The organism is Halobacillus sp. SY10 (assembly GCF_045401165.1).
Lineage (GTDB): Bacteria > Bacillota > Bacilli > Bacillales > Halobacillaceae > Halobacillus > Halobacillus aidingensis.
The window spans coordinates 57,672-115,342 of the sequence record NZ_CP174345.1 but is presented as its reverse complement, the minus strand read 5'-3'; the positions used below and the strand labels follow the sequence as shown (position 1 = coordinate 115,342).

The 57,671-nt window shown below is 46.2% G+C and carries 44 protein-coding genes, 11 tRNA genes and 6 rRNA genes (2 of these 61 cut by a window edge); 2 read left to right on the top strand and 59 right to left on the bottom strand.

From position 1 onward, the window contains the following. From ACJA3J_RS00595 to spoIIE, 36 genes are all read right to left on the bottom strand, one after another. Window positions 1-559, bottom strand: partial view of a PIN/TRAM domain-containing protein gene (locus ACJA3J_RS00595; RefSeq protein WP_115895010.1) — the 5' portion only. 536 nt of this gene lie to the left of the window's left edge; the window shows 559 of its 1,095 coding nt (coding positions 1-559); it begins with the start codon at window positions 557-559; the stop codon falls past the left edge of the window. Between the two features lie 154 nt (window positions 560-713). Next, on the bottom strand, window positions 714-1,787 hold the full coding sequence (gene disA / locus ACJA3J_RS00590; protein WP_089654456.1) for a DNA integrity scanning diadenylate cyclase DisA: 1,074 nt from the start codon (window positions 1,785-1,787) through the stop codon (window positions 714-716). Continuing rightward, window positions 1,788-3,167, bottom strand: coding sequence for a DNA repair protein RadA (gene radA / locus ACJA3J_RS00585; RefSeq protein WP_089654457.1), 1,380 nt, complete (start codon window positions 3,165-3,167; stop codon window positions 1,788-1,790). 259 nt (window positions 3,168-3,426) lie between these two features. Continuing rightward, a complete protein-coding gene (gene clpC, locus ACJA3J_RS00580) occupies window positions 3,427-5,886 on the bottom strand; it encodes an ATP-dependent protease ATP-binding subunit ClpC (protein WP_089654458.1) in 2,460 nt (819 codons plus the stop codon). An 18-nt stretch (window positions 5,887-5,904) separates the two neighbouring features. Beyond that, window positions 5,905-6,975, bottom strand: a complete 1,071-nt coding sequence (locus ACJA3J_RS00575; protein WP_089654459.1) for a protein arginine kinase — start codon at window positions 6,973-6,975, stop codon at window positions 5,905-5,907. Next, window positions 6,975-7,523: a UvrB/UvrC motif-containing protein gene (locus ACJA3J_RS00570; protein ID WP_089654460.1), complete on the bottom strand. Its 549-nt coding sequence runs from the start codon at window positions 7,521-7,523 to the stop codon at window positions 6,975-6,977. The genes ACJA3J_RS00575 and ACJA3J_RS00570 overlap by 1 nt, the downstream gene beginning before the upstream one ends. 20 nt (window positions 7,524-7,543) lie before the next feature. Next, the gene (locus ACJA3J_RS00565) at window positions 7,544-8,008 is read right to left on the bottom strand and encodes a CtsR family transcriptional regulator (protein WP_089654461.1); all 465 of its coding nucleotides are present in this window, start codon (window positions 8,006-8,008) and stop codon (window positions 7,544-7,546) included. Between the two features lie 166 nt (window positions 8,009-8,174). Further along, complete coding sequence (locus ACJA3J_RS00560) at window positions 8,175-8,867, bottom strand: MgtC/SapB family protein (protein WP_089654462.1); 693 nt, start codon at window positions 8,865-8,867, stop codon at window positions 8,175-8,177. 84 nt (window positions 8,868-8,951) lie between these two features. After that, window positions 8,952-9,065: ribosomal RNA gene (gene rrf / locus ACJA3J_RS00555) — 5S ribosomal RNA — on the bottom strand. 91 nt (window positions 9,066-9,156) lie between these two features. Continuing rightward, window positions 9,157-12,072, bottom strand: a 23S ribosomal RNA gene (locus ACJA3J_RS00550). A gap of 171 nt (window positions 12,073-12,243) precedes the next feature. Further along, window positions 12,244-13,808: ribosomal RNA gene (locus ACJA3J_RS00545) — 16S ribosomal RNA — on the bottom strand. A gap of 117 nt (window positions 13,809-13,925) precedes the next feature. After that, a tRNA-Ala gene (locus ACJA3J_RS00540) sits at window positions 13,926-14,001 on the bottom strand. 13 nt (window positions 14,002-14,014) lie between these two features. Further along, window positions 14,015-14,091: transfer RNA gene (locus tag ACJA3J_RS00535), tRNA-Pro, on the bottom strand. A gap of 7 nt (window positions 14,092-14,098) precedes the next feature. After that, a tRNA-Arg gene (locus ACJA3J_RS00530) sits at window positions 14,099-14,175 on the bottom strand. Between the two features lie 11 nt (window positions 14,176-14,186). Further along, window positions 14,187-14,275, bottom strand: a tRNA-Leu gene (locus tag ACJA3J_RS00525). 57 nt (window positions 14,276-14,332) lie between these two features. After that, a tRNA-Gly gene (locus tag ACJA3J_RS00520) sits at window positions 14,333-14,407 on the bottom strand. Window positions 14,408-14,413: 6 nt separating this feature from the next. Continuing rightward, window positions 14,414-14,495 (bottom strand) — tRNA-Leu (locus ACJA3J_RS00515). Window positions 14,496-14,502: 7 nt separating this feature from the next. Beyond that, window positions 14,503-14,578: transfer RNA gene (locus ACJA3J_RS00510), tRNA-Lys, on the bottom strand. 30 nt (window positions 14,579-14,608) lie between these two features. Next, window positions 14,609-14,684 (bottom strand) — tRNA-Thr (locus ACJA3J_RS00505). Window positions 14,685-14,699: 15 nt separating this feature from the next. After that, window positions 14,700-14,775: transfer RNA gene (locus tag ACJA3J_RS00500), tRNA-Val, on the bottom strand. A gap of 25 nt (window positions 14,776-14,800) precedes the next feature. After that, window positions 14,801-14,914, bottom strand: a 5S ribosomal RNA gene (rrf, locus tag ACJA3J_RS00495). A gap of 146 nt (window positions 14,915-15,060) precedes the next feature. Then, a 23S ribosomal RNA gene (locus tag ACJA3J_RS00490) occupies window positions 15,061-17,976 on the bottom strand. 171 nt (window positions 17,977-18,147) lie between these two features. Further along, window positions 18,148-19,712: ribosomal RNA gene (locus tag ACJA3J_RS00485) — 16S ribosomal RNA — on the bottom strand. The 16S, 23S and 5S rRNA genes sit together here with 9 tRNA genes alongside, the layout of an rRNA operon. Before the next feature lie 375 nt (window positions 19,713-20,087). After that, window positions 20,088-21,578 (bottom strand): lysine--tRNA ligase, encoded by a 1,491-nt coding sequence (gene lysS / locus ACJA3J_RS00480; RefSeq protein WP_089654574.1) that lies wholly within the window; start codon window positions 21,576-21,578, stop codon window positions 20,088-20,090. 211 nt (window positions 21,579-21,789) lie between these two features. Next, a complete protein-coding gene (gene folK, locus ACJA3J_RS00475) occupies window positions 21,790-22,287 on the bottom strand; it encodes a 2-amino-4-hydroxy-6-hydroxymethyldihydropteridine diphosphokinase (RefSeq protein WP_089654575.1) in 498 nt (165 codons plus the stop codon). Further along, entirely contained in the window at window positions 22,284-22,649 is a 366-nt protein-coding gene (gene folB / locus ACJA3J_RS00470) for a dihydroneopterin aldolase (RefSeq protein ID WP_406945260.1), read from the bottom strand. The genes folK and folB overlap by 4 nt, the downstream gene beginning before the upstream one ends. Continuing rightward, window positions 22,642-23,475 (bottom strand): dihydropteroate synthase, encoded by an 834-nt coding sequence (folP, locus tag ACJA3J_RS00465; protein WP_089654577.1) that lies wholly within the window; start codon window positions 23,473-23,475, stop codon window positions 22,642-22,644. The genes folB and folP overlap by 8 nt, the downstream gene beginning before the upstream one ends. 122 nt (window positions 23,476-23,597) lie before the next feature. Next, window positions 23,598-24,524, bottom strand: coding sequence for a cysteine synthase A (cysK, locus tag ACJA3J_RS00460; RefSeq protein ID WP_181898744.1), 927 nt, complete (start codon window positions 24,522-24,524; stop codon window positions 23,598-23,600). Window positions 24,525-24,674: 150 nt separating this feature from the next. Continuing rightward, window positions 24,675-25,565 (bottom strand): Hsp33 family molecular chaperone HslO, encoded by an 891-nt coding sequence (gene hslO, locus ACJA3J_RS00455; protein ID WP_406945259.1) that lies wholly within the window; start codon window positions 25,563-25,565, stop codon window positions 24,675-24,677. Window positions 25,566-25,570: 5 nt separating this feature from the next. Then, window positions 25,571-26,362, bottom strand: coding sequence for a type III pantothenate kinase (locus ACJA3J_RS00450; RefSeq protein WP_089654579.1), 792 nt, complete (start codon window positions 26,360-26,362; stop codon window positions 25,571-25,573). Window positions 26,363-26,491: 129 nt separating this feature from the next. Continuing rightward, a complete protein-coding gene (gene ftsH / locus ACJA3J_RS00445; protein WP_115895227.1) occupies window positions 26,492-28,516 on the bottom strand; it encodes an ATP-dependent zinc metalloprotease FtsH in 2,025 nt (674 codons plus the stop codon). A 117-nt stretch (window positions 28,517-28,633) separates the two neighbouring features. Further along, window positions 28,634-29,173 carry a hypoxanthine phosphoribosyltransferase gene (gene hpt, locus ACJA3J_RS00440; RefSeq protein WP_115824762.1) on the bottom strand — a complete coding sequence of 180 codons (540 nt, stop codon included), beginning with the start codon at window positions 29,171-29,173 and terminating at the stop codon, window positions 28,634-28,636. Window positions 29,174-29,184: 11 nt separating this feature from the next. Continuing rightward, window positions 29,185-30,579, bottom strand: coding sequence for a tRNA lysidine(34) synthetase TilS (gene tilS / locus ACJA3J_RS00435; protein ID WP_115895228.1), 1,395 nt, complete (start codon window positions 30,577-30,579; stop codon window positions 29,185-29,187). 158 nt (window positions 30,580-30,737) lie between these two features. Then, the gene (locus ACJA3J_RS00430; RefSeq protein ID WP_406945258.1) at window positions 30,738-31,658 is read right to left on the bottom strand and encodes a protein kinase domain-containing protein; all 921 of its coding nucleotides are present in this window, start codon (window positions 31,656-31,658) and stop codon (window positions 30,738-30,740) included. Then, window positions 31,639-32,376 carry a VWA domain-containing protein gene (locus ACJA3J_RS00425; RefSeq protein ID WP_406945257.1) on the bottom strand — a complete coding sequence of 246 codons (738 nt, stop codon included), beginning with the start codon at window positions 32,374-32,376 and terminating at the stop codon, window positions 31,639-31,641. The genes ACJA3J_RS00430 and ACJA3J_RS00425 overlap by 20 nt, the downstream gene beginning before the upstream one ends. Before the next feature lie 64 nt (window positions 32,377-32,440). Then, complete coding sequence (spoIIE, locus tag ACJA3J_RS00420; protein WP_089654585.1) at window positions 32,441-34,888, bottom strand: stage II sporulation protein E; 2,448 nt, start codon at window positions 34,886-34,888, stop codon at window positions 32,441-32,443. Between the two features lie 277 nt (window positions 34,889-35,165). Between spoIIE and ACJA3J_RS00415 the strand changes: the two genes are divergently transcribed. Together ACJA3J_RS00415 and ACJA3J_RS00410 are read left to right on the top strand one after the other, a co-directional pair. Further along, a tRNA-Met gene (locus tag ACJA3J_RS00415) sits at window positions 35,166-35,242 on the top strand. Between the two features lie 23 nt (window positions 35,243-35,265). Next, a tRNA-Glu gene (locus ACJA3J_RS00410) sits at window positions 35,266-35,337 on the top strand. A 745-nt stretch (window positions 35,338-36,082) separates the two neighbouring features. Here ACJA3J_RS00410 and ACJA3J_RS00405 read toward each other — a convergent pair. From ACJA3J_RS00405 to ACJA3J_RS00295, 23 genes are all read right to left on the bottom strand, one after another. After that, window positions 36,083-36,469 carry a S1 domain-containing RNA-binding protein gene (locus ACJA3J_RS00405; RefSeq protein WP_089654586.1) on the bottom strand — a complete coding sequence of 129 codons (387 nt, stop codon included), beginning with the start codon at window positions 36,467-36,469 and terminating at the stop codon, window positions 36,083-36,085. 78 nt (window positions 36,470-36,547) lie between these two features. Further along, window positions 36,548-36,931, bottom strand: coding sequence for a septum formation initiator family protein (locus tag ACJA3J_RS00400; protein ID WP_089654587.1), 384 nt, complete (start codon window positions 36,929-36,931; stop codon window positions 36,548-36,550). Between the two features lie 15 nt (window positions 36,932-36,946). Next, window positions 36,947-37,534 carry a spore cortex biosynthesis protein YabQ gene (gene yabQ / locus ACJA3J_RS00395; RefSeq protein ID WP_406945256.1) on the bottom strand — a complete coding sequence of 196 codons (588 nt, stop codon included), beginning with the start codon at window positions 37,532-37,534 and terminating at the stop codon, window positions 36,947-36,949. After that, window positions 37,531-37,836, bottom strand: coding sequence for a sporulation protein YabP (gene yabP / locus ACJA3J_RS00390; protein ID WP_089654589.1), 306 nt, complete (start codon window positions 37,834-37,836; stop codon window positions 37,531-37,533). Before yabP ends, yabQ begins: the two co-directional genes overlap by 4 nt. A gap of 276 nt (window positions 37,837-38,112) precedes the next feature. Further along, the gene (locus ACJA3J_RS00385; protein WP_089654590.1) at window positions 38,113-38,376 is read right to left on the bottom strand and encodes an RNA-binding S4 domain-containing protein; all 264 of its coding nucleotides are present in this window, start codon (window positions 38,374-38,376) and stop codon (window positions 38,113-38,115) included. 3 nt (window positions 38,377-38,379) lie between these two features. Beyond that, entirely contained in the window at window positions 38,380-39,846 is a 1,467-nt protein-coding gene (mazG, locus tag ACJA3J_RS00380) for a nucleoside triphosphate pyrophosphohydrolase (protein WP_406945255.1), read from the bottom strand. Further along, the gene (locus ACJA3J_RS00375; RefSeq protein ID WP_406945254.1) at window positions 39,843-41,429 is read right to left on the bottom strand and encodes an oligosaccharide flippase family protein; all 1,587 of its coding nucleotides are present in this window, start codon (window positions 41,427-41,429) and stop codon (window positions 39,843-39,845) included. Before ACJA3J_RS00375 ends, mazG begins: the two co-directional genes overlap by 4 nt. 93 nt (window positions 41,430-41,522) lie before the next feature. Beyond that, window positions 41,523-42,059: a stage V sporulation protein T gene (gene spoVT, locus ACJA3J_RS00370; protein WP_089654593.1), complete on the bottom strand. Its 537-nt coding sequence runs from the start codon at window positions 42,057-42,059 to the stop codon at window positions 41,523-41,525. Window positions 42,060-42,493: 434 nt separating this feature from the next. Continuing rightward, entirely contained in the window at window positions 42,494-46,030 is a 3,537-nt protein-coding gene (mfd, locus tag ACJA3J_RS00365) for a transcription-repair coupling factor (RefSeq protein WP_115895149.1), read from the bottom strand. Between the two features lie 49 nt (window positions 46,031-46,079). Then, on the bottom strand, window positions 46,080-46,310 hold the full coding sequence (locus ACJA3J_RS00360; protein ID WP_089654595.1) for an anti-sigma-F factor Fin family protein: 231 nt from the start codon (window positions 46,308-46,310) through the stop codon (window positions 46,080-46,082). A 76-nt stretch (window positions 46,311-46,386) separates the two neighbouring features. After that, window positions 46,387-46,950 carry an aminoacyl-tRNA hydrolase gene (gene pth / locus ACJA3J_RS00355; RefSeq protein WP_406945253.1) on the bottom strand — a complete coding sequence of 188 codons (564 nt, stop codon included), beginning with the start codon at window positions 46,948-46,950 and terminating at the stop codon, window positions 46,387-46,389. Between the two features lie 305 nt (window positions 46,951-47,255). Beyond that, window positions 47,256-47,909, bottom strand: a complete 654-nt coding sequence (locus ACJA3J_RS00350; RefSeq protein ID WP_406945252.1) for a 50S ribosomal protein L25/general stress protein Ctc — start codon at window positions 47,907-47,909, stop codon at window positions 47,256-47,258. A gap of 79 nt (window positions 47,910-47,988) precedes the next feature. Further along, window positions 47,989-48,942: a ribose-phosphate diphosphokinase gene (locus ACJA3J_RS00345; protein WP_089654598.1), complete on the bottom strand. Its 954-nt coding sequence runs from the start codon at window positions 48,940-48,942 to the stop codon at window positions 47,989-47,991. Between the two features lie 15 nt (window positions 48,943-48,957). Next, window positions 48,958-50,337 (bottom strand): bifunctional UDP-N-acetylglucosamine diphosphorylase/glucosamine-1-phosphate N-acetyltransferase GlmU, encoded by a 1,380-nt coding sequence (gene glmU, locus ACJA3J_RS00340; protein WP_089654599.1) that lies wholly within the window; start codon window positions 50,335-50,337, stop codon window positions 48,958-48,960. A 157-nt stretch (window positions 50,338-50,494) separates the two neighbouring features. After that, complete coding sequence (spoVG, locus tag ACJA3J_RS00335; RefSeq protein WP_075038302.1) at window positions 50,495-50,794, bottom strand: septation regulator SpoVG; 300 nt, start codon at window positions 50,792-50,794, stop codon at window positions 50,495-50,497. 169 nt (window positions 50,795-50,963) lie between these two features. Continuing rightward, a complete protein-coding gene (purR, locus tag ACJA3J_RS00330; RefSeq protein ID WP_115824775.1) occupies window positions 50,964-51,782 on the bottom strand; it encodes a pur operon repressor in 819 nt (272 codons plus the stop codon). A gap of 53 nt (window positions 51,783-51,835) precedes the next feature. Then, window positions 51,836-52,708, bottom strand: coding sequence for a 4-(cytidine 5'-diphospho)-2-C-methyl-D-erythritol kinase (gene ispE, locus ACJA3J_RS00325; RefSeq protein WP_089654601.1), 873 nt, complete (start codon window positions 52,706-52,708; stop codon window positions 51,836-51,838). Window positions 52,709-52,821: 113 nt separating this feature from the next. Then, the gene (locus tag ACJA3J_RS00320) at window positions 52,822-53,001 is read right to left on the bottom strand and encodes a small, acid-soluble spore protein, alpha/beta type (protein ID WP_115895152.1); all 180 of its coding nucleotides are present in this window, start codon (window positions 52,999-53,001) and stop codon (window positions 52,822-52,824) included. Between the two features lie 168 nt (window positions 53,002-53,169). Continuing rightward, window positions 53,170-53,430: a biofilm formation stimulator Veg gene (veg, locus tag ACJA3J_RS00315; protein WP_035511778.1), complete on the bottom strand. Its 261-nt coding sequence runs from the start codon at window positions 53,428-53,430 to the stop codon at window positions 53,170-53,172. Window positions 53,431-54,224: 794 nt separating this feature from the next. Continuing rightward, the gene (gene yabG / locus ACJA3J_RS00310; protein WP_181898745.1) at window positions 54,225-55,109 is read right to left on the bottom strand and encodes a sporulation peptidase YabG; all 885 of its coding nucleotides are present in this window, start codon (window positions 55,107-55,109) and stop codon (window positions 54,225-54,227) included. A 69-nt stretch (window positions 55,110-55,178) separates the two neighbouring features. Further along, window positions 55,179-56,048 (bottom strand): 16S rRNA (adenine(1518)-N(6)/adenine(1519)-N(6))-dimethyltransferase RsmA, encoded by an 870-nt coding sequence (rsmA, locus tag ACJA3J_RS00305; RefSeq protein ID WP_089654604.1) that lies wholly within the window; start codon window positions 56,046-56,048, stop codon window positions 55,179-55,181. Then, entirely contained in the window at window positions 56,038-56,601 is a 564-nt protein-coding gene (gene rnmV, locus ACJA3J_RS00300) for a ribonuclease M5 (RefSeq protein ID WP_089654605.1), read from the bottom strand. The genes rsmA and rnmV overlap by 11 nt, the downstream gene beginning before the upstream one ends. A gap of 99 nt (window positions 56,602-56,700) precedes the next feature. Further along, on the bottom strand, window positions 56,701-57,671 hold the 3' portion of the coding sequence (locus ACJA3J_RS00295; protein ID WP_115895237.1) for a G5 and 3D domain-containing protein. Its footprint extends 289 nt past the window's final position; only the last 971 of its 1,260 coding nucleotides appear in the window; the start codon falls outside the window, past its right edge; the stop codon is at window positions 56,701-56,703.

Genomic DNA, 57,671 nt, shown 5'->3' with positions numbered 1-57,671 from the left:
GGAAATGTGTATCACAAATATCCGCGATGCGGCCATCAATGATAACACTTGTATCCAAAATTTTTCGTTTTGGAATCAGAGCAGGATCCGCAGTAGAATCTTCCTGACGCTCTTCCTCTGGCTTCCTGTCTTTCTTTGAAACCAAGTTCAAGAATTCATCCTTACGCTTAAAACCGACCTGAAAACCGAAGTAGCCTAATAAGAATGTTAAAAAGATCGGGACGACCTGGTTAACCACTTGAATCTGGATATCTTGTACAGGGATGTTGATCAAGTAGGCGATGATCAGCCCGACAATCAAACCGAGACTACCGAACAGCAGATCCGCTACCGGCGCCCGGACGAGGGTATCCTCGACCCACCTTAAAAAATCGACAATATAATCCACAATCCAAAAAGTAAATAAAAATAAAATAAGTGCTCCTAGTACGGCCCCTAAGACAGATTGAATCCAATTCTGCCAAGTCAGACCCATGGTTGTAAACAGCTCTGGGAAATAGAGGTAACCGATAGTTCCGCCGGTTATGACAATAAACAACTGTACGATACGTTTAAGCACTTGTATTCACCTCCTCAAACACAGTATGACCAAACCTAACAACCATTAACCATATAAAAAAGGAATGATGGTTTTTAACTTAGCACAACTTCCAAATTAAGTCAATGAGTAAACAAATTATCATATCACATTCTTCACAAATAAGTCAATGTTCTTATATATGTCGGTCTACGAACAATTGTTCCTGTATGCGGTCAAGACCATCTCTAATTTTCATCGCACGAATCTCACCGACACCATCGACTTTAACAAGCTCTTTCGGAGAAGCCTGGATCAATTCTTCCAACGTACCGAATCTTTCGACCAAGTGTTCAATAATGAGCACGGGAAGTCTAGGGATCCGGCTTAAAATCCGGTACCCTCTTGGTACGATAGGGTCTGCCAACTTCGTATTCGGTGAATACCCCAAGAGTTTCAATACTTGCTCATCTGAGAGAAGTTCCGTATTGGTGATTTCCTGCATTTTTCTCAAAATATAATATGGTTCATAATCAGGACGCTTACTGTAATCGCGCAAAAGCAAGGTTGCTTCATCTTCGATATTCGAAACTAATTCTGTTAATTGCAGCTGAATCAAACGTCCCTCTGTTCCAAGCTCATTCACATAGTTCAAAATCTCTGTTTTCGTCCGTAGCACCATTTCAATCCGGTGGACCACCTGAACGACTTCGGAAAAGGAAACCATGTTTTCAAACTCCATCGCACCAAGATTCGTTACGCTTTGGTCGAGGACATTTTTATACTTTTCCAACGTTTGAATCGCCTGATTGGCCTTCGTCAAAATCACACCAATATCTTTCAGTGAGTAACGGAGAGAGCCTTTATACAACGTGATCACGTTTCGGCGTTGAGATATAGCAATGACGAGCGCGCCCGTTTGTTTAGCCACACGCTCTGCCGTCCGGTGCCTCATCCCCGTTTCCGTGGATAGGATGTCCGGGTCCGGCATCAACTGCGCATTAGCATAAAGAATCCGCGTCCCTTCATCATTCAAAATTAATGCCCCATCCATTTTCGCCAGTTCGTAAAGGTGGGCGGGGGTGAAATCAGACTGGATATGGAAACCACCATCGACAAGTTCCCGCATGTGGTCGCCATATCCGAGCACAATCAACCCGCCTGTCTTTGCACGCAAGACATTATCAATCCCGTCTCTTAAAGGGGTCCCAGGTGCCACCAGCTGAAGAATTTCTCCGATTCCATTTTCTTTGATTTCATGCCATTCCATTTATGAATCCCCCAGTGTAACCTTCATCGCCTCCTGAACGGTACTGACACCGATCACTTCGATTTGAGAAGGAGGCGTCCAGCCATCCATGTTCTTCTTCGGAATGATGACCCTTTTAAAGCCTAACTTCGCCGCTTCCTGGACTCTTTGCTCAATTCTGGCCACTCTTCGTATCTCACCCGTTAAGCCAACTTCCCCAACGACGACATCATCTCCATTCGAAGACTGATCCCTGAAACTTGAGGCAATGCTGATCGCAACCGCTAAGTCAATCGCCGGCTCATCCAATTTCACTCCACCAGCGACTTTTACGTAAGCATCCTGGTTCTGAAGCAGGAGCCCTGCTCTCTTTTCCAAGACCGCCATTAAAAGCGGTACCCGGCTGTTATCAAGGCCTGTAGCCATCCGTCTCGGGTTGCCGTAAGCTGTAGGTGAAATCAGGGCTTGAATTTCTACAAGTACCGGCCTTGTCCCTTCCATGGAAGCCACTACGATCGAACCTGCAGCCCCTTGCGAGCGTTCTTCGAGGAAAATCTCTGAAGGGTTCAGAACCTCTTCCAGACCTTTCTCCTTCATTTCGAAGATTCCCATTTCATGAGTGCTTCCGAAACGGTTCTTCACACTTCTTAGAATTCTAAATGTATGATGCCGCTCCCCTTCAAAATAAAGAACTGCATCGACCATATGTTCAAGCAGACGTGGGCCGGCAATCGAACCTTCTTTAGTAACATGCCCAACGATGAAAATAGGAATACCTTTGCTTTTAGCAATTCTCATCAAATGACTCGTACACTCACGAACTTGAGAAACACTCCCTGGAGCAGAGGTGACGTCTTCTTTGAAAATCGTCTGGATCGAGTCTATGACCACAAACCTTGGTTCAATATTTTCAATTTGGTTGATGACATCCTGTAAGTTCGTTTCCGATAGAACATAGAGTTCATCGGATGTAATATCTAAACGTTCGGCTCGAAGCTTCGTTTGTCTCGATGACTCCTCTCCGGATATGTAGAGGACAGGAAAATCTTTTTTGGCGATCTGCGCAGAGACTTGGAGTAAAAGAGTGGATTTACCGATTCCCGGATCTCCGCCGATCAAAACTAAAGACCCCGCCACGATTCCTCCACCTAAAACCCGGTTGAATTCAGGCATATCCGTCGGCATACGCGGTTCTTTTTGTGATTTGATTTGTGTGATTTTTTCTGGTTTCGTTGTTGCGGAAGTGGAGCTTGTCTGAAACACATGTCTGGAATTCGCCGGAGCAGCCGTCATTTCTTCGACCAGCGTGTTCCATTGATTACACCCCGGACACTTTCCCATCCATTTAGGTGTCTCATACCCACATTCCTGGCAAACAAACTTCGTTTTCCTTTTTGCCAAGATCATCTCGCTCCTTATTTTTATTATTCTATACGTAAAAGATTGTGAAAGAGTTTCACAATCTTATCAATTGTATTAAATCATTCTTAGTAAAATCATAGCGGAAGAAGAAAAAAATCGGAAGGCAAACCCTTCCGATTTTTCTTAGGCCCTGTTCACTTTATGATGGACTTCTATGAAATAGAAGAAAGGGAGCAGCCCTTTCTTCGCGTTCCTTCAATCATCTGTAGTCAAGCCTTTATAACTTCTATACATCTATTTAATTTGTAGACTCTTGCTGCGTGGAGACGACAAAGTTCTTATCGTCATCGAGATCAATTTTCACACTTTGCCCTTTTGCAATGTTCTCTTTCAAGAGTTCTTCTGAAAGCAGATCCTCAACGTTCTTCTGAATGGAGCGGCGCAATGGACGGGCCCCGTATTCAGGATCGAACCCTGATTCTGCAATATGCTGAATAGCGTCATCGGACAAGACAAAGTCGATCTCTTGTTCTTTCAGACGTTTACGCAGTTCTTCGACCATCAATGTTACGATATCTTTCATGTGCTTTCTCTCTAGGGAGTGGAACACGATCGTTTCATCGATACGGTTCAGGAATTCTGGACGGAACGCTTTCTTCAAGGCATCCGTAACTTTAGACTTCATGTCTTTGTAATCCTGATCCGCATCGCCCATGGAGAAACCGACATATTTGTTTTGCTTCAATTCTTGAGCTCCAACGTTTGATGTCATAATCAACACGGTGTTACGGAAATCCACCACACGTCCTTTGGAATCAGTCAGACGACCATCTTCAAGCACTTGGAGTAGAATGTTGAATACTTCCGGGTGCGCCTTTTCAATTTCATCAAGGAGGACAACAGAGTAAGGCTTATTGCGTACTTTCTCTGTTAATTGCCCGCCTTCATCATAGCCGACGTAACCTGGAGGTGACCCAACAAGTCGAGACGTACTGTGTTTTTCCATATACTCGGACATGTCGATTCGAATCATCGCATCTTCTTCTCCGAACATGCTCTCTGCTAAGGCACGGGCCAGTTCTGTTTTACCGACACCTGTTGGTCCCAGGAAGATGAACGAACCGATTGGACGTTTCGGATCTTTAAGTCCGGCACGAGCACGGCGGATTGCTTTGGAAATCGCTTTGACTGCTTCTTCCTGTCCGATGACCCGGTTGTGAAGCGTATCTTCAAGATGAAGGAGACGTTCACTCTCATCTTTGGTCATCTTGGATACAGGCACTCCCGTCCAAGTGGATACGACAGAAGCAATGTCTTCCACTGTAACTTCGGAATCCTCCTGCCCTTGCTTTTCTTTCCACTCATCTTTCGTTTGTTCCAACTCATCTCTCAAGCGCTGTTCACTGTCTCTTAAGGAGGCAGCTTTTTCAAATTCCTGACTCTGTACAGCAGCATCCTTCTCTTTTCGCACTTCCTCAAGCTTTTGCTCTAACTCTTTCAAGTTCGGTGGAGCTGTGTAGGAGCGCAGGCGGACTTTGGATGCAGCTTCATCAATTAAGTCAATCGCTTTATCCGGTAGGAAGCGGTCTGTGATGTAACGATCAGAGAAACGGACCGCAGATTCAATGGAATCATCCGTAATCGTCACACGGTGGTGGGCCTCATAACGGTCACGAAGACCTTGCAAGATTTGGATGGATTCATCAAGGTTCGGTTCATCCACCTGAATAGGCTGGAACCTACGCTCAAGAGCGGCATCCTTTTCAATATATTTACGGTACTCATCGAGTGTCGTGGCACCGATACATTGCAATTCACCTCGGGCAAGGGACGGCTTAAGAATGTTGGATGCATCAATGGCACCTTCTGCGCCACCAGCACCGATCAACGTGTGAAGCTCGTCAATAAACAGGATGATGTTCCCCGCCTGACGAATTTCTTCCATCACTTTTTTCAAACGATCTTCAAATTCACCACGATATTTGGTGCCGGCAACGACGGTACCCATATCAAGTGTCATCACTCGCTTATCGCGAAGAATCTCTGGTACTTCATTGTTCATGATCTGCTGGGCAAGACCTTCTGCAATGGCTGTCTTACCAACACCAGGCTCACCTACAAGAACCGGGTTATTTTTCGTACGGCGGCTCAATACTTGGATAACACGTTCGATTTCTTTACTTCGTCCGATGACAGGATCAATGTTGCCCTCTTTCGCAATCGCCGTAAGGTCACGGGCAAGGGAATCAAGGGTCGGTGTATTCGCATTCGCCGCCTGAGCACCTGATCCGCCACCACGACGGTTTTGACCTCCTGTGGACTCATTGTTCCCAAGCAATTGTAAAACTTGCTGACGGGCCTTATTCAAGCTCACACCCAGGTTATTCAGTACACGGGCAGCCACTCCTTCTCCTTCACGGATCAATCCAAGAAGAATATGTTCTGTTCCCACGTAAGAGTGTCCCAGTTTACGTGCTTCATCCATAGAAAGCTCGATGACTTTTTTCGCACGAGGCGTATAATGAATCGTTTGGGAAACTTTCTCTCCCTTACCGATTAATTTCTCTACTTCTTGTTGGATTTTTGAAGACTCAAGGCCTAATGCGGTCAGAGCTTTGGCAGCTATGCCTTCCCCTTCACTAACTAAGCCTAAAAGGATATGCTCCGTGCCAATGTTATTATGACCTAAACGAACAGCTTCTTCCTGAGCCAGTGCCAATACTTTTTGTGCTCTTTCTGTAAATCGCCCAAACATCATGGACATTCCCTCCTAACATTATTCTTCATTTTCTAATTGAAGTCGTTCGCGAATTAAAGATGCTCTTCTTACATCCCTTTCATCAGGGGATAAAGGAGTCTTAGCGTATTGTTGCAAGAATCCGGGCTGTGTAAGAACCATCAATTCATTTAAAATCGTGCGTGGGATATGATCAATGAATCCTAGATCAATGCCAAGTCTCAGGTCAGAAAGGCATTTCGCCGCCTCCTTAGATTCTATGATTCGACTATTGGTCAAAACACCATAGGAACGAAAGATACGGTCTTCCAACTGAACGCTTGAACGAGTCATCAATGCTTCTCTTGCTTTTCTCTCCTGTTCTATCAGTTGCTTAACGACACTGTGAAGATCCTCAACAATATCCTCTTCCGATTTACCAAGGGTAATCTGGTTGGATATCTGAAAAATGTTTCCCAGAGCTTCACTACCTTCCCCGTAAATGCCTCTCACCACAAGACCCAGCTGGTTAATGGCCGGTGTCATCCGGTTGATCTGGTTCGTCATGGATAGGGCGGGCAGGTGCATCATGACTGAAGCTCTCATCCCCGTACCTACATTGGTCGGACAGGCGGTCAAATAACCACGCTTCTCATCAAAAGCATAATCCACTTTTTCTTCGAGCCAATCATCCAATTGACTGGCTTGTTCTAGTGCCTGATCCAACTGAAAACCAGGGAAATATAACTGTATGCGAATATGATCTTCTTCATTAATCATGATTGATACTTGCTCATTTTGTGAAATGAGAGAGGCCGACTTCTCCGCTTTTTCAGCCAAGTGTGGACTGATCAAATGTTTTTCTACCAACACTCTCTTTTCAATTGGCTGTAAATCTTTCATCTGGACCAGCTCAAAATCTTTATAATCTCTGAAGGACTTCTTTTGGAACTCTTGTTGGAAGAATTCCAATACTTTGTTCAAAGTCTCTTCGGAAGCAATGATAGGAAAAGGATGTTGTGAGAAATTACGAGCAAGTCGTATACGGCTGCTGAGTACAATATCGCTGTCCGGACCTTCTTGCTTCATCCATGGACTAATTGCTTCATTCATGAATTGCTGTAAAGACATTACTCATCACCATCCTCCCTATGATGCAGTTGACTTTCTAAAGATCTTATCTTATCTCTAACTTTCGCTGCCTCTTCGAATTCTTCCTGCTCAATTAATTGTCGAAGATTAGTTTTATATTCTTCCATCTCTTTTTTCAGGTGCAAGTTGCCACCTTCACGTTTCGGAATCTTGCCATCATGTCTGGTATTCCCACTGTGAACACGGCGCAGGATGGGATTCAGGCGCTCATCGAACGTTTTATAGCAGTCCGCACAACCAAACTTCCCTATCCTTGCAAACTCCTCATAGCTGAGCCCACAGTTGGGACATTTCAGTTTCGGCTTTTTAGTATAAGAGTGAGCGCTCTGCCCTTTTAAAGGAGAAGGTCCCTCGGAATGGAACAGACCTGAAAGGAGATCATTCAAGGTGAAGTTCTCTTCCCCGTAATTCATGTACCCATTTTCCTTCGCACATTTTTCACATACATGGACTTCTGATTTTTGACCATTAATCACCTGCGTCAAATGGACGGTTGCAGGACGCTGATGACATTTCTGACACTCCATCTGAATCTCTCCCTTCTCACTCAACATTTGTATTTAAGGGTGAATAGCATGGCTGTCATGATTCGCGCGCGAACTTCATCACGAAGAGGTAAAGAAAAAGCAAGGACGTCGCGATCGATGACACTTGCCATCAGTTTGCTTTCCCGATCAGTGATGATCTCATAGTCTACCAGCCTTTCAAGAACATCAATGGCTTTCGATTGAGAAACATGGGGATTGATGAGCTCCATCACCTCTTCAATCATCTCTGACCCTTTACGGTGTTGGATTCGGCTGATACGAATATACCCGCCGCCTCCTCTTTTACTTTCCACTATATATCCTTTTTCCACTGTAAAACGTGTCTTAATCACATAATTGATCTGAGAAGGTACACAATCAAATTTCTCGGCAAGTTCACTACGCTTGATTTCAATCGCCTGGTGCCGATTTTCATCTAAGATCTCCTTGAGATATTCTTCAATAACATCAGAGATATTCCGCATGCTCCCTCCCCCTCTTTTGACTTTGACTATCTTTGACTTTAATTTTATTATACTCATTTTCTTTTGTCATGCAACTTGTTTGTTTAGAAGAATTACATCTTCTATGTTTCCCCTTTTCATCATGAAATAAAACAAAAAGACTGCACAGATTCAACTGTGCAGCCCTTTAATACCGATGTCCACATTCTTCTACACCATCCATCAAAGACAGACGTTCTAAAAGAAGGGCTCGATCATACTTTTGTCCTTTATTCAGTTCAACAACAACCTTTTTTTGGTCTTGATCCAAGGCAACAATATCTATTTTCCTGACATCCAGCTTCATTTGTTCGAATTCAGTTAACACTTTATTAACCGGGGCATCCTTACCAACGGTTACTTGATAAATGTTTTTTCGATTCCCATTAAACTTTTCTTTCTCTATCTTATTTAGGAAGACTAAACTCATAAGCACGAAGATCGTTGTGACCGTCGCCACATCATACATTCCTGCACCAACGACGAGACCAATGCCAGCCACCGTCCAAATGGATGCTGCTGTAGTTAATCCTCTAATGGTCATTCCGTTGACAATAATTGTCCCCGCCCCTAAAAATCCAATGCCGCTAATTACATAGGAAGGGATACGAGCCGGGTCGAAACGGACTTGTTCATATTGATCAATGAACGTTTCAAATCCATATAAAGAAAGAAGCATCATCATACAAGCCCCGACCCCCACAAGAATATGGGTACGGAAGCCAGCCGAATGATTCTTGACTTCCCTTTCAAATCCAATCACCCCTGAAAGAATGAGTGCAAAAAATAACCGGAATACAAACAAAAGAATGTCATCATGAAAGAAATATGACCAGTTCAAGCTATCCCTCCTTTCTTTATATCTATGTTTAAGAAAGTAGATATAGAAAAAAACCAGAAGAAGGATCTTCTGGTTTTCCAAATGATGTGGCGGCGTCCTACTCTCACGGGGGTAAACCCGACTACCATCGGCGCTGAAGAGCTTAACTGCTGTGTTCGGCATGGGAACAGGTGTGACCTCTTCGCCTTCACCACCACATCAATATAAAGTTTGAGGTGAACCCTCAAAACTGGATAAGGAAACATCTTGTTTGAAAAAGGACGATCTTTTCACGAATGATTTTCATCAGATAGATAAGTCATCGATCCATTAGTATCCGTCAGCTCCACGTGTCACCACGCTTCCACCTCGGACCTATCAACCTCATCGTCTCTGAGGGATCTTATTTGCTTAAAGCAAAGGGAAATCTCATCTCAAGGGGGGCTTCATGCTTAGATGCTTTCAGCACTTATCCCGACCACACGTAGCTACCCAGCGATGCTCCTGGCGGAACAACTGGTACACCAGCGGTGTGTCCATCCCGGTCCTCTCGTACTAAGGACAGCTCCTTTCAAATTTCCAACGCCCACGACGGATAGGGACCGAACTGTCTCACGACGTTCTGAACCCAGCTCGCGTACCGCTTTAATGGGCGAACAGCCCAACCCTTGGGACCGACTACAGCCCCAGGATGCGATGAGCCGACATCGAGGTGCCAAACCTCCCCGTCGATGTGGACTCTTGGGGGAGATAAGCCTGTTATCCCCGGGGTAGCTTTTATCCGTTGAGCGACGGCCCTTCCATGCGGAACCGCCGGATCACTAAGCCCGACTTTCGTCCCTGCTCGACTTGTAGGTCTCGCAGTCAAGCTCCCTTGTGCCTTTACACTCTGCGAATGATTTCCAACCATTCTGAGGGAACCTTTGGGCGCCTCCGTTACCTTTTGGGAGGCGACCGCCCCAGTCAAACTGCCCACCTGACACTGTCTCCGGACCGGATCACGGTCCTGGGTTAGAATGTCCGTACAGCCAGGGTAGTATCCCACCAGCGCCTCCACCGAAGCTAGCGCTCCGGCTTCTAAGGCTCCTACCTATCCTGTACAAGCTGTACCAACATTCAATATCAGGCTACAGTAAAGCTCCACGGGGTCTTTCCGTCCTGTCGCGGGTAATGTGCATCTTCACACATAGTATAATTTCACCGGGTCTCTCGTTGAGACAGTGCCCAAGTCGTTGCACCTTTCGTGCGGGTCGGAACTTACCCGACAAGGAATTTCGCTACCTTAGGACCGTTATAGTTACGGCCGCCGTTTACTGGGGCTTCGGTTCAACGCTTCGCATAAGCTAACGCATCCCCTTAACCTTCCAGCACCGGGCAGGTGTCAGCCCCTATACTTCGCCTTACGGCTTCGCAGAGACCTGTGTTTTTGGTAAACAGTCGCTTGGGCCTTTTCACTGCGGCTCCTCGGCAGAGGAGCACCCCTTCTCCCGAAGTTACGGGGTCATTTTGCCGAGTTCCTTAACGAGAGTTCTCCCGCTCACCTTAGGATCCTCTCCTCGCCTACCTGTGTCGGTTTGCGGTACGGGCACCTCTTTCCTCACTAGAGGATTTTCTTGGCAGTGTGAACTCAGGAGCTTCGGTACTCTATTTCCCTCCCCATCACAGCTTGACGTTGCCGGACGGATTTGCCTATCCGACCGTCTCACTGCTTGGACGCGCACATCCAGTGGCGCGCTCTCCTTATCCTCCTGCGTCCCCCCGTCGTTCAAACGGAAAGGAGGTGGTACAGGAATATCAACCTGTTGTCCATCGCCTACGCCTTTCGGCCTCGGCTTAGGTCCCGACTAACCCTGAGAGGACGAGCCTTCCTCAGGAAACCTTAGGCATTCGGTGAAAGAGATTCTCACTCTTTTTTCGCTACTCATACCGGCATTCTCACTTCTAAGCGCTCCACCAGTCCTTACGGTCTGACTTCACGGCCCTTAGAACGCTCTCCTACCACTGATCATAAGATCAATCCGCAGCTTCGGTGGTGTGTTTAGCCCCGGTACATTTTCGGCGCAGAGTCACTCGACCAGTGAGCTATTACGCACTCTTTGAATGATGGCTGCTTCTAAGCCAACATCCTGGTTGTCTAAGCAACTCCACATCCTTTTCCACTTAACACACACTTTGGGACCTTAGCTGGCGGTCTGGGCTGTTTCCCTCTCGACCATGAACCTTATCACCCACGGTCTGACTCCCAGAACAAAGTCTATGGCATTCGGAGTTTGACTGAATTCGGTAACCCGATAGGGGCCCCTCGTCCAATCAGTGCTCTACCTCCATGACTTTCTATTCTGAGGCTAGCCCTAAAGCTATTTCGGAGAGAACCAGCTATCTCCGTGTTCGATTGGCATTTCACCCCTACCCACACCTCATCCCCGTAATTTTCAACTTACGTGGGTTCGGGCCTCCAGTCAGTGTTACCTGACCTTCACCCTGGACATGGGTAGATCACACGGTTTCGGGTCTACGACCGCATACTCACTCGCCCTATTCAGACTCGCTTTCGCTGCGGCTCCGCTTCTGCTGCTTAACCTCGCATACGGTCGTAACTCGCCGGTTCATTCTACAAAAGGCACGCCGTCACCCATTAACGGGCTCCGACTACTTGTAGGCACACGGTTTCAGGTTCTCTTTCACTCCCCTTCCGGGGTGCTTTTCACCTTTCCCTCACGGTACTGGTTCACTATCGGTCACTAGGGAGTATTTAGCCTTGGGAGATGGTCCTCCCGGATTCCGACGGAATTCCTCGTGTTCCGCCGTACTCAGGATCCACTCCGGAGAGAGAAAGATTTCGACTACAGGGCTGTTACCTGCTCTGGCTGACCTTTCCAGATCGATTCGCCTATCTTCCTCTTTGATAACTCCAATGGAGTGTCCTACAACCCCAGAAAGCAAGCTTTCTGGTTTGGGCTGATTCCGTTTCGCTCGCCGCTACTTGGGAAATCGCATTTGCTTTCTCTTCCTCCGGGTACTTAGATGTTTCAGTTCCCCGGGTGTGCCTGCCTATACCTATGTATTCAGTATAGGATACTGTTCCATTACGAACAGTGGGTTTCCCCATTCGGAAATCTCCGGGTCAAAGCCTACTTACGGCTCGCCGGAGCATATCGGTGTTAGTCCCGTCCTTCATCGGCTCCTAGTACCAAGGCATCCACCGTGCGCCCTTATTCACTTAACTATCTTCGTGAAAAGACGTTTACAATTTCAATTAGATGTCTTGTCATCAATTGTCTCATCGTTAGATGAAGACAATGATTCCTTATCCAGTTTTCAAGGTTCACAAGTTGAAAGATCGTTTGATCTCTCAAAACTGAACAACCAACACAGTACGTTTCCGTTATATCCTTAGAAAGGAGGTGATCCAGCCGCACCTTCCGATACGGCTACCTTGTTACGACTTCACCCCAATCATTGGCCCCACCTTCGGCGGCTGGCTCCAAAAAGGTTACCTCACCGACTTCGGGTGTTGCCAACTCTCGTGGTGTGACGGGCGGTGTGTACAAGGCCCGGGAACGTATTCACCGCGGCATGCTGATCCGCGATTACTAGCGATTCCGGCTTCATGCAGGCGAGTTGCAGCCTGCAATCCGAACTGAGAATGGTTTTATGGGATTTGCTACACCTCGCGGCTTCGCTGCCCTTTGTACCATCCATTGTAGCACGTGTGTAGCCCAGGTCATAAGGGGCATGATGATTTGACGTCATCCCCGCCTTCCTCCGGTTTGTCACCGGCAGTCACCTTAGAGTGCCCAACTGAATGCTGGCAACTAAGATTAGGGGTTGCGCTCGTTGCGGGACTTAACCCAACATCTCACGACACGAGCTGACGACAACCATGCACCACCTGTCACTTGGTCCCCGAAGGGAAAGCCCTATCTCTAGGGATGTCCAAGGATGTCAAGACCTGGTAAGGTTCTTCGCGTTGCTTCGAATTAAACCACATGCTCCACCGCTTGTGCGGGCCCCCGTCAATTCCTTTGAGTTTCAGCCTTGCGGCCGTACTCCCCAGGCGGAGTGCTTAATGCGTTAACTTCAGCACTAAGGGGTGGAAGCCCCCTAACACCTAGCACTCATCGTTTACGGCGTGGACTACCAGGGTATCTAATCCTGTTTGCTACCCACGCTTTCGCACCTCAGCGTCAGAAACAGACCAGAGAGTCGCCTTCGCCACTGGTGTTCCTCCACATATCTACGCATTTCACCGCTACACGTGGAATTCCACTCTCCTCTTCTGTCCTCAAGTTCCCCAGTTTCCAATGACCCTCCACGGTTGAGCCGTGGGCTTTCACATCAGACTTAAGGAACCGCCTGCGCGCGCTTTACGCCCAATAATTCCGGACAACGCTTGCCCCCTACGTATTACCGCGGCTGCTGGCACGTAGTTAGCCGGGGCTTCCTCGTTAGGTACCGTCAAGGTACCGCTCTATTCGCACGGTACTTGTTCTTCCCTAACAACAGAACTTTACGATCCGAAGACCTTCATCGTTCACGCGGCGTTGCTCCGTCAGACTTTCGTCCATTGCGGAAGATTCCCTACTGCTGCCTCCCGTAGGAGTCTGGGCCGTGTCTCAGTCCCAGTGTGGCCGATCACCCTCTCAGGTCGGCTACGCATCGTCGCCTTGGTGAGCCGTTACCTCACCAACTAGCTAATGCGCCGCGGGCCCATCTGTAAGTGATAGCAAGAAGCCATCTTTCAACTTTCCTTCATGCGAAAGAAAGTATTACCCGGCATTAGCCCCGGTTTCCCGGGGTTATTCCGATCTTACAGGCAGGTTGCCCACGTGTTACTCACCCGTCCGCCGCTCGTTCCACGAGCTTCACCCCGAAGGGATCCACTCGCTTCCCGCGCTCGACTTGCATGTATTAGGCACGCCGCCAGCGTTCGTCCTGAGCCAGGATCAAACTCTCCATAAAAGTTAAGTTTGACTTGCTCATTTGCACACCGAATGTGCTTGTTTCAAATCTCTTCTATAAAGAAGAAATGTTTTGACGTACTGGTTGGTTCGTTCAGTTTTCAAAGATCAAATAAATTGGTGGAGCCTAGCGGGATCGAACCGCTGACCTCCTGCGTGCAAAGCAGGCGCTCTCCCAGCTGAGCTAAGGCCCCTCTATATTAGGAATGGTCGGGAAGACAGGATTCGAACCTGCGACCCCTTGGTCCCAAACCAAGTGCTCTACCAAGCTGAGCTACTTCCCGTTAAAAATGGCGCGCCCGAGAGGAGTCGAACCCCTAACCTTCTGATCCGTAGTCAGACGCTCTATCCAATTGAGCTACGGGCGCATATTTGTTTATGGTGCCGAGGGCCGGACTCGAACCGGCACGGTGGAAACCCACCGCAGGATTTTAAGTCCTGTGCGTCTGCCAATTCCGCCACCCCGGCCTGGCAATTTTTATGTTTAACATCGTTGTTGTTTGTTAAGTAGCTCGGTTAAAATTCTGGAGCGGAAGACGGGATTCGAACCCGCGACCCCCACCTTGGCAAGGTGGTGTTCTACCACTGAACTACTTCCGCGTAAAGTGCGGGTGGAGGGACTTGAACCCCCACGCCGTGAAGCACTAGATCCTAAATCTAGCGTGTCTGCCAATTCCACCACACCCGCAAATGAATGGTGAGCCATGAAGGATTCGAACCTTCGACCCTCTGATTAAAAGTCAGATGCTCTACCAGCTGAGCTAATGGCTCTTATCGATAAACGTTAGCGCAAGCAACTAATGGTGCCGGCCAGAGGACTTGAACCCCCAACCTACTGATTACAAATCAGTTGCTCTGCCAGTTGAGCTAGGCCGGCTAACTTGATAAGAAATGGTGGAGGATGCAGGGTTCGAACCTGCGACCCCTTGCTTGTAAGGCAAGTGCTCTCCCAGCTGAGCTAATCCTCCGGATTATTATGAAATTATGATCAAGGCTTGGCGGCGTCCTACTCTCACGGGGGTAAACCCGACTACCATCGGCGCTGAAGAGCTTAACTGCTGTGTTCGGCATGGGAACAGGTGTGACCTCTTCGCCTTCACCACCAAACCTTTTTTCAAGGACAAGATATATTATATTGTCTCTTGAATTAAATTTCAAGGGTTAATTTCAAGTTTTTTTGAAAACCCTCAAAACTGGATAAGGAAACATCTTGTTTGAAAAAGTACGATCTTTTCACGAATGATTTTCATCAGATAGATAAGTCATCGATCCATTAGTATCCGTCAGCTCCACGTGTCACCACGCTTCCACCTCGGACCTATCAACCTCATCGTCTCTGAGGGATCTTATTTGCTTAAAGCAAAGGGAAATCTCATCTCAAGGGGGGCTTCATGCTTAGATGCTTTCAGCACTTATCCCGACCACACGTAGCTACCCAGCGATGCTCCTGGCGGAACAACTGGTACACCAGCGGTGTGTCCATCCCGGTCCTCTCGTACTAAGGACAGCTCCTTTCAAATTTCCAACGCCCACGACGGATAGGGACCGAACTGTCTCACGACGTTCTGAACCCAGCTCGCGTACCGCTTTAATGGGCGAACAGCCCAACCCTTGGGACCGACTACAGCCCCAGGATGCGATGAGCCGACATCGAGGTGCCAAACCTCCCCGTCGATGTGGACTCTTGGGGGAGATAAGCCTGTTATCCCCGGGGTAGCTTTTATCCGTTGAGCGACGGCCCTTCCATGCGGAACCGCCGGATCACTAAGCCCGACTTTCGTCCCTGCTCGACTTGTAGGTCTCGCAGTCAAGCTCCCTTGTGCCTTTACACTCTGCGAATGATTTCCAACCATTCTGAGGGAACCTTTGGGCGCCTCCGTTACCTTTTGGGAGGCGACCGCCCCAGTCAAACTGCCCACCTGACACTGTCTCCGGACCGGATCACGGTCCTGGGTTAGAATGTCCGTACAGCCAGGGTAGTATCCCACCAGCGCCTCCACCGAAGCTAGCGCTCCGGCTTCTAAGGCTCCTACCTATCCTGTACAAGCTGTACCAACATTCAATATCAGGCTACAGTAAAGCTCCACGGGGTCTTTCCGTCCTGTCGCGGGTAATGTGCATCTTCACACATAGTATAATTTCACCGGGTCTCTCGTTGAGACAGTGCCCAAGTCGTTGCACCTTTCGTGCGGGTCGGAACTTACCCGACAAGGAATTTCGCTACCTTAGGACCGTTATAGTTACGGCCGCCGTTTACTGGGGCTTCGGTTCAACGCTTCGCATAAGCTAACGCATCCCCTTAACCTTCCAGCACCGGGCAGGTGTCAGCCCCTATACTTCGCCTTACGGCTTCGCAGAGACCTGTGTTTTTGGTAAACAGTCGCTTGGGCCTTTTCACTGCGGCTCCTCGGCAGAGGAGCACCCCTTCTCCCGAAGTTACGGGGTCATTTTGCCGAGTTCCTTAACGAGAGTTCTCCCGCTCACCTTAGGATCCTCTCCTCGCCTACCTGTGTCGGTTTGCGGTACGGGCACCTCTTTCCTCACTAGAGGATTTTCTTGGCAGTGTGAACTCAGGAGCTTCGGTACTCTATTTCCCTCCCCATCACAGCTTGACGTTGCCGGACGGATTTGCCTATCCGACCGTCTCACTGCTTGGACGCGCACATCCAGTGGCGCGCTCTCCTTATCCTCCTGCGTCCCCCCGTCGTTCAAACGGAAAGGAGGTGGTACAGGAATATCAACCTGTTGTCCATCGCCTACGCCTTTCGGCCTCGGCTTAGGTCCCGACTAACCCTGAGAGGACGAGCCTTCCTCAGGAAACCTTAGGCATTCGGTGAAAGAGATTCTCACTCTTTTTTCGCTACTCATACCGGCATTCTCACTTCTAAGCGCTCCACCAGTCCTTACGGTCTGACTTCACGGCCCTTAGAACGCTCTCCTACCACTGATCATAAGATCAATCCGCAGCTTCGGTGGTGTGTTTAGCCCCGGTACATTTTCGGCGCAGAGTCACTCGACCAGTGAGCTATTACGCACTCTTTGAATGATGGCTGCTTCTAAGCCAACATCCTGGTTGTCTAAGCAACTCCACATCCTTTTCCACTTAACACACACTTTGGGACCTTAGCTGGCGGTCTGGGCTGTTTCCCTCTCGACCATGAACCTTATCACCCACGGTCTGACTCCCAGAACAAAGTCTATGGCATTCGGAGTTTGACTGAATTCGGTAACCCGATAGGGGCCCCTCGTCCAATCAGTGCTCTACCTCCATGACTTTCTATTCTGAGGCTAGCCCTAAAGCTATTTCGGAGAGAACCAGCTATCTCCGTGTTCGATTGGCATTTCACCCCTACCCACACCTCATCCCCGTAATTTTCAACTTACGTGGGTTCGGGCCTCCAGTCAGTGTTACCTGACCTTCACCCTGGACATGGGTAGATCACACGGTTTCGGGTCTACGACCGCATACTCACTCGCCCTATTCAGACTCGCTTTCGCTGCGGCTCCGCTTCTGCTGCTTAACCTCGCATACGGTCGTAACTCGCCGGTTCATTCTACAAAAGGCACGCCGTCACCCATTAACGGGCTCCGACTACTTGTAGGCACACGGTTTCAGGTTCTCTTTCACTCCCCTTCCGGGGTGCTTTTCACCTTTCCCTCACGGTACTGGTTCACTATCGGTCACTAGGGAGTATTTAGCCTTGGGAGATGGTCCTCCCGGATTCCGACGGAATTCCTCGTGTTCCGCCGTACTCAGGATCCACTCCGGAGAGAGAAAGATTTCGACTACAGGGCTGTTACCTGCTCTGGCTGACCTTTCCAGATCGATTCGCCTATCTTCCTCTTTGATAACTCCAATGGAGTGTCCTACAACCCCAGAAAGCAAGCTTTCTGGTTTGGGCTGATTCCGTTTCGCTCGCCGCTACTTGGGAAATCGCATTTGCTTTCTCTTCCTCCGGGTACTTAGATGTTTCAGTTCCCCGGGTGTGCCTGCCTATACCTATGTATTCAGTATAGGATACTGTTCCATTACGAACAGTGGGTTTCCCCATTCGGAAATCTCCGGGTCAAAGCCTACTTACGGCTCGCCGGAGCATATCGGTGTTAGTCCCGTCCTTCATCGGCTCCTAGTACCAAGGCATCCACCGTGCGCCCTTATTCACTTAACTATCTTCGTGAAAAGACGTTTACAATTTCAATTAGATGTCTTGTCATCAATTGTCTCATCGTTAGATGAAGACAATGATTCCTTATCCAGTTTTCAAGGTTCACAAGTTGAAAGATCGTTTGATCTCTCAAAACTGAACAACCAACACAGTACGTTTCCGTTATATCCTTAGAAAGGAGGTGATCCAGCCGCACCTTCCGATACGGCTACCTTGTTACGACTTCACCCCAATCATTGGCCCCACCTTCGGCGGCTGGCTCCAAAAAGGTTACCTCACCGACTTCGGGTGTTGCCAACTCTCGTGGTGTGACGGGCGGTGTGTACAAGGCCCGGGAACGTATTCACCGCGGCATGCTGATCCGCGATTACTAGCGATTCCGGCTTCATGCAGGCGAGTTGCAGCCTGCAATCCGAACTGAGAATGGTTTTATGGGATTTGCTACACCTCGCGGCTTCGCTGCCCTTTGTACCATCCATTGTAGCACGTGTGTAGCCCAGGTCATAAGGGGCATGATGATTTGACGTCATCCCCGCCTTCCTCCGGTTTGTCACCGGCAGTCACCTTAGAGTGCCCAACTGAATGCTGGCAACTAAGATTAGGGGTTGCGCTCGTTGCGGGACTTAACCCAACATCTCACGACACGAGCTGACGACAACCATGCACCACCTGTCACTTGGTCCCCGAAGGGAAAGCCCTATCTCTAGGGATGTCCAAGGATGTCAAGACCTGGTAAGGTTCTTCGCGTTGCTTCGAATTAAACCACATGCTCCACCGCTTGTGCGGGCCCCCGTCAATTCCTTTGAGTTTCAGCCTTGCGGCCGTACTCCCCAGGCGGAGTGCTTAATGCGTTAACTTCAGCACTAAGGGGTGGAAGCCCCCTAACACCTAGCACTCATCGTTTACGGCGTGGACTACCAGGGTATCTAATCCTGTTTGCTACCCACGCTTTCGCACCTCAGCGTCAGAAACAGACCAGAGAGTCGCCTTCGCCACTGGTGTTCCTCCACATATCTACGCATTTCACCGCTACACGTGGAATTCCACTCTCCTCTTCTGTCCTCAAGTTCCCCAGTTTCCAATGACCCTCCACGGTTGAGCCGTGGGCTTTCACATCAGACTTAAGGAACCGCCTGCGCGCGCTTTACGCCCAATAATTCCGGACAACGCTTGCCCCCTACGTATTACCGCGGCTGCTGGCACGTAGTTAGCCGGGGCTTCCTCGTTAGGTACCGTCAAGGTACCGCTCTATTCGCACGGTACTTGTTCTTCCCTAACAACAGAACTTTACGATCCGAAGACCTTCATCGTTCACGCGGCGTTGCTCCGTCAGACTTTCGTCCATTGCGGAAGATTCCCTACTGCTGCCTCCCGTAGGAGTCTGGGCCGTGTCTCAGTCCCAGTGTGGCCGATCACCCTCTCAGGTCGGCTACGCATCGTCGCCTTGGTGAGCCGTTACCTCACCAACTAGCTAATGCGCCGCGGGCCCATCTGTAAGTGATAGCAAGAAGCCATCTTTCAACTTTCCTTCATGCGAAAGAAAGTATTACCCGGCATTAGCCCCGGTTTCCCGGGGTTATTCCGATCTTACAGGCAGGTTGCCCACGTGTTACTCACCCGTCCGCCGCTCGTTCCACGAGCTTCACCCCGAAGGGATCCACTCGCTTCCCGCGCTCGACTTGCATGTATTAGGCACGCCGCCAGCGTTCGTCCTGAGCCAGGATCAAACTCTCCATAAAAGTTAAGTTTGACTTGCTCATTTGCACACCGAATGTGCTTGTTTCAAATCTCTTCTATAAAGAAGAAATGTTTTGACGTACTGGTTGGTTCGTTCAGTTTTCAAAGATCAAATGTTTGTTTGCCGCTTCAAAACAGCGACTTAATTAATATATCATGTGCAGTTGTTTTCGTCAACAACTTTTTATGATTTATTTTGTTAAGCCGTTTGCGGCTGGCCGCTCTGTTAATGCGACAAGTAATAATATATCACGGGATCCAAAACCACGCAATAGGTTTTTCGTAAAAAGATAATTCAGATTATTGCCCTTCATATAGTGAGTAGTCCTATAGATAAAAAAACAATCCCCCAGAAGAATCCGGGGGGATTGATAACCTTATGATTCACGATTTCTCATTTGCGGGAACAGTAGAACGTCACGAATAGAAGGGGAATCTGTCAGCAGCATGACTAGACGATCGATCCCGATTCCTAGACCACCCGTTGGAGGCATTCCATATTCAAGGGACTCAAGGAAGTCTTCATCCATCATATGTGCTTCATCATTTCCTTCTTCTCTTTCTTTCAGTTGAGCTTCGAAACGTTCTCTTTGATCAATCGGATCATTCAACTCAGAGAAAGCATTCGCATGTTCACGTCCAACAATGAACAATTCGAAACGATCCGTAAATCTTCCATCCTCTGGATTCTTCTTCGCAAGAGGAGAGATCTCTGTCGGATGGCCATAAATAAAGGTAGGCTGAAGTAATTTTTCTTCTACGCGCTGTTCAAAGAATTCATTCACAATATGACCAAATGTCATCGTATCTTTAATTTCAACGCCGTGCTCTTTAGCAAGCTCTTTGGCACGATCATCAGTCATTTGCTCCCAGAAGTCCACCCCTGTGTGTTCTTTGATGGCATCTACCATATGAAGACGTGTCCACTCTGGCTCTAAATCGATTTCTTGTTCATTGTAAGTGACTTTCGTTGTACCAAGAACCTCTTTAGCGATATGAGCAACCATGTTTTCTGTCAGGTTCATGATGTCATGGTAATCGGCATAGGCTTCATACAGCTCAATCATCGTAAACTCAGGGTTGTGACGAGTTGAGATTCCTTCATTACGGAATACACGTCCGATTTCATATACTTTTTCCAAACCACCTACGATCAAACGCTTCAGGTGCAGCTCGATAGCGATACGCATATACAACTGCATGTCCAGTGCATTGTGGTGTGTAATGAAAGGACGGGCGGAAGCTCCACCTGCGATCCCGTGCATCAATGGAGTTTCTACTTCTAAGAAACCTAAACCATCTAGATAACGGCGCATAGACTGAATGATCTTACTACGCAGTACAAACGTGTCTCTACTATCAGGGTTTGTAATAAGGTCTAAGTAACGCTGGCGATAACGTTGTTCGACATCTTGCAAGCCATGGAATTTTTCAGGAAGTGGGCGTAGAGACTTCGTAAGCAATTGGTAGTCTGCTGCTTTCACGGAAAGTTCTCCAACGTTTGTCTTGAACATCACGCCGGAAACTCCTACGATATCTCCTAAATCAGCAGATTTGAACAGATTGTCGTAAGCTTCTTCTCCAATTTCATCTTTACGAACATAAAGTTGGATTTGGCCGGTCAGATCCTGAATATGTGCAAAACCTGCTTTTCCTTTTCCACGCTTCGTCATGATTCGTCCAGCAATGGTTGCTGGGAACTGCTTTTCCTCCAGTTCCTCTTTCGTATATTGATCGTACTTCTCTATTAAGTCTTGGGCGTAGTCTGTGCGGTCGAATTTGTCACCGAATGGGTCGATGCCCTGTTCGCGGTGAGTATTCATCTTATCGCGACGCACCCGCATATGTTCATTAAGTTCTTCCGTCATTGCTATCACTCCATTCCCTGATCTTTTTGGGTACTTACCGTTACAATAACAAAAACTGCCAGCATGGGACTGGCAGTATCTAACTATCGTTTAGTATAAAAAAGTACTATGAGCGTGTCAATGTTGAAAGGGTAAGGATTCTTACATTTACTCCCCTATTTCAACAGCCAACGAATACCAAGCCCCTTCTATTTGACCTTGCACGATATCACTATATTCTTCCCCACTTCTTCATGCTTCTCACTTCTTCTGATGGAAGCAACCCAAGAACTTCTCCCGCTGTTTGTTGTAAATGAGGAAGGAAAGCTTGAGCATCCAAATCTGCTAAAGGGACCATCACAAACGCCCGTTCGTGCATATGAGGATGGGGGATCGTTAATTGCTCTGTTTTCATATCATCCTGGTTATAAAGTAATATATCGAGGTCGATCGTACGCGGCCCCCACTTTATCACGCGCTTTCTCCCAAGTTCCTGTTCAATGCCCTGGCAGTACTCCAGCAATAAGGGAGGGGACAAAACCGTTTCCACTTGAATGGCCATATTTAAAAAGTCGTTTTGTTCTGTGTATCCGACAGGGGCCGTTTCATAGACCGCTGACTTTTTTCGGACCGTTATATCCTCATGCTCCTCTAGCAGCGAGATCGCATCTTTCAAAAATGCTTCCCGTGGTGAAATATTCGACCCTAACGCAATATACGCGATATTCATGTTTCCCGTCTCCGGTAGATCTCGATCGCAACCGATTTATAATGACCAGGAATTGGAGGGTCAGGCTTATATACTTTTATGAGGCATCCTTCCAACAGGGGAAACTCTCCGAAAAGTTCATTGGATAGTTTTTCCGCCACTGTTTCGACGAGTTTATGGTGTTTTCCTTCCACTGTTTTTTTAGTGACCTCGTAAATGGCACCGTAATCAATCGATTTTGTCATATCATCAGATTCTGCTGCTGGCCTCAAGTCCAACTCAAGCTCAAGATCCACATAGAACCGTTGTCCGAGTTTGTTCTCTTCGGGAAAGAGACCATGATAACCCCAGAACTCCATTTGATTCACATATATTTTATCCAATTCCTTCACCCTTCCCGAGCATAGCATCCATCATTTTCGTCATTCGTACAATGGGCTTTACATCATGCACCCTTACAATATCCATGCCTTGTGCCACTCCATAACAGACAGTTGCACCTGTCCCTTCCATCCGTTCCTCTTTCGGAAGATCCAGGGCTGTACCGATAAATGATTTCCTGGAGGTTCCTAATAAAATCGGGTAACCAAGTTCCTTTAATTCTGCTAAATTTCGCATGACCTCCAAGTTTTGTGCTTGAGTTTTGGCAAAACCGATACCTGGATCGAGGATGATGTTCTCATCTTTAACACCCGCATCCTTGGCTATCTTAATGCTTTTTCGGAGATCATTTTTCATGTCATCCATTAAAGATTCGTAATTTCTGTCTGACCGGTTATGGGTAAGGATGATAGGTACACCATAACGGGCAGCGACTTCAGCAATAGCGGGTTCTTTAATCGCACCCCATACATCATTAATGATCGACGCACCTGCCTCGACCGCCTTCTCAGCCACTTCTGCTTTATAAGTATCAATGGAAAGAGGAAGGGGAACTGCCTTTTTGACCGCCTGGATCGCAGGGATGACTCGTTCCAGTTCCTCCTCAGCTGTTACGGGTTGATGGCCGGGACGTGTGGATTCACCGCCGATATCAATGATATGCGCTCCTTCTTCTTCCATCATCTTCGCTTGTTTGACAGCGTGATCGAGATCAAAATAAAGCCCTCCATCAGAAAAAGAATCTGGCGTAATATTAAGAATCCCCATCACAAGAGTTTCCTTTGTTAGGTCGAACGTTTTTTCAGAAGTTTTTAATTGGGTGTTCATATGTTTCCCTCGTTTCCATCATTCTCTTCCCCTATCTTACATCATTTCAAAATTTCTATCACACGTGCACGGTTGGAAACACAAATAAAAACTGCACCCCATAGAGGTGCAGTTGCCTAACCTTATTCTTCGTCGAACTGATAAAGAGGAGTAGATAGATAACGCTCACCATTACTAGGGATGATCGCTACAACCTTCTTCCCTTTGCCAAGCTTTTTGGCTACCTGCTTCGCAACGTGGATAGCGGATCCGGAAGAGATTCCTCCCAGAATTCCATCTTTTCTAGCGGCTTCCCTCGCAGCTTCGAATGAATCTTCTTTCGTTACTTTAATGACTTCATCATAGATTTCCGTATTCAGGATACCAGGTACAAAGCCTGCCCCGATTCCTTGGATCTTATGTGGACCAGGGTCTCCGCCGGATAAGACCGGAGATTCTTCCGGTTCGATCGCATAAATTTTGATGTCCGGGTATTTCTCCTTCAACACTTTACCCGCGCCCGTAATGGTTCCACCTGTTCCGATACCCGCAACGAATGCGTCCAATTGGTCACCCATTTGCTCGACAATTTCCGGTCCGGTCGTTTTTTCGTGAATGAGTGGGTTTGCTTCATTGTTGAACTGTTGAGGCAGGAAGTAGCCCTTCTGTTCTTGGAGTTCAGCTGCCTTTTTAATGGCGCCTTTCATCCCTTCACTACCTGGAGTAAGAACGAGTTCTGCTCCATAGGCACGCAGAAGGTTACGACGTTCTTGACTCATCGTGTCTGGCATAACGAGTATGGCTTTGTAACCTTTGGCCGCTGCAATCATAGCCAGACCAATCCCCGTATTCCCGCTCGTCGGTTCAACAATAGTATCTCCCTCTTTGAGACTTCCATCTTTTTCAGCTTCTTCAATCATGGAAAGAGCAATACGGTCTTTAACGGAACTGCCCGGATTCATGTATTCCAGTTTAAGATAAATATCTGCACTGTCTTCCTCCGCGCTTCCGTTCAGTTTGACCAATGGAGTTTGCCCAACTAATTCGCTTACGTTATTTACGATTCTCAATACACTCACTCCCAAAACCAAGTATTTTAATAGGATTTAAACCTAATGTACTGAATAAGAAGACAATTGTCAAACATTTCAATCCTGCATTATTAAAGGAAAAGGCGAAACCGCGGTTTCGCCTTTTATTATATCATTTTTGGTTTTCGTTTATGATGTGGAATCCGTATCTTGAGATTGCAGCTCTTTTAGGTCTTCTACATTGAACTGGTAATCTTCGTTACAGAAGTGGCACTTCGCTTCTGCTCCCTGATCCTCGTTGATCATGCGTTCAATTTCTTCATCCCCTAGGCTCGCAATGGCCATTTCCACCCGTTCACGTGAACAGTGGCACTGAAACTTCACTGGCACCGTATCCAGTACACGCACATTTTCTTCTCCAAGAACCGTGTGCAGAATTTCTTCTGGGGTTTTGCCGTCGCGTACGAGAGAAGAAATCGCAGGCATTTCTGAAAGTCTCTTTTCAATTTGGCTGGTCATCTCTTCGTCAGCTCCCGGCATCATTTGGACAATGAACCCCCCGGCAGCAAGAATGGAATAGTCCGTATCTACAAGCACTCCAGCTCCAACAGCTGAAGGCACTTGCTCAGAGTTTGCAAAGTAATAAGTGAAGTCTTCACTGATCTCGCCGGACACGAGGGGGACTTGACCTGTAAAGTGGTCTTTCATACCCAAGTCCTTCACGATACTTAACGTTCCTGACGTTCCAACAGCTCGGGCCACATCCAATTTCCCTTGGGCATTTGATTCGAAATCCACATGAGGGTTTTTGATATATCCACGAACTTCCCCTTTAGAGTTTGCATCTGCGATAATGGCGCCAGCAGGGCCGTCCCCTTCGACCTTCACTGTGAGCTTATCATTTCCCTTAAGCATCGCTCCCATCATGCCGCTGATGGTTAACGTACGTCCTAGTGCTGCTGATGTCGTTGCCCACGTATCTTGTCTGCGTCTTGCCTCTTCGACTGTTTCTGTTGATTGAATGGCATAAGCCCTCACCTGGCCGTCGAAACCTATGGCACGCACTAAATAATCTGACATGCTATTCATTCTCCTTTAAACGCTTTTTTCTCTTTGTTCCTTTGATATATCTTATGAAGACCTTTCAACGTCAAGTAAGGATCGACATGATCGATCGTCCTTGACTGACCGGCAATTAAATTGGCAAGACCGCCTGTAGCGATAACCGTCGGTGTCTGATCGGATGTTTCCTTCATACGACGAACGACTTCATCGACCTGACCTACATATCCATAGTAGACGCCGGACTGCATGGCTTCAACAGTGCTTTGACCAATAACATGTTCCGGACTCTTAATTTCGATTTTTGGAAGTTTGGCTGCTTTCGCGTAAAGAGCTTCCATCGAGATATTAACCCCTGGGGCAATGGCACCTCCAAGGTATTCCCCTTCAGCATTAATATAACAATAAGTTGTCGCTGTTCCAAAGTCGATGATGACTAAAGGAAGTGGATACTCATCAATGGCACCTACCGCATTGACCACTCGATCTGCTCCGATTTCATTCGGGTTTGGATATTTCATCGGCAATCCGTGATCCACCATCCCCTCACCTATGATCATCGGTTGCTTTTTAAAATAATATCGAGACATACGATCAAGTGCAAACATAATCGGTGGTACGACGGACGAAATTATTACGCCGTCCATATCTTCGAAACGCAACCCTTCGTGATCGAAGAGTGATTTAATCAACATTCCGAACTCATCTTCTGTTTTATGACGATCGGTTTTGATCCTCCACTGATATTTCAAAGAGTCATTCTCAAATACGCCTAGTACAGTATTGGTATTTCCCACATCAAGGACAAAATTCATACATGAAGCCTCCCGTGTCATTTCCTTCGGCTACCATCATATCACATGAACCCGCCGTTACGCTCTTTTAGCACACAGAAAAAGCCACACCACCCATTTCCGGGCTGATGTGGCTTTGCTCATGAACCTTTAAGAACGACGATCCTCTGAATCAGATGAATCTTCATCTTTTGAATCTTTCTTCGTTTCTTCATGAGTTTCTGTCTCTTCTTCTTGTTCATCTTCTTTGGATTGAATAGTCACACGGACATCCTCATTGTTGGAAGACGTGTTGTTCTTGATTTTCGCATTGTGTTCACGTGCGATTTCTTCAAGCTCTTCATCCGTCGGAAGACGACCTTTATCAAATAGAGAACGAATTTGAGTTGCATCAAGTGTTTCGACATCTAATAGTGTCTTCGCAATCAACTCAAGCTTGTCTTTATTTTCAGTAAGGATCGTTTTCGCACGGTCATAACAGTACTGAATGAAGTTCTTCACTTCCTGATCGATTTCATAGGCAATTTGATCACTGTAGTTCTGTTCATTCTGGATATCACGTCCAAGGAAGACCTGTCCGCCAGAATTAGAGCCGAACTGAAGTGGACCGAGTTTTTCACTCATGCCATACTCTGTGACCATTTTGCGTGCGATGCTGGTTGCACGCTGGAAGTCATTGTGAGCTCCAGTACTTACTTCACCAAAGATGATTTCTTCGGCTACACGACCACCGAGTAATCCTGTAATCTTATCGAACAATTCCGGTTTCGTCATAAAGTAACGATCTTCTTTAGGAAGCATGACGGCATATCCTCCCGCCTGCCCACGAGGAACAATCGTAACTTTATGGACCATATCCGCATCATCAAGCACCATACCGATTACTGTGTGTCCACTTTCGTGGTGGGCAACAATATCGCGTTCTTTCTTAGAAATCACACGACTCTTCTTAGCAGGCCCTGCAATCACGCGGTCAATCGCTTCATCTACGTCATCCATATCGACTTTCTTCTTATCTCCACGCGCAGCTACTAGAGCAGCTTCGTTCAATAAGTTTTCCAGGTCGGCACCAGAAAAGCCTGGTGTACGGAGCGCAATCGTCTTCAAGTCGACGTTCTCAGACAACGGCTTGTTCTTCGCGTGTACAGCAAGTACTGCTTCACGGCCTTTAACATCTGGACGATCAACTGTAATTTGACGGTCAAAACGACCCGGACGTAGAAGGGCTGGGTCCAGGATATCCGGACGGTTGGTCGCAGCGATGATGATGATTCCTTCATTGACACCAAAACCATCCATTTCAACAAGCAATTGGTTCAACGTTTGCTCGCGCTCATCGTGACCTCCGCCAAGACCAGCTCCACGTTGACGACCTACGGCATCAATTTCATCAATGAAGATGATGCCTGGTGCGTTCTTTTTCGCATTTTCAAACAAGTCACGGACACGGGATGCACCGACACCGACGAACATTTCAACGAAGTCAGAACCACTGATGGAGAAGAATGGTACTCCTGCCTCACCAGCTACAGCACGTGCAAGTAATGTTTTACCTGTACCCGGAGGTCCAACTAATAAGACACCCTTAGGAATACGGGCACCAACAGCAGAGAATTTACGAGGGTCTTTAAGGAAGTCAACGACTTCGACAAGCTCCTGCTTCTCTTCATCTGCTCCAGCAACATCTTTGAAGCGCACTTTCTTCTTCTCTTCTGAATACATCTTCGCCTTACTCTTACCAAAGTTCATGACACGACTTCCGCCGCCCTGCGCCTGATTAAGCAAGAAGAAGAACAAAATAAAGATAATGACGAACGGGATGATGGACGTTAGAAAAGTCACCCATGCGCTAGGCTGCTCTTCTTGTTCAACAGTCAGATTACTCTGTTCTTGAGCTGTCTGTGTGATTTGAGCAATCACTTCATCATTAGCTGGAAGTTGCGCGACGAAAGTTTCGCCCTCTTCCGCTCCCTGTTCTGTACCAGTTACACGAACCACCCCATTGACAGGCTGAATCGTCATTTCCTGGATTTCACCATTATTCAATTTATTGTAGAATTCATTGACATTATATTCTGTTTGCGGATCACCTTGACCTCGGAATAGACCGACCACGCCGATAACCACGAGGAAGATAAGTAAGTAAAATATGGTATTACGAAAGATCCGGTTCATTGCCTACCTCCTCCCAAACGAGAAAAACTATAGTAAATACTACCATACCAAAAACGGCCGACACAACTAATTACCCTTGACATGGACACTTTCAAACTTGCCATCGCAGGTTGACCCTCAGCCTCCATAAACCTCAGGCTTCAAGACTCCGACGTACGGAAGATTACGATACTTTTCTTCATAGTCTAAGCCATACCCTACAACGAATTCATCAGGAACTTCGAACCCGACTGTATCTGCTTTGATATCCGCGCTTCGTCCTGTCGGTTTATCAAGCAGTGTAACGATTTTGATCGACTTAGCTTTACGGTACTTGAACAAGTCGACAAGATAGGCAAGTGTTCGACCACTATCGATAATATCTTCAATGATCAAAATGTCTCGACCCTCAACCTTCGTATCAAGGTCTTTAACAATTTTGACTTCTCCTGAAGATTCCATACCTCCGTGATAGCTGGAAACATCCATGAAATCCATTTCCAAATGAGTTTCCATGCGTTTCAGTAAATCAGTCATAAACGGAAGGGCGCCTTTCAGTACCCCGATCGCCAAAGGAAAACGATCCTCATATTCTTTCGAAAGTTCCGCTCCCAGCTCTTTACACTTCGCCTGAATTTCCTCTTCAGAAATCAAGACCTTTTCAATTTCGTTATGCATGATTGCTCCTCCTACGTGTCTGCTTTGTTTTTATAATGTAACCGAAGCCATGGACCTGATGAAAGGCTGGTACGCTCCCCGCCTTTTTTCAAACCGACGACCCAAAGAATCTTTCCTGCTTGATCTGTAACGATCGGCCAGGTAGGGCGCAGACGGGCCGGGATCTTTTGGTCGATAAAAATATCTTTTACTTTTTTCGATCCGTTCATCCCTCTCAGACGCATTCGGTCCCCCTCCTGCCTCGTGCGGACGACAAGAGGAAGATTTACGTGATGCGAATCACATAGGTACGTATGAGCATCTTCTGTTCCGTCCCCGCTGAACCAATCCGCCCTGATTTGCGACCCATCAGGAAGTTGAAGCTCCTCTCCCATTTCGAGAATGTAGGAGTACCCTTTCCATTCTTGTTCTTTCGAAAAAGAAAAGGAGATGTCATCATAGGCACGGATGATTTTTAACCCTTCCGGAAAGTCCAGGGAAGCATTCGGTTTTTCATCATTCAAAAGGTTCATGAACATTTCTTCATGCAAGTAAGAAATGTCTTCGTTTTGGTTCACATACAGATAGTTCAATATTAGATGAAAGGCTGTCCTTTGTAAAGCAAGCGGGAATGTTTTGAAAGTTTGTTTTGATAATTGTACGAATTTCTCAACATTTGAAGAAAAATGGACAGTTTCCAAGACTTTTTGGGCCTGCTCATTTATGTATGACCTTTCTTCTCTAGCTCTCTCGCTCCACACCTGCATATGCTTATGAAATTGCGGATTGCTCTCTTTCATAAAAGGCAAGAGGTACTGCCTAACCGCATTCCGAGTGTACTCGGTTTCCTCATTGGATGGATCCATCCTTACCTTTAAGGCTCGATCTTCCAGATAAGAAGCGATTTGGTCTTTAGAGGCTGTAAGGAATGGACGAATGATTCTTCCGCAAGCAAAACGTCTTGTGGCGGGCATCCCCTGAACCGCTTCCGGTCGTGCACTGCGCATAAGCTGCATCAGAATTGTTTCTGCCTGATCGTCACCGTGATGCCCCATAGCGAGAGCATCCGCTTCATAGGCATACATCATCTTTTCAAAAAACGCATACCTCAATTCCCTGGCCGCTTCCTGCGTGCCTTTCCCCGTATCTTTCTTATACGCCTGGACATCCACAGAGGTTCCGACAAATTCGACTCCCCATTCTTCGCACATCGTCTCAACAAAACGAAGATCTGCTTGAGATTCTTCTCCTCTTAATTGATGATCGACAGAAAGGGCAATCAAATGAAGGGAAAGCTTTTCTTTCATCGCACAAAGAAAATGCAAAAGAGCGACCGAATCCGGCCCTCCGGACACAGCGACCAATATGGTCTCATGCGGCTGGATCATATGGTGTTTCGAGATGAAAGTATGGACAGCATGATCCATCAGGTGTTTTCCCCCTGTCTCTGTCTGTATATCTCTTCCTATCGTATCACTATTCGTAAGCACTTCAAAAGATAAGCTTCCATTTCCTCGTTATTTTTATAAAGGAGACGACATCCCCTCCCCTATCCACCTGTTCTCATCTTCACAAGGTGGTCTGATTAGAAGAAGAAACTTACAATCGACACCGCAAAAAACACCCCCGATGCCACCGTTAAAGCAGCAAGTTCGACATTCTCAGATTTTTTATTGTGCACACGCCTCTGACGGGACGAAGCCGGTGGGCTTTTGCGTTTCATCAGTACACCGGAAAGGTGGTCTTTCATTTGTGTCGCATTTTGTATATTCCCTTTCCAACATTGTTGAATCACCCGTCTATAGGGTTTCAGGATCGGTGATGAAGCCAGTTTATTTTCCAGCGTCTTTTGAGGGTGACTCCCTTTTTCAAACCTCTTCGGGTGGCCCATTTCCATTATGATCATCGTGACGGCAAATAAATCATACGTCGGTTCTGCTTTTCGAGAGCCCATGTTCCAATAGCCCCGATCATAAAATTCAGTGTATTCTTTAATGGCACGACCTATAGCCGTTACTCCGCCCACATCGATCCAACGGACTTTTGAACCGGATACTAACAAGTTGTCTGTCTTCAAATCACCGAATACAAATCCCGCTTTGTGAAGATTCTCAAGGTCCGCGAGTAATTGGATAGCTAGAATGCCGATCCAATCCTTCGTCTTCCCTTTCAAAAATTCTGTCACGGGGGTTCCTTCTACGTATTCCATCACATAAAAAGGGTGCGTCCGGCCAGACACATCCACCCAATCATCCACATCAAAAAAAGAAGGCCCAAGTTTCACCCCTTGGACCTTACTGAATTTTTTGAGCATATTCACTTCCAACATCATTCGCGAACTATCTTCCCCAAGCTTAAGGGCATACGTATCCCCTTGATGGGAACGGCATAAAAAAACAGTTCCGCAGGCTCCAGCACCCACTTTTTTGATGATGGTATAAGTACAACCGCTCCATTTACCGGTTACTCGACTTCCAGGGGATAAGTCAAAAACCTGTTTCTTCATATGGACCTTCCTCATTTCTCAACCGCTCATCGAGAGGTTTCCCTGCAAACGCATAAAGTGCCTCTTTCAACGCAGGTCCCGTTGGCGTGTATCCTCCACTGTTTAATTTGGAAAAGATCCCATGTATTTCACCCAATTCCGGTGTCCAACCCACCATTTTCGTAATGGTTTTCTTCGGATCCGGGAAGGCATATACACTGAATTGGTTAGATCCTGATCTCGCATTCAAGCTAAGGGACAAATCGAAAAGAGCCTCCTTCACGGTCGGCAGCTTATGGTGCATACTTGCACTTGTATCCACGAGCACAAGCACCTCAAGGTCGCAGCTCTCTCCGAGTTCGTCCACCACTTCAACCACTTCTCCCCGCTGCTCTGGAGGAAGTTCTTCAATGGTCTGTTTTTTCCCTAAGATCTCTTGTAATTCTTTATTAACAACCCCTTGAATCGTCTGGGTCATGGCTTGTCTCGTCACCATTTGCACGGTTTGGGACAAACTTTTCTGATATACAATTTGACTGACGCCTCCACCTGCCTCAGCAATCGATTCTACTTCTTCAAGCCCTTGTGGGTTGCCACTTTGCCGATCGTCAAGAACGCCAATCACATTGACCGTTATTCCCTGATTCCTCGCAAGCGCTGCGACGACGACAGGGTCTTCTCCATGGTTCGAGCATCCATCCGTCAATAAAAGAATCTGCTTTAATCGGCCTGGTTTCATTGTGCATATCCCTCCTGATTCGTTGCTTCCATCATCGCCGAAAAGGAGAAATTCTATACTACAATCAGGCCTCTTTTTTCACCGAAGGAATCGACGTCCACTCCGGCATATAACGATCAATCCGCGCTACGATAATCGTCATATCATCCATGATCGTTCCAGATTGGGTCCGTATCACCTCTTCTAATAAAAGATCAGCCATCGCTTGGGGATCTTCATCTGATATTTCCCTGATCTTCCGCTTAAGCCACATGTCTACATTACCGATTTGCTTCGGACCTTCCAAAATCCCGTCGCTCATCATGATGAGGAAATCTCCTGCCTTCAATTGTTCACTCCTCATATCCACGTCGACATCCGGGATGATTCCCATCGGCAGGTTTCCGGCCTCGACGGTGAAAATTTTATCGCCTCGTTTTATATAGCTCGGCGTGCTGCCGACCTTAATGAACTTGGACGTCGCCTGATGCAGGTCAATCACCGCTAAGTCCAACGTTGAAAAAATTTCATCGTTCGTCCGTAAAGACAATATGGAATTAATCGACTGAATGGCTACGGACTCCTGGATGCCCGATTGAAGAATCTGTTTCAACAGCCTCAGCGTTTCCATACTTTCCTCATGAGCACGTTCCCCGTTACCCATTCCATCACTGATCGCTAATGCATATTTCCCCCTTCCTAACTCCATCATTGTAAAGCTGTCTCCTGAAACGAATCCCCCTCCTTTAGCGGCGTGTGCAACTCCCGATTCAATTGAATAATGCTTCGCTGATCCAAATGATAAATAACACCTTCCGTTTGGATATGGAGAGATTTCTTCCATTGTGACAACAATGGTTTCTCCCAGAATATCCGAAAGGACAGGTGCAATGATTTTCGCTCCTTCCCCTCTATAATTATCAATCTCAACAATTAATTCGAGATCCATGTTTCCCGCATCCAAGGAATAGATTTCTAATTTTTGAATGACCATCCCCATTCGTTCAAGTGCATGGTAGATCACCTGTTCTTTATGCTCATGGTGCTCACGCTCTTTCACAATTTCCTTTGCAAAATTATTCATCACATCAGATACGCCCTGGAGCTGCTCGGCTACAAACTTCCGGCTTTCGTGCACCTGGCGCTTCAATTCTTTGTTGGCATGATAAAAAGACAATTCATGATTCATCGTATCAATCAACTTTTGCGGTTTGACGCAATGCTGATCGACGTTCTTTCGCATGACACGGCTGGGCTCCCCTCTTTCATCCAATTCATGCATAAGATCGGTCATTAAGTTATGGGTGTCGTCGAATTGATTGACCCAACATTTTTCTTTCTTAAAACATGATTGGCAGGTTTTTTCCGTGACATGACTTAAAAAATAGTCCACTTCCTCTGCTTCCCCGTTATCCTCCTTTGGAGACTCTAAATGAGTAAAACTTTTTGATAAAGCCTGAAAAACGTCCGAAAACTTCCCGACCCTGACAGCCGTGACGTCTCGCACTTTTTGTAAGTATTTTTGCTGTTCCGAATGGTGTTCATCCGTCCCCGGAACATATCGTGATAATTGCTTGACCCACGAATTCGGGGTCAGCATAAACAAAACCACCGCACAGGCCGAAGCCCACAGCGAAGATGGAAGATCAGCTCCACTGCTCACATAGAAACCAATCAATAAAGTACCGACGATGAGTCCTACGCTCACCCCGGCCTTTTTCCCTTCTTTTAATAACCCCCCTAATAAGCCTGAGAAAGCGAGCAGGCTCATTTGATAGATATGATCCATATTGGATAGGCTTAAAACCAGTCCGGTCACTACACCGACCGTTGATCCAATCGCAGCCCCGGCAGTATAGGCCATCAAAATAACTAAGTATCGAGCAAAAATATCGACGACGGCAACGCCCTGTACCTGCCAGCCGATCATTCCCGTTAAAACAGAGGCCAATAATATGATTAAACAAACAATTTCTTCATTTGTTAACGATGGTTGATATCTTTGTGGTGTTAAAAGCGGAATGCTTTGCATAAAGATGAGTACAAGGATAAAAGCTAGTACTCCTTCCGCCACCATCAAAGTAAGTTCGTAGAGCTGCCAACGATCCAGCAGAGCGAGACTCACGGTTCTCGGAATCAAGCTTGCCATCAACGCGATCATCGGCAGCCATTTCTGGGGGTGACTTGTTTTGCGCAATGCCAGACTTAAGAGCAAAAAAGTCGTCGACGCCCCTACAATAAAACCCGCATGACCGTAGCTGTATGTAGAAGCCCCGGCGGCCATCATAATTGTGACGGGTATGACAAGCGGGCGCTTTAGCCACCAGATCACCGCTAAAAATGCTACGCCAAAAGGGGCCATGGACGATAGAATGATGGCTCGTCCTAATAATAACGCCAGCACCATGTGGAAAACCCCTTTGTTTGCCATAAAGGAAAACGTACCGAATGAAGCCTTTTGTAACCCTCTCACGATCCCGGATCCTCTGACGGCCGATGGACGACTTTCTCGTTTTGATACAGTTCCTAACATTTTCATCACTCCTTCTTTGTGAAACCTATTAAACCACACCCAGAACAAGCATTTTGTCAAAACAACAGGAGAGCAGAAACAAAAACTTCGATGGTTTTCACAAGAAGAAAGGTCGTTTCTACAAAATCTCCCCAACCGCATCCCTCTACGTTCCAAAAATCTTCCTCATTCCCTAGCGAAATAGACAGAGTTATCTGATATTTTTATTTCTTGTTGACAGTTTATTTATCATGGTGTAATATATTTTTTGTGCTTCCGAGAGAGCATTCAATTAAATGGCGGTGTAGCTCAGCTGGCTAGAGCGTACGGTTCATACCCGTGAGGTCGGGGGTTCGATCCCCTCCGCCGCTACCATTATTTTTTTTGCCATACATATTGGCCCGTTGGTCAAGTGGTTAAGACACCGCCCTTTCACGGCGGTAACACGGGTTCGAATCCCGTACGGGTCATCAGAAACATTCTTGTCCTAAAAAAGTCGCGTCTCTATATAGAGACGCGACTTTTTTTATTTACTTTACTTATTCAGCTAAATGGCAGGATTTTTGAAGAATTGATTTCGAGACTTCTGTGAGAGTTTAGGGACTCCGGGAAAAGGTTCGCTTTCCGTGGGCGAGTGATGAGCCTCCTCGAGCTAACGCTCTGCGGGGTCTCATCTACCACGCACTTCCCACAGGAGTCTCACCGTTTCCCTCCGCCCCCTTTGCCATATGAGGTTCTCGAAATCCCTCTACTAGTAACCTGCCGAGCTCTGTAATACAGCCCTGTTCACCTACGCCGTTATAGTATCGTTTTAATCATAGATCCTTCACGAATAAGGCATGGGAACAGGGTCTGGGAAACGTCCGCATGAAAAGCGAATGGGGGCACGAACGTGGGTGTTTTTCTACTGACTGATTCAAAGCACTGCAAATCGTCGTTTCCCTGACCCCGTATCCATGGTCAGGAACTATCATTAATTATTTCAACTAGCCAAGGCTTCCTTTAACGATGCGCGGTATGTGCACCTTGCACTCCCGCGGAAAGCGAGTCGTCCCCCGCAGCCCCAACCCACCGCACAAATATCTCGAAGCTGAGTCTTTAAGAATAAGAAGTTATAGTGGAGGAAATGATGGCATACAAAAAAGCAGATCCGTTATGGATCTGCTTTTTATTTATGAAGACGTGCACCTTTTACTCATTGTCCTAGACAGCAAGCTATCCTCTTTTAGCACCTCGACCTCCACGTTTGGATTCCGTGTGCTTCTTCAGTGATGCCAGTCGCTCGTCACTATCCTTGATAAATCGGTTCATTTTCTGTTCGAATGATTCAGCCGGCTTACGAGGTTTCTGTGGGCGACGACCGTAATTCTCTTTTGCTTTCTTAATGGAAAGACCAATCTTCCCATCATCTCCGACATTAATGACTTTCACATCCACCTGGTCTCCCTGGCTTAAGTGCTCATTAATGTCCTTTACGTAGTTATCGGCAACTTCACTAATGTGAACCAACCCCGTCTTACCATCTGGAAGCTCGACGAACGCTCCGAAATTAGTGATACCCGTTACCTTACCCTGCAGCTTGCTGCCTACTTCAATTGACATAAAAAAAATGCTCCTCCTTAAATTTTCGATAAAAAAATTATCCTTCTTATATATTATATATAAGCTTTGAAAAGAGTGTCAATATGACGGGTCCTCATTAGGCATTTTAAATATAATTTCTCCTTCTTTTGAGAAGAAATAGTTCGTCCGCGCAATCTGCAGCACATACTCTTCATCCTTAAGAAGTTCAATTTCCTGCTCTAAACCTTTTTCCTCTTTTTTCAAAGCGGTCATCTCTTGTTGCAACTGTTCGTATTTCTCCTGCTTATCTGCATACAAAGACTGTTGTTTCATAGAATAAAACACCATGGAGCCAGCAACGATCGACACTAACAGGGCAAACATAACGAGACGGCGGACTAATCGCTTTTTCTTACGTTGGTGTCTGTCCATATAGGCATCGTAGTGCTTCATGTATGTAGAATCCAGACGTGCCACAGACTCCGTTTGTCTCTTTGCCATGAAAGTAGGCCTCCTTTACTTCTTGATTCGTTTCATCCAATTGTTCATTGTATTCTTCATTTTATCCAGAAACCCTGCTAAATCCCTTAAGTAATTTTTCATGTTTTTCGGCAAGAGTCGCCAAATGATTCGAAAAATTACCCGGATCGGATAAAATACGACAAGAAACAATATAATGGTACCCTTTAAAAGTATCTTATAAACGCCAAGAAGTAAAGAAATTATAAGGAAAATGATGGATTTCGAGGGTATAAAAATTAAATAATACACGGTCTTTTTCAAAAAACGGAAAACAGCCATGCTGATCCGTATCCACATTTCAAGTGTTTTTAAGTAAAGGTTCTGAAACATCGCACGATACGCGGCAAAGCCACAAACGATCGCTACGAAAACATAAACCCGCAGCTCTCCATAATTAGCGAGGTACAACAAATAGAAGAGAAAAGAGGCTTGAAGGAGCCAAAAGCCCAGTTGATAAATGATTTCAAGCCAGCCCCTCTTTCTTTTTCCGAAAAAGCGCTCAAACGTATCCAGTGAAGCGCCGACAAACACCCCTCCCCCAATCATGGCAAGAATCGTTATGAACTGAGTAGTAAGGGTCATTTGAACAGCTTGCTAAACAGGCCTTTAGCTTTCTCCCCTTGATGCTCGTCCAAGTAGGTCATTTCATACATTTTCCCTTTGATCGATACGACTCCAGAATCCAAGTCCAGGTTTTTCATTTGCAGGTTTTGTCCACGGACAACAAGATACCCCATCGATGTCTGGAGGAGGAATTCTTCACTATCGAAACTATCCACCTCTTTCACACCTGAGATTTCTATATTTCTTCTATTCCATACTTTCACATTATGTTCCACTGGTTGCTGACTGCGTATCCCTTGATTCTTTTCATAACCTTCCATCTCATCACAGCCCCCTTCTCTAGTACAAGCTATGAGAAAAAAGAAGAGATTAGAACTCTAGAATGCGGAAGCGCCTGGGGGCAGCCCCGACAACCATAAATTACAATTACCAACCAATGTGTACCGTGTCTGGCACCGACTAAAAGCTTTTCAGTGCCAGGCCCCTTTTATACACGGGCGGTGCCTGGCACCAATGAGAGCTACGCCAGGGTCAGGCATATAAAAGAAATACAGAAAAGCAGAAAAAACCACTGCCTAAGCTGGCAGTGGTTTTTGTCAGGATTGATTGACAGGCTCTTCTTTTTTGATTTCATAAAGAGTCGCCGCTTCATTTTTCGTGACATTCTCTTTTAATGATTTCACTTCAATCGTCAGCACTTTCTGCCCGAATTGAATCGTCAGTTCATCCCCGACCGCTACATTACTTGCCGCTTTACTTTGAGCACCATTGATGCTGATGCGCCCTTGATCTGCTACTTCTTTCGCCAGCGTACGTCTTTTGATTAAACGGGAGATTTTCAAAAATTTATCCAAACGCATGTGTCATTCCGCTCCTTTATGTTTTGCTTTCGCTTTTACCCACAATTCCTCTAATGAATCTAAATCATAATCTTTTAATTGGCGTCCTTCTGCGAGGGCATCCTTTTCCATGGATGAAAGACGGGTCCTGAATTTACGGTTCGTCCGCTGAAGCGCATTTTCACTACTGATCTTGTAGTGCCTTGCAAGATTAGCGATCGCAAACAGCCAATCTCCGAATTCTTTTTCCATCTCTTCACGGTCTCCGGAGTCACGTGCTTCCTTAAATTCCTGCCACTCTTCTTCCACTTTTTCAATGACAGGAGCAACGGTCTCCCAGTCGAATCCCACTTTAGCCGCTTTTTTCTGCAACTCTTCCGCTTGAAGGAGGGCGGGGAAACTTTCGGGAACCGAATCAAGAATGGAAGCAGACTGTTCCCCTTTTTCCTCTGCTTTAATGGCCTCCCAGTTGGTAACCACTTCATCTGAGGAATCCACTGTGATCTCACCGAACACATGAGGATGCCTGCGAATCATTTTTTCCGTTATGGATACTATTACGTCGTCGATTGTAAAATATCCTTCATCTTCCCCAATTTGGCTGTGCAGCATGACTTGAAGCAGCACATCGCCAAGCTCTTCTATCATATGGTCGTCGTCCATACGGTTGACAGCATCAATAAACTCATACGCTTCTTCAATCATGTATTTCCTTAGTGATTCGTGCGTCTGTTTGCGATCCCAAGGACAGCCTTCCGGACTCCTCAAAATCTTGATGACTTCTCTCAGGCGGAAGAATTGGTGATTGAGAGCCTCTTTTTTAACAGGCGGGATATAAACACTCGTTAAATTATTCACTTCCACACGGCGGTCCAGCTCTTCCAGAGGGACCGTCGTAATCTTTTCATGTTGACTTCCTGCAGCTGTGACTATGGTTACAGGATAATCGGCCGGTAAATCTTCCAGCAATGTCAATTTCACTTCCGATGCGACTAAAGAATCGTATACCTGGCAGAGGATGAGATGGTTCAAAAACTGAAGCTCTTCTCGTTTCAAATCTGTAGCGTCTACAAATTGAAACCCCTCAATCGGGTCAATTTCAAGTGCGGTGAACGTGGCATCAAGAAAACTTTGGCCGCCTTTGATATCAAGGGAAACTTCTCCTCTGTCCCTCGCTTGAATCAGCAATTGAACCGTTCGTTCAGCAAGCATAGGATGCCCAGGTACGACATAGGTTAAATCCTGTCCACCGGAAAAGGTAAGGAGACGGGAGACGATTTCTGTGTACACATCTCCAAATTGATCATGGGATTCATATACGGAATCAAAACTTTCAAATGTGATCCCTTCTTTTTGCAATGCTTGAATGACTGGGTGGTCAAGAGTTCGTGCATAGAAATGGGGTTGGTTTTGTGTTAATTCACGGTAGATCCCGAGCGGAAGCTGCTCTAAATCCGCAGCCCCAAGTCCGATGATTGTTATGGTGTTCATTGATCCATTCCTTTCGGCGAAAGTTTCCATACGACCTTACGAAAAGGTATGACATGTAATTCTTCATTTGTGAAGCTGCCCGTTCTCAGGAGAAGGACGGCATAAACCAAAGCACCAAATCCTGTGACAGACAACGTATATAGGAACAAAGGTAATCTTGCATCTAAGTCAAAAACCAGAAAGGCAAGCATTTTAGCCAGCCATAGTCCGAACAACATTCCTAAAAGAGAGATTAGGATCCCTTTCCAGGGGAGGCTGGTCCATTTTTCCCAAGGAACTTCATGTCTTAAGGTTACGATATTTCCGATCAAAACAAAAGCGACAGCCATCACTGAGGCGATTGCTGCTCCGTGTAAATCCAAAAAAGGAATCAAGAGCGTATTTCCAGCCCATTTAACGATCAGCCCCCCTGCAATCATCATGGCTGTTTGTTTCATATAACCAAGTCCCTGCAAAATGGAAGAGAGCGTAATAGACAGGGAACTGCCAAGGATGACGAGCATCAGAATTCTTAATGCACTCGTTCCTTGATCGTCCTGGAAAAAGGATTGATTGATGGCGGGAAATAAGAAAATCAGCCCCGCCGTCGCTCCAACACAAAGGAAGACAGTCATTTTCACGGCGCTCACCACTGACTTTTTCACTTTACCAGGATTCTGATTCATTCTTGATCTAGTGACAGAAGGAATGAGCGCGAGAGCAAGTGAAGAAGCAAGAACCGTCCCTAATTGAATAAGGGGCTGCCCCCTGTCGAATACCCCTTTCCACATACGCGCATCTTCAAGCACTATCCCTGCTTTTTGAAGATTCGGGACCAATGTCAAGGCATCAACGAGCTGCAAAGATAAAAGCAGCATGTAGTTTAAACAAATAAGGATGCCGTGCAGAAAAATTGTCCGTTTGTATGAAACGTGCTTGTCCCACCTGCGCCATGTCCACATGTCCCCCTTTTTCATCAACCAATAAAAAAGAACGGAGAACGCAGCGACTGCACCTGCTATTGAACCTAGTGACGCCCCTCTTCCTATTGTATAAACATCTGTTCCCCGCATGACCAAAACAGCAGAACCTATAATGATTCCGACCCTGAAGACTTGTTCGATGATTTGTGATACAGCTGTAGGGCCCATATCATTTTGTCCTTGGAACACGCCTCGGACGACCGAAACAAAAGGAACAAGCAGGAAGACAGAAAATGCCGTCTTTAGTGAAGCTGTTAATTTTTCATCCCCCATGACAGAAGAAATCCACGGGGAAGATAGAAATCCAGCAGCAAAAATCAATCCAGATGCCATCATCACCCACCAGAAAACAGGTAGGTAAAACGACGGGATGGATAAAGGGGATGATTCATCGTCGATATCAGAAACGATTTTTGAAATGGCTGCTGGAAACCCATACAAGGCAAGGATCAGAGCGATGCCGAGAATGGGATACACTTGTTGGTAGACATAAAAGCCAAGATCTCCGGTTAAGTTTTGAAGCGGGACTCGATATCCCGCACTGATCACCTTACTGATCAATCCGGCTAGTGTTAGAATGAATGCTCCTTGTAAAACAGAGCGTGAACGTAATTTGGTCATTTTGGACCCTTTCTAATTTATATGTATTCAGAACATTCATTATATCATAGGAAAAGGTCAGACCCCGTACCCGCCCGGATCTGACCTTACTTGCTACTCCATTTGTTTGGCTAAAAAACTAGCGGCTGTCTGTACAGCTTTACTGACCCCGTCTTCCAATGGAGAACCTTCTTTGTTGAAGGCGACGACGCAGCCGATGGGATCTCCTTGCGCAATGATAGGATAAATAAGATATGATATCACATCTTCTTCCTGACCCCGAGTCAATTCAACCGGCTCCGGATGCTTCTCAAAAGACATTGTTCTAGAATCCATGACTTCTTCAATCTTAGACCCGATCGATCGGTTCATATAATCCTTTTTCGCACTTCCCGCCACAGCTATATACTCATCACGATCGCAAATCAACACAGGAGCTTCTAAAGACTCACTGAGCGCTTCTGCGTACTCTTTTGCAAAATCACCCAACTCGCTGATAGGTGAATACTTTTTAAGTATGACTTCACCTTCACGGTCTACAAAAATCTCTAAAGGATCACCTTCACGGATCCTCAGCGTACGGCGGATCTCTTTCGGGATAACAACACGTCCTAAATCATCAATACGGCGTACAATACCAGTTGCTTTCATTCTTTATGCTGCCTCCTTTTCTGTGATGACTGCCTATCTATACCTGTTGAAGCGCAAGCAGAACAAGCGGGTGATTAAAGATAGTATGATACAGCAATAAAAACCTATACACCCTTTGGATGGATTTTTTCATAAAAAATGTAAACACCGGATGTGGAGGCGACTGATTAGACACGACAAGCATAAGTCAAAACACGCTCGATCATCCACCTACGAAGCGGACTGATACCCTCTCCATTGCTTTTCCCTGTACCAGGTACGTCAAAGTAAAAAGCTGTACCTGGTACAGGAAAATAAAAGCATGGTACCAGGTATGACATTCTTCCACATCTGTACCTGGCACAGGCCGACATGGACCTTGTACCAGTTATGAATGCTGAATTTAATTGAATAGATTAGAAAAACCTCACCCCTATGCAGGGGTGAGGTAACAATCAAGCGGTTGATACTTCTCTCATCATTTCAGGCAGTTTACTGATAAACTCTTCAACAAGTTCATATCGTTTAAATTCTGTCTTACGGTCCCATGTAAAGGTCACTTTCAACCGGGAATCTTCCGTTCCCAGTTGAACCATACGGCCATATTTATTAGCAAATTCGAACAGTTTGGTTCCATCAATTTGCTGACTTTGCTCGGCTTCCATCAACATTTCGATTTTCTTTTTCTTCTCTGTCACGTTCTCAATTCTTGAGCGTTTTGCCTGCAGACGAATAGAGGAAACGCGGAATAAGTTATCAACCTCTTGCGGATAGTCCCCGAAGCGGTCAATCAATTCATCTCGCAAGTCATGGATATCCTCGACCGTTTCAATCGCCTGGAACACTTTGTACATGTCGATTTTCTGCTTTTCATCAGCGATGTATTCATCCGGAATATACGCATCCAGCATCATATCAAGCTCCGGTTGGAATGGCTGTACATTCTCCGGTTCTTTTCCTTGTCTTTTCGCTTCGATGGCGTCTTTCAGCATCTGTGAATACATATCGAATCCGACAGAGTCGATATATCCGTGCTGCTGGGCTCCGAGAAGGTTTCCCGCTCCCCGGATGGACAAATCACGCATAGCGATTTTAAATCCAGATCCGAGTTCCGTGAATTCCTTAATGGCCTGCAATCGTTTCTCGGCAACTTCTGTGAGCACTTTATCCTTTTGATAAGTAAAGTACGCATACGCCACTCGATTCGACCTTCCGACACGACCACGCAGTTGATACAGCTGACTTAATCCCATACGATCGGCATCATAAACGATCAGTGTGTTCACATTCGGAATATCGACACCCGTTTCAATGATTGTCGTACTGACGAGCACATCAAATTCACCTTCAAGGAAGGAGAACATAACATTCTCAAGCTCGGTCTCATTCATCTGTCCATGGGCAGAAGTGACTCTCGCCTCAGGTACGAGTTCAGCAATTTGCTGAGCCATCCGTTCAATGTTTTCCACACGATTGAACAGGAAAAATACCTGTCCACCCCGGGCCATCTCCCGTTCCACCGCTTCCCGAAGGAATATCGGATTGTATTCAAGCACATACGTCTGAATAGGAAAACGGTTGGCAGGAGGTGTTTCGATGACAGACAAGTCCCTCACCCCAAGCATGGACATGTGTAACGTTCTCGGGATCGGGGTCGCCGTCAACGTCAGCACATCCACATTGTTTTTCAACTGCTTGATCTTCTCTTTGTGTTTAACTCCGAAGCGCTGTTCTTCATCGACAATCAACAATCCTAAGTCCTTGAACTGCATATCTTTGGATAAAATCCGGTGTGTCCCTACGACCACATCGACAAGGCCTTTCCTCAGACGATCTGTTGTTTCCTTCTGCTGCTTTTTCGTACGGAAGCGGCTCATAAGACCAATGTTAATCCCAAAACCTTGGAAGCGCTCTTGAAGGGTCTCATAGTGCTGCTGAGCAAGAATCGTCGTAGGGACAAGCAAAGCCACCTGTTTCCCATCGACAATTGCTTTGAAAGCGGCACGAATCGCGACTTCTGTCTTCCCATAACCAACGTCTCCACAAAGCAGACGATCCATTGGACGCACACGTTCCATATCCGATTTGATTTCTTCGATACAACGGATTTGATCTTCCGTTTCTTCGTATGGGAAGGCCGCTTCAAAGTCTTTTTGCATTTCTCCATCTTCACTGAAGGCAAATCCTTTGGAAGCTTCGCGTTCGGCATAGAGTTGAATCAAATCATCGGCAATATCTTCTACCGAGGATTGGACTCGGCTCTTCACCTTTTTCCACTCACTGCCGCCAAGCTTATAAACTTTCGGCTCTTTCCCTTCCGAACCCACGTATTTTTGAATCAGATCGATTTGGTCGATCGGCACATACAACTTGTCATTTCCAGAATAATTGACCATAAGAAAATCTTTATGGTTTCCGCCCATTTTCAGCGTTTCAATTCCTAAATATTTCCCGATTCCGTGGCTGGCGTGGACGACATAATCGCCGACCTTCAATTCCTGATAATTTTTAATCCGCTCAGCATTCGACATTTTTTGTTTACGTTTCGGTTTAGCGGTCCTTTTTTTGAACAGCTCATTTTCGGTCATGACCGCAAGCTTATGCATCGGCCATTCGAACCCATGACTGATGTTGCCTGTGATAATGGTCGGTTTCACCAATGGAAGCTGGACGTCTCCTTCCGCAATAACCGCTTCCATATCATAGTCACGAAGCACACCTTCGATCTTGGACTTCCGATTTTCATCGGGAGCTAGAATTACGACAGAGTAATCCTGCTTTTCCCAGCGATCCATTTCATTTTTTAATAAATTCATCTGCCCGTGGAATTGCTGCATCTGACGACTCGAGATATTCACGATATTCTGTGGCTGCGTATTAGGGATATGCCTCATAAAAACAGACAGATAGAGACGAGGATGCTCGATCTTCATCCAGGCATCCTGCCAGTCGAATGATAGATGAAGCTCTCGTACGGTCTGGTTAGCTTCCAGCATACTGTTGTGCCATTCTGCTTCTTCCTGGTCGAGACGATTGGCCGTTTCCTGGATCCGGCTCATTTCATCCAGAATGACAAGACCCGTTTCGGGCAGGTAGTCTAGTAGACTTACAGGTTCTTCATAGAAGTATCCAATGTACTTATAAATTTCCTGGAAATGCTCTTTGGCTTTCAAAAGATCCAAATCATGCTCGACTACTTGAGCGAGCGTCTCTTTCGCATCCTGTTTGGTCAGTTTCTTCAAGGAATGGCTCAGGGCGTTCTCCAGGCGATCATGGGCTCTGGCAAAATCTTCATCCTTGAGCAGCAGTTCCGTTGCCGGACCGATTTGGATCGCATCTAGTTTGTCATGAGAGCGTTGCGTCTCGGAATCAAACGTTCGTATTGAATCCACTTCAGTGTCGAACAACTCAATCCGATACGGAAACTCAGCGGTCAGTGGATACACATCCATGATTCCACCGCGCAGAGAGAACTCCCCTGGTGTGGCCACCATCTCTGTACGGTCATACCCCATGTTCACCAAGCGTTCTAAGTATTCGTCGAGGTTGATTTCTTCCCCAACACGAAAAGGGAGCTGACTCTGCTCCCAGTAAGATTTCGGTGGCATCATTCGTTTTAGTGCTGCCACAGGCGCAATCAGAATCCCTTTTTCCTGAGACAGCCACTGACTTAATGCGTCGATCCGCTGACTTCTCAGTTCAGGGCTCGCAACAGCGATCTCCGATGCGATCAGTTCATTGACCGGATAAAGGTGAACATGTTCGGCATCGGTCAATTCTTGCATATCCTCATACAATTGTTGCGCTTGAATCAGTTGATGAGTCACGATGATGACCGGTCGTTCCAAGGACTCTTGAAGCATGGAAACCATTAAACTTCTTGAAGCCCCGGACAATCCGGCCACCATCTGTTCTTTCATCCCCGATTTAAAGCCTTCGACAACAGAATGAACATCATCCTGCGGAAATAAATAATCCTTAATACCTTGCATAACGAATTCCTCCACCACCCAGATTTCCGATCGATTCAGAAACCAAGATTTACTGTATAAAAAAGTCTAGCTCATGGTAATGTGGATTGTCGTCTAATGATTCTTTGCACGAGTCACAAATGGTTCGAATGTCCATGTCGCCGCTCGCTGTCATATGAACCATTTGCTCTTGGTCCTGATCATTTAAGATATCAAAGCCCAACTGGGACACATCCACATGTTCCGCATCTAATTCTCCGACCTGATTTTCACAATGACGGCAAAAATAACGTATTTTCATTTCCATCCTCCTTGAGGGGTTGATGGTAGATAGTTTTACCGTCATTCGGGACTGTTATACGAACACAGTAATCCAGTCACTTCACATTAAAATCATTCATCACTTCGTTAAACGGTTTCTCTATCCATGCTTCACAAGCTTTTACCGCATGATCAATGCTTTCTTCAACCGGCCCTTGTTCTTCTTTAGAGAAGCCACCTAACACATGATCGATGACCGTTTTTGAACCTTCCGGACGACCAACACCGACACGCAGCCGTTTGAATTCTTTTGTTCCCAGCTGGTCGATAATATTACGAATGCCATTATGCCCGCCATGGCCGCCTTTTTTCCGTAAACGAATCTTCCCTGGTGGCAAATCCAAGTCATCATAGATCACCAATACATCTTCAATATCGATATCATAAAATTCCATCAAAGGCCGTAGTGCTTCACCGGATAAATTCATGTACGTTTGGGGTTTCAACAGGATAATTTTCTCCCCGTTGAAACGCTCCATCGTGAATAAACCGTTAAATTTTTTCTGTCTCAAGGACCACTGATTTCGTGAAGCCAATTCATCTATAATCATAAACCCGATATTGTGACGGGTCTCTTCGTACTTTTTCCCTGGATTTCCAAGTCCTACAATACACTTCATACATAACTTCCTTTTCTGTCTTTATACTATTGATTCATTATATCAAAAGGAAACGCGGAAAGATGTCAAAATGCGTTCCATCCATGCAAAAACTTACTCCTAATCTGTCGTCCGTTTATACAATCCCCATAACCCGGATTCTTAACCGCAGGACAGCGAAACTGGTACAACAATAGCATAAGCCCATCAACAGTTTAAAGCTTCTTTAACACCATTGATTGGCTTATGCCTACAGGAAAGGAATATAAAGAATGAACGATTAAAAAGGGCGCGCCTGCTCGGCCACGCCCTTTGTGTGTTTCCCATTACTGTTCTTTTTCTTCGGAATCTTCTTCTGCATCCTCTGATTTCTCATTAATGACTTCAGGTTCAGCATCAGAATCTGTATCCGGCTCGTCTTCCGGCATTTCTTCCGGAGGAGTAACGGATACAATCGTCGTATTTTCATCTTCGGTAATCTCATAGTTTCGGGACTCTTTCAAGTCACCAACCATGATGCTGTCACCGATATTCAATTCTGAAATGTCAACAACGATTTCCTCAGGAATATCGCGTGGCTTCGCACGGACAGCCAAATCGTAAAGCGGCTGCTGGACGACGCCGCCCTCTTTACTTCCTGTCGCTTCACCTTCTAAATGGACAGGAACTTCGACATCCATTTCCTCAGACATGTTTACAACATAGAAGTCTGCGTGGATCAATTCATCTTTCAATGGATCGACTTGATATTCATGCAACATGACATCTACGGTGTCTTTTCCATCAATATCAAGGGAGATAATTGCGTTCTTACCTTCATCACGAACGGTTTTAAGTAACTCTATGCTGTTAACAGCAACCGTGATCGGTTCTTTATCCTTCCCGTATACGACACTAGGAATGTTACCTTCCAGGCGAAGTTCACGGGTTACAGATTGCTTGAGATTTTGTCTTTGATTTGCTTTTAATGTAATAGCCAAATTAATCAACCTCCAGTAATTTACCAATCATTATTCCAGTTTCCCGTTAAAAACAAGAGTTAAACCTAATTATTCAAAATTAATCAAATAAAATACTAATGGATTGACGTTCATGGACACGGACAATGGCTTCACTGATCAAGCCAGCTACAGACAACTCTGTAATTTTCTCGCTTGATTTCTCTTCGCCAAGTGGAATCGTGTTTGTAACCACAAGCTCTTTAATTTTTGAATTATCGATACGCTCGATAGCAGGTCCAGATAAGACAGGGTGCGTACAACAAGCAAACACTTCTTTGGCGCCGTTCTCGACAAGAGCGTTGGCCGCCAGTGTAATGGTACCCGCCGTATCAATAATATCATCGATTAAAATCGCGGTCTTGCCTTCGATGTTACCGACGATGTTCATGACTTCAGCAACGTTTGGACGTGGACGGCGCTTATCAATGATAGCTATAGGGGCTTTTAGACGATCCGCCATCTTACGCGCACGTGTTACGCCTCCATGGTCAGGAGAAACGATGACAACATCCTCAAAGTTCTTCTCCTCAAAATAGTCGGATAGAATTGGAACACCGACAAGGTGATCGATCGGCAAGTTGAAGAATCCTTGAATTTGCGGTGCGTGCAGATCAAGCATCAATACGCGGGAAGCTCCTGCCGTTTCAAGCAGATCAGCAATCAATTTCGCTGTAATCGGCTCACGGGCACGCGCTTTTCTGTCTTGTCGTGCATAGCCATAATAAGGCATGACAATATTGATTGATTTTGCTGACGCACGTTTCAAAGCATCGATCATGATTAGGAGTTCCATGATGTGTTGGTTGACAGGCTCACATGTGGATTGGACAACATATACATCACACCCACGGATACTTTCTTCAATGTTGATTTGAATCTCTCCGTCACTAAAGCTCGTGACTGTACATTTACCTAGCTCGACTCCGATGTTATCAGCAATCTCTTTCGCTAACTCAGGATTTGAGTTGAGTGAGAATACTTTCAGTTTTGAATCCTTATATCCAGTTGCCATGGATGGAACCCTCCGTTAATCTTTTTTGATCGATTTCATTTTACTTGCATAGCCTTCTTTGTTCGTCTGACGGGAACGGGCAATCGACAAAGCCTCGGACGGGACATCCTGGTTAATTGTAGAGCCCGCAGCTACATAAGCACCTTTTCCTACGGTGACAGGAGCAATCAAGTTGGAATTGCATCCGATGAATGCATCATCTTCAATCGTCGTCAGATGCTTGTTCTCTCCATCGTAGTTCACCGTGATGGTTCCACAACCGATGTTGACACCACTTCCAACCTCAGCATCCCCGATATAACTTAAGTGAGAAGCTTTGCTTCCATCGCCGAAGGAGGCTTTTTTCACTTCCACAAAGTTTCCGACTTTCACATCATCGCCTAAAGAAGATTGCGGACGAATGTGAGCAAAAGGCCCAATCTGGACACGGGAGCCGATTTTACTATCAGCAGCGACACTCTGTTTAATGGTCGTCTCACTACCTACGTAACTGTTTGTAATCGTCGTATGTGGCCCGATAAGAGCATCATCTTCAATGGTCGTTGCCCCTTCCAAAACGCTTCCAGGATAGATGACAACATCTCTTCCTATGGTCACATCTGGACCGATATACGTTTGTTCAGGATCGACAAGCGTAACCCCGTTTCTCATATGTTGCTCGTTAATCCGTTGTTTCATTAGCTTTTCTGCTTTTGACAACGCCACACGATCGTTAACGCCAAGAGATTCCGAAAACTCCGGTGTTTGATAAGCACTGATTGTTTCGCCCTGACCTTTCAGGATTTCAATGACATCTGGCAGGTAATATTCGCCCTGAACATTATCATTGGAGACGTTTTTAAGTGCATCAAACAACATAGCATTATCAAAACAATACGTACCTGTATTGATTTCTTGAATCGCCTGTTCTTCATCAGAGGCATCTTTTTGCTCAACGATTCGTTCCACCTGGCCATTTCCGCCACGGATGACACGTCCGTACCCATGCGGATCTTCGGCATGTGCCGTCAGAACCGTCGCCTTCGCTCCTTCTGCATCATGATGATCCAGGAGCTTTTGAAGCGTTTCCCCTGTCAATAACGGCGTATCGCCACAGACAACCACGGTCGTCCCTTCTTTATCAGCCAAAATATCATCCGCTTGCAAAACAGCGTGGCCTGTTCCCAACTGCTCCTCCTGGATGACATAATGACTATCCTCACCAAGCTGTTCCTGGACTTTTTCAGCGCCAAAACCTACAACGGTGATCAACTCTTGCAAATCTAATGTATTCAACTGGTCGACAACGTGCTGAACCATCGGCTTTCCACATACGGGATGCAAAACCTTATAAAGTTTAGACTTCATACGTGTACCTTGGCCAGCGGCTAGAACGACAGCATATCTATTAGTCATGAACGTACCTCCATCCTAAATATCCACTTTGAATCATATCTCAATACAACACGTATTTCAACATTTAGAGGAGGAACACGGACGGAAATCCCACCAAGCTCTAGCATTAAAAAAAGAGTCTAACCTGGTTCGGTTAGACTCGTGTTGTGCGTAAGTATTAGGAAGCGCCGGCTTCTTCGAATTCCACCTCAGCTTCTTCCTCATCACCAGCACGGTGATAAGCTTCAAGTACAGCGTCCTGGATCTTTCCACGAGTACCTGAATTAATCGGGTGTGCAATGTCACGAAACTCCCCATCCGGAGTGCGTTTGCTCGGCATCGCCACGAACAGTCCATTGTTGCCATCAATCACCCGTATGTCATGGACAACAAACTCCTGGTCCAAGGTAATAGAAGCAATTGCTCGCATTCTTCCATCAGTATTCACGCGTCGCAGTCTTACGTCAGTTACTTCCATTAGATTCACCACCTTTTATACAAAAGAACTTATGTAAGACAAATTCCACAAAACGGGAAAAAATCCTGCTAATTTTTCTAAAAAATTTTTTGATTCTGTATATTCGAGTGTGAAACCATGAAAAAAGCCCTCATACAAAAGGATGAGGGCTCTTTTCAAAACATATTTTTTATATATTTTCTAACAAGTTTCCAGGTCGGACTTCGATGGAGGATTTACGTTCATCTGCATTAATGATCTGCACAACCGATAAATAATCATCCACAACACGATCTTCCTCTTCGTCTTCTGCTTCAGCAAGTACACCGATTCCTGCCAATTCAGCATCAAATTCCATTAATAAGTTCCGCATTCCATTAATGGTTCCACCAGCTTTCATGAAATCATCAATGATGCATACCCTTGATCCTTGAGGAAGAGATCTCTTCGTTAAAACCATCGTTTGAATCTTCCGTGTCGAACCGGAAACGTAATTAATGCTCACCGTTGATCCTTCGGAAATTTTTGGATCTCTTCTCGCAATCACTACGGGAACGTTCAAGTAGGAAGCGACAGCGTAAGCGAGAGGAATCCCTTTCGTTGCTACCGTCATCACCACATCGATGTCTTTATCACGAAAAGCAGAAGCGAACAGTTTGCCGATGTTACGCGTTGTTTCCGGATCACCGAGCAAGTCACTCATAAATAAATAGCCACCCGGGAGGAGTCTCGCAGGATCCTCCAGCTTCTCACATAACTCTTCAACGAAACGATGGCTTTCTTCTTTTGAGAAAGCAGGGATATATTTCACTCCCCCTGCTGCTCCAGAAACCGTCTCTAAATAGCCGATTCCCTCATGTTGGAACATTTTGTTGACGATTCCTAAATCTTCACTGATAGATGATTTCGCAGCATCATACTTTTCTGAGAAAAAAGGAAGAGAAATAAGCTCTCGTGGTCGATCTAGAATATAATGAGTCATGGCGACAAGTCTTTCGCTTCTTTTCATACAAAGACACCTCTAAATCCGAATGTTTTCATTAAATATAACAAATTCGTACGTTATTTATCAAGTGGTTCTCTGTATCCGAGCATACGAACCATGAAAACTTCCGTACAAAAGCCCTTTAAACTGTTATAGATTCTTTGGGCCCGTGCATCGTGTTCAACGAGGGAAAAGACGGTGGGGCCACTTCCACTCATGAGAACCGCATCAGCTCCTGCTTGTTTCATCTGCTCTTTGATTTGACCGACTTCCTCATGCATCTGAAGCGTCACACCCTCAAGTGTATTGCCGACGTTCTTACAAATGCCGTAGTAGTCTCCTTTTTTCAAAGCTTCTACCATGGCTTCCGTATTCGGATGCTGAGCAGCACTCAAATCAAGGTTCTTATAGACCGACTGGGTCGATACACCAAGCGTAGGTTTGGAAAGGACCACCCAACATGGAGGAGGGGCAGGAAGGTGTTGGATTTTTTCTCCGCGGCCGGTCGCAAGTGCCGTTCCTCCATACACACAGAAGGACACATCCGAACCAATTTCCGATCCTAGTTCAGCTAATTCATCCATGCTCAAACCTAACCCCCACATCCGGTTCACACCTCGTAGGACAGCTGCAGCATCACTGCTGCCTCCTGCAAGCCCAGCAGCTACAGGGATGTTCTTTTCAATAAAGATTTTTACCCCCTGAGTCACGCGGAAACGATCTTTCAACAATTGGGCCGCACGGTAGGCTAAGTTACGCTCATCATTCGGGACAAAACGGCTTTCCGATTCCACTTTGATTTCATCGTCAGAGAGGAGGGTCAATTCAATGCGATCCGCAAGATCGACAGTTGTCATGACCATCTCTACTTCATGAAACCCGTCTGCACGTTTATGTAAAGCATCAAGAGACAAATTAATTTTCGCAGGAGCTTTTTCAAGTATTTGCATGCAAACACCTCATCTTCCATTTGATTCTGAAAGCATTGTACCATACTTGATGGGTTGGTGAGGGGCACGAGAAAGGAAAAAGCCCCTGGAGCATCAAGCGCCAGGGGAAAAGCTTACTGTTGGTGGTTCACCATTTGTTCTTCTGCCATTTGAATTGCTCGTTTTACCATATTGCCGGCATCCCGCCCAGAAATGCCGCCCCATCCGTCTTTTTCTACCTTGTCGTAAAACCCAAGTTCTTTCGCGATCTCTTCTTTCAACGAATCGGACATCATGCTACGCTTACGTCCCATCGTCTTCAGCTCCTTTCGCTTTCACTCAGCTACGACAATGTTAGTATGTGCGGAACATGTAACGGACAAGCAAGGGAGTTGTATGTAAGGATGGTAATGATTCCTTCTTTATCTTTGTGAATGATATTCCATTTTGCAGACAAAATAAAAAAGCAGCAAACGGTTGGTTCACTGCTCAAGTGCCATAGTCTGTAGGTCGTCGAAGTTCAATTCGACTGTCTCTGTAAGTACATCTGCATAGCTGTAAGATACACGTTCAAAAGCATTTTCTTCTTGATCCAGCTCTACAATGAAAACAGCAGGATATGTCTCTGCCAATACACCGGATCGCTCGATTGTTTTACGGCGTCCGCCGTTTGCTTTCAAAGTTAGGCGTTTACCAATTTGCCCTTCAAGGGATTGCTTGATTTCTACTAACGTTTTAGCCACTGCACTCCACCTCACTGTAAATTAGTTTATCACAGACTTGGGACAAAGTCAAATAAAATTATTAATTATACCAACTGATCATTCACAATGCAACAGAATGATATAAATAATCGGTCTTGGTTAGCTTATCCATTTCAAGGAAAAGTATGTAAGCTTTTTTCATTTCCTTAAAATCCGTACATATCCCTCTTCCGCTAACACTCCCTTTAGTTGAAGACTCAGTTTCGAGATGTTTCTGGGTTCGTTGCCTGGGTTGAGGTCAGGGGTGGCTGGGAAGCAACTCGCTTTCCTGTGGGGAGCGCCGAGCTTCCTCGGACTGCGTCCTGCGGGATCTCGCCTATCTCCTTCTCCCACGGGAGTCTCGCAGCTTCCCAACCACCCCATTTCATATGAGGGAGAAACGAACCCCCTATACCGAGATGGAGTGCCCACCACTCTCCCATCTAGAGTGGGATAAGCTTCTGTATCAAGCTTTCACTTTCTGAATGCCACTGGTCAGAATTAATATTATCCTTTTTCCAAAACCATACAAGCTGATTTTAAAGTAGTGGTTTCGAGAACCTCCCTTGGTTAAGGGGCGGAGGGGAATGGCGAGACTCCTGCGGGAAAAGAGTGCTAGGTGAGACCCCGCAAGGCTTAGCATGAGGAGGCTCACCGCGCTCCCGCGGAAAGCGAGTTATTCCCCTCCGCCCCATCCACTCAACAAAATTCTCGAAATTGAGCCTTACACAATCCTGCCATTTAGCTGAAGGTGAATAAAAAAAAGCCGTCATCACGTGATGACGGCTTTTTTTTTATGGTTCCTGGATTTCTTCTGTTTGGTTTTCAGTGTAGGGCATACCGATCCGGAGCAATCCTTTGGTTTCAATCCCGCCAAGGCCATCTTCTCCACTGATGGTATTACGAATGACTTCCCATATGTTGATATGGTCCATAAACGAAGTGTACGCCACACGAGCAGCGACGTAGACCGGGTCGATGGCGTGAATGTTAACTCGGGCGGGGGAGCTCGCAAAGTTCGCTCCTGCCCGTATGATTGACTCAAAATGGGATTGGCAGGCACCCGCAAAGACGACCATTTGATCGAAGTTCGGATATTTCCTCCTTATGTTCCGGACAGCTTCTACAAAGTATTTGGAATGACGATAAGACTCTAACTCCCTGACAGTTCCTTTCGCTTTGGAGTAAGAGTCGTGTCCCGTCAAAACGACAATTTCCGGGTGCACTTTTTCGATTAGAGACAGGACTTGGTTCGGCATTTCTTTTTCATGAAGGTATTGCCCATGGACTTGCAAACCAAGTTGTTCATATAAAGCAATACATTTCTTCAAAAACAATGGATCTCCATCTATATGAAGAATGCGGGGTGGTATTTGAAAGTAATTGGTTTCTTTCTTTTCTGCATACCCGCTCCCCGCTTCTGCTTCTCTTTTTTCTTTGAGGAGCCTGTAATCCTGACGAAACAATCGGTAGGAATAGGCTTCTTTCTCATCGACTTCACTTTTTCTACGGTGATACTCAGCTCCGGTTACTTTTTCAAGATCATCGAGAGGGGCGTCGGCCTCGAGTCGTACATGCTCGCCCATCAATTTTAAGAGCGGTCCCTTCTCTGACTTTACTCGAAAAATGATGTCGTGCTGATAGGATTTCCGTGTTACAAGGTCTCCACTTGATATCATCACTTCCCCACCTCACTCTATACACTACTGTAGTGTATGTGTGAGCATGGGCTTTGTGTCTCTTTACCGCTACTTATATAAAACGTTGGCTAGGTCAGCAAATTCCTTCATCGACAAAGATTCCCCACGCCGAGATGGTTCGATATTAATCTTTTCCAGACGGCTTCTGAGCTCTTCCTTATCCATTTCCCCTTTAAAATGACGGGCTAAGTTGTTCATTAACGTTTTTCTGCGTTGACCGAACGTCGCTTTTACGACGTCGAAGAAGAACTCTTCATCCTCAACCTCCACGGGTGGTTTCTCCCTCATTTCTAAATGCAGAACGGAAGAATCAACGTTTGGTTGGGGCATAAAGACGGTCTTAGGTACATTCAAGACGACACTTGCTTCTGTATAATACTGGACGGCAATGGAAAGGGAACCATAACTTTTTGTATTGGGTTCAGCAGCCATACGATCCGCCACTTCTTTCTGGATCATGACCGTAATGCTGTCGATAGGTAATTGGTCCATTAAAAGTTTCATCAGAATAGGCGTCGTAATATAATAAGGAAGGTTAGCTACGACACGAACCGGTTGACCAGGCTTGAAATGGTCAGCGATGACACGTGCGACATCCGCTTTGAGAATATCCTGGTTGATGACTTCGACATTGTCGTAGCTCCCAAGGGTTTCTTCCAAAATCGGAAGGAGGCGCTGGTCGATTTCAAAGGCAACCACTCGGTCAGCGTGCTGAGCCAGCTGCTCTGTTAAAGCCCCGATTCCTGGTCCAATCTCTATTGCATTCGCTGAACGGTCGATTCCCGCCTCTGCAATGATATTTTTTAAGATATTGACATCAATTAAGAAGTTCTGCCCCAAGCTTTTCTTAAATGAGAACCCGTAGGTCTGTAAAATTTCTTTCGTTCTTGTCGGTGTGGCTACTGCTTTACTGTTCATCTCTTTCCTCCTGTATGATCTGATCCATCACTTCATTTAGCTGGTGGGATGTAATGTGGAACATATTCAATCGCTTCAGCAACTGTTTTCCGTTCGTCTTGCCTATTCTGAGGGCGAGTCCCAATTTTTCTCGGCGCTTGGCAGCTTTTGGCCCTCCGATGAGCCCGTAGTTGACGAGATCAGCTTTTGCTATTTCGCCTTCTTGGATATCCACTAATTCATAAACCGCAGAAAGTGCCTCCTGGATATCAGCAATCGTCGCATGCTCGATCCCAATCCCCTTGTCATGCTTAGCTCGCGCACGATGTTTTGGTAAGAAGGCATGCTTGCACGCAGGAATGTGTTGGCTTACGATATGCCTGATCCGTTCTCCGGGGTAATCTGGATCAGTAAAAATGATGACCCCTCTTTTATCCTGGGCATGTTGGATTTGCTCAAGAACACTCTCATCAATCGCAGACCCATTCGTCTCAATGGTATCTGCATCCACGGCCGATTTAATTCGGGCGGTATCATCTTTCCCTTCCACAACAATCACTTCTTTAATTTTCACTGTCTTTCCTCCTGTTGCGTTCCCTTCATCATCTTTCCATAGCATACCATGAGTCTATACACGGAAAAAAGCAGAGGAACGATTCCTCTGCTATCTCCATTAATCTAATATTTTTACTTTTACATTACGAGACCCGAATTTAAGAGCCTCACTCCTGGAAGGAACGAATAGATCGATTCGGTTTCCGTTTATGGCTCCGCCTGTGTCTCCGGCAACGGCATACCCATATCCCTCTACCCAGACGCGACTTCCAAGTGGAATGACGCTCGGGTCGACCGCTACGACTTTTTGATTAGGATTCGCTTTCAAGTTGATGCCTGTAGCCGTAATACCGGAACATCCTGCGCAGTTAGCGGTGTAGGCCGTGGCATGCATATATAAAGTCTTCGCTTCACTTGTATCGTTACGCGAAACCGTCGTAGAAGCTTGACTGGAAGTAGAACGGGAAGAGCTGGACGAGTTGGATGAACTTGAAGCAGCAGCTGTCGCTTTTTTCTCTACTTTCGTTCCAAGAGCAACCACTTCTGTCTTACTCTCTTGTTCCACCGTTTCTTTGATCAGTTCACGGCTTGCTTCCTCGCCGTTTTTCAAAATCACTTCGTATTCCTTCGTAATCAACCCTTTTTCACCACTGGAAACGACTTTCTTTTCTCCTTTTGGAAGGGAGTCGTCTTTCTTCGTTTCCACTGTAAAGTCCACTTCCTCTTCCACAATGTCGGTCACTTTTTCAACTCTGGTAATCATGACCTTTTTATCAGAGGAGAGATCTTCTTCTTCACTTAGATTCAACTCATCCAGTTCGTTCAGGGTGATTCCCTCTTCTTGAAGCAATTCGTCAACCGTGGATGCGGTCGTCCAGATTCTTCCGGATTCCCCGCCATCATTGACGGTCACTTGGAAGGCCTGCTGGACTTCGATGTTCATGCCTTCTTTAATGAGAGCATCAGGATTATGGGAAACTTCATCCCGCTTGTTGAACTCCAGACCCTCCTGCTCAAAGAATTCCTCCACCGTCGAGGCTGTTGTATAGTATTCTTCTGTATGATTACGATCGATGGCTAGATTGATAG

What these genes read in the sequence shown, in the direction of transcription:
- ACJA3J_RS00345 (WP_089654598.1), bottom strand. Translation starts at nt 48,942, where the DNA reads ATGGCAACTGGATATAAGGATTCAAAACTGAAAGTATTCTCACTCAAC.
- glmU (WP_089654599.1), bottom strand. Translation starts at nt 50,337, where the DNA reads ATGACTAATAGATATGCTGTCGTTCTAGCCGCTGGCCAAGGTACACGT.
- yabQ (WP_406945256.1), bottom strand. Translation starts at nt 37,534, where the DNA reads ATGACCCTTACTACTCAGTTCATAACGATTCTTGCCATGATTGGGGGA.
- folK (WP_089654575.1), bottom strand. Translation starts at nt 22,287, where the DNA reads ATGAATATCGCGTATATTGCGTTAGGGTCGAATATTTCACCACGGGAA.
- ftsH (WP_115895227.1), bottom strand. Translation starts at nt 28,516, where the DNA reads ATGAACCGGATCTTTCGTAATACCATATTTTACTTACTTATCTTCCTC.
- purR (WP_115824775.1), bottom strand. Translation starts at nt 51,782, where the DNA reads ATGAAAAGAAGCGAAAGACTTGTCGCCATGACTCATTATATTCTAGAT.
- rsmA (WP_089654604.1), bottom strand. Translation starts at nt 56,048, where the DNA reads ATGAACAGTAAAGCAGTAGCCACACCGACAAGAACGAAAGAAATTTTA.
- spoIIE (WP_089654585.1), bottom strand. Translation starts at nt 34,888, where the DNA reads ATGTTAGGAACTGTATCAAAACGAGAAAGTCGTCCATCGGCCGTCAGA.
- ispE (WP_089654601.1), bottom strand. Translation starts at nt 52,708, where the DNA reads ATGCAAATACTTGAAAAAGCTCCTGCGAAAATTAATTTGTCTCTTGAT.
- ACJA3J_RS00570 (WP_089654460.1), bottom strand. Translation starts at nt 7,523, where the DNA reads ATGGAGTGTCAGAAATGTCATCAGCGTCCTGCAACCGTCCATTTGACG.
- disA (WP_089654456.1), bottom strand. Translation starts at nt 1,787, where the DNA reads ATGGAATGGCATGAAATCAAAGAAAATGGAATCGGAGAAATTCTTCAG.
- ACJA3J_RS00575 (WP_089654459.1), bottom strand. Translation starts at nt 6,975, where the DNA reads ATGTCTTTACAGCAATTCATGAATGAAGCAATTAGTCCATGGATGAAG.
- yabP (WP_089654589.1), bottom strand. Translation starts at nt 37,836, where the DNA reads ATGGAAGGTTATGAAAAGAATCAAGGGATACGCAGTCAGCAACCAGTG.
- ACJA3J_RS00405 (WP_089654586.1), bottom strand. Translation starts at nt 36,469, where the DNA reads ATGTCAATTGAAGTAGGCAGCAAGCTGCAGGGTAAGGTAACGGGTATC.
- mazG (WP_406945255.1), bottom strand. Translation starts at nt 39,846, where the DNA reads ATGAACACCATAACAATCATCGGACTTGGGGCTGCGGATTTAGAGCAG.
- ACJA3J_RS00375 (WP_406945254.1), bottom strand. Translation starts at nt 41,429, where the DNA reads ATGACCAAATTACGTTCACGCTCTGTTTTACAAGGAGCATTCATTCTA.
- ACJA3J_RS00565 (WP_089654461.1), bottom strand. Translation starts at nt 8,008, where the DNA reads ATGCGGAATATCTCTGATGTTATTGAAGAATATCTCAAGGAGATCTTA.
- ACJA3J_RS00360 (WP_089654595.1), bottom strand. Translation starts at nt 46,310, where the DNA reads ATGAAAATACGTTATTTTTGCCGTCATTGTGAAAATCAGGTCGGAGAA.
- mfd (WP_115895149.1), bottom strand. Translation starts at nt 46,030, where the DNA reads ATGCAAGGTATTAAGGATTATTTATTTCCGCAGGATGATGTTCATTCT.
- ACJA3J_RS00320 (WP_115895152.1), bottom strand. Translation starts at nt 53,001, where the DNA reads ATGGGACGTAAGCGTAGCATGATGTCCGATTCGTTGAAAGAAGAGATC.
- yabG (WP_181898745.1), bottom strand. Translation starts at nt 55,109, where the DNA reads ATGATATCAAGTGGAGACCTTGTAACACGGAAATCCTATCAGCACGAC.
- ACJA3J_RS00400 (WP_089654587.1), bottom strand. Translation starts at nt 36,931, where the DNA reads ATGGCAAAGAGACAAACGGAGTCTGTGGCACGTCTGGATTCTACATAC.
- tilS (WP_115895228.1), bottom strand. Translation starts at nt 30,579, where the DNA reads ATGGATCATGCTGTCCATACTTTCATCTCGAAACACCATATGATCCAG.
- hslO (WP_406945259.1), bottom strand. Translation starts at nt 25,565, where the DNA reads ATGTCAGATTATTTAGTGCGTGCCATAGGTTTCGACGGCCAGGTGAGG.
- ACJA3J_RS00425 (WP_406945257.1), bottom strand. Translation starts at nt 32,376, where the DNA reads ATGAAACCAGGCCGATTAAAGCAGATTCTTTTATTGACGGATGGATGC.
- ACJA3J_RS00450 (WP_089654579.1), bottom strand. Translation starts at nt 26,362, where the DNA reads ATGAATTTTGTCCTTGATGTGGGAAATACCAATACTGTACTAGGCGTA.
- folP (WP_089654577.1), bottom strand. Translation starts at nt 23,475, where the DNA reads ATGAACACCCAATTAAAAACTTCTGAAAAAACGTTCGACCTAACAAAG.
- ACJA3J_RS00385 (WP_089654590.1), bottom strand. Translation starts at nt 38,376, where the DNA reads ATGCGTTTGGATAAATTTTTGAAAATCTCCCGTTTAATCAAAAGACGT.
- ACJA3J_RS00430 (WP_406945258.1), bottom strand. Translation starts at nt 31,658, where the DNA reads ATGAAGAAACAGGTTTTTGACTTATCCCCTGGAAGTCGAGTAACCGGT.
- lysS (WP_089654574.1), bottom strand. Translation starts at nt 21,578, where the DNA reads ATGACGGAAGAACTTAATGAACATATGCGGGTGCGTCGCGATAAGATG.
- spoVT (WP_089654593.1), bottom strand. Translation starts at nt 42,059, where the DNA reads ATGAAAGCAACTGGTATTGTACGCCGTATTGATGATTTAGGACGTGTT.
- pth (WP_406945253.1), bottom strand. Translation starts at nt 46,950, where the DNA reads ATGAAGTGTATTGTAGGACTTGGAAATCCAGGGAAAAAGTACGAAGAG.
- clpC (WP_089654458.1), bottom strand. Translation starts at nt 5,886, where the DNA reads ATGATGTTTGGGCGATTTACAGAAAGAGCACAAAAAGTATTGGCACTG.
- spoVG (WP_075038302.1), bottom strand. Translation starts at nt 50,794, where the DNA reads ATGGAAGTAACTGACGTAAGACTGCGACGCGTGAATACTGATGGAAGA.
- hpt (WP_115824762.1), bottom strand. Translation starts at nt 29,173, where the DNA reads ATGCATAACGAAATTGAAAAGGTCTTGATTTCTGAAGAGGAAATTCAG.